Here is a 57,671-nt window from a genome sequence, read left to right as displayed (position 1 = left end):
TAAAGCCACATCGGGCATTACTATCATTTCAGGACAAGCAGCTTTAATGGCACGAATGGTATTTTGCATCAATCCGTTAGGATTCCAGGCTTCTTTTCCGGTATTGTCTTTTAAATTTTCGCTTACTTTAACGTAGATGTTTACCGCACGAATTCCGAGTTCAAATAATTCCTTAACTTCTTCAACGGTTAAATCTATCGAACGACGAAAGATTCCCGGCATTGATGGAATCTCAACTTTTACGTTTTCGCCTTCGGCAATAAACATTGGAAACATAAAATCCGATGGACTTAAACTGGTTTCACGCACTAAAGAACGAATGGATTCGTTGGTTCTTAATCTTCTACCTCTTTGTAATGGGAACATTTGATTTATGATTTTAGATTAGTGATTATTGATTTATGATCTAAAACGAATAATTGATGACAGAAAATCTGAAATCAAAAATCGTTAATCATCAATCTGCAATCCAATTTTTTGGATTCTCTAACACTTTTATTAACTTTTCTTCTTCGCTTCCTGCTTCCGGATGATGGTCATAAACCCACTGAACATGTGGTGGCAAAGACATCAAAATAGATTCAATTCGACCATTGGTTTTTAAACCAAATAAAGTGCCTTTGTCATGAACCAAATTGAATTCGACATAACGACCACGACGAATTTCCTGCCAGTTTTTTTGTTCAGGAGTATAAGGTAGTTCTTTTCTTTTTTCAACTATTGGAAGATAAGCCTGAATGAAACTATTACCGACTTCGGTAACAAAACTGTACCAATTTTCCATTGACATTTCAGGAGTTGCTTTGCAATAATCAAAGAATAATCCGCCTATTCCGCGGGCTTCATTGCGATGTGCATTCCAAAAATAGGCATCACATTGCTTTTTGTATTTTGGATAAAACTCCGGATTGTGTTTGTCGCAAGAATTTTTACAGGTTTGATGAAAATGAGTTGCATCTTCTTCAAACAAATAGTAAGGTGTTAAATCCTGTCCTCCGCCAAACCACTGCTGAATTACATTTCTATTATCATCATACATTTCAAAATAGCGCCAGTTGGCGTGAACGGTTGGTACCATTGGGCTTTTTGGATGAATGACTAAACTTAGTCCGCAGGCAAAAAAATCGGCTTCCCCTACATTGAATAATTTCTGCATTGAATCAGGCAATTTTCCGTGCACTGCAGAAATATTCACACCGCCTTTTTCAAAAATTTTTCCGTTTTCTATTACGCGTGTTCTTCCGCCGCCGCCTTCCGGGCGTTTCCAAATGTCTTCTTTAAATTTGGCCTGACTATCAATTGCTTCTAGTGCTGCTACGATTTGGTCCTGAAGTTTTTGTATGTAGGTGTAAAATTGTTCTTTCATTATAAATTGGCTTTTGCGGAAGCTATTTTATTAAAAATTCCAAACGAAAAAGTCTTGCTTTCTGATTGAATGTAATTGTAAACGGCAATGGCTTTTTCTCTAAAATCGAACGTATTTTGTTTCGAAAAAGCAACTAAAAAATCAGCAAATTGCTCTTTTTGATTCCAGTCCAGATGCAATCTTTCTAAAAGTACGATTAAGTCATTTGGTGCTATTGCATTCAAACTTTCTATATTCAGTCCGAAACCTTTTAAAGCTTCTTCAATTTGATGCGTATCAAATGCATTTTCAGGCACAAAAACCAAAGAATGCAACGTTTTTAGAACATTGTCTATTCGTATACTTTCTTCGTCTCTTAAGCCTTTATTTAGCATTTTTCAGTTTTTCTCAAATTAATTTCCGTACTCTTTCACTGCATCAATAAACGCTTTGGCGTGATCAACTGGAATGTTTGGTAAAATTCCGTGACCCAGGTTTACGATGTATTTGTCTTTTCCGAATTCGTCAATCATTTCGTGAACCATTTTTTTGATCGTTGGAATTGGCGAAAGCAAACGAGATGGGTCAAAATTACCTTGTAAAGTAACATTTCCACCTGATAAATATCTTGCATTTCTGGCAGAACAAGTCCAGTCTACTCCAAGTGCAGAAGCCTTACTTTTTCCCATATCGTTTAAAGCAAACCAACATCCTTTTCCAAAAACAATTACCGGAGTTACTTCAGCCAACGCTTCTACAATCTGGTTGATGTATTTCCATGAGAATTCCTGATAATCCACAGGAGAAAGCATTCCTCCCCAGGAATCAAATATTTGAACCGCATTTACTCCTGATTTCACTTTTTCTTTTAAGTATAAAATCGTTGTATCGGTGATTTTTTGCAATAAAGTATGAGCCGCTACCGGGTTAGAAAAACAAAATCCTTTAGCGGTATCAAAGCTTTTCGAACCTTTTCCTTCCACAGCATAGCAGAAAATTGTCCAAGGCGAACCTGCGAAACCAATCAAAGGAACTTCGTCATTCAGCATTTCTTTGGTCAATTTAATAGCATCAAAAACATAACCCAAAGTTTCATTTACATCCGGAACGTAAACCTGATTTACCTGTTCCATTGTACGAATAGGATTTGGAATAATCGGACCTAAATTGTCTTTTAATTCTACGTGAATTCCCATTGCACGAGGAACAACCAAAATATCTGAAAACAAAATAGCAGCATCGGGAGCAATTCTGCGAATAGGCTGAACGGTAATTTCGGCAGCTAATTCAGGAGTTTCACAACGAGTGAAAAAGTCGTATTTGTCGCGCAAAGCTCTAAATTCAGGTAAATATCTTCCTGCCTGACGCATCATCCAAACTGGTGGACGTTGTACTGTTTCTCCTTTTAGTGCTTTTAAAAATAGGTCGTTCTTTATCATTTTTTTGTGCTATAGGCTATTAGCTTCCAGCTAGTAGCATTTTTAATTATTTATATTCTTCTATTACTGCTTCAATCACATCTTCAATTGTAGGCTGATTGGCAATAATGATATTTCTGGTTTTATTTTCTAATGCTGATGCGGTGGTTTCGCCAATGCAAAAGCAAATTTCGTTTTTTAATTTATTGTCTTTCAAATAACTTTCTATTGCTGAAGGACTAAAAAACAACACAGCATCAACAGATTCTTTATTTTTATGAGGAGTTAATGTAGTTTCATAAACTTCAACTTCGTTAAAATTTACATCAGCGTCTTTTAAAGCCTCAGGCAAAGTATCTCTACGTTTACTTCCGCTAAAAAAAGTATAGCTTTCTGATTTATAAACCAAAGTGATAATTTCTGCCAAATCAGAAGCATAATCAGTATAAGCGATTACTTCAAATCCATTTTCTTCCAATAGATTTTTGGTTTTTATACCTACACAATATACTTTTTTCTGTTTTAATTTTGCTAATTCAGGATGTTGTAAAATACTTTCAACAGCATTTTGACTGGTGAAAATCAGGCTTTCGTTTAAATTTTTCAATTCGAAAGATTTGATTTTAGTGCTGATAAAATCATTTTCGATTACTTTAAAACCAACATCAATCAGCGGTTTTTTATGATATTCAGAAAGTATTTTGGTAGAAAGTATTTTCATGTTTTGGAATTGGAAACAGAATTATTTTTTCAAAGTTGCTTTAATATTCGCCATCAATTCAGCTCCGCCATTATCCAGAATTTCTTTAGCAGAATGAAATCCTAATTTTTTCCATTCTGAAATATCGACTACTTTGTTGATTTCGATTTTCTGTTTTCCGTCTAATGAAAATAAAACGCCATCAAAATGAATAGTGTCTTCATCTTCATTGTATTTTGCCAAAGCGCCAATAGGAGCGGTACAACCGCCTTCTAAAGTTCTTAAAAACTGGCGTTCAATGTAAGTACAAACTTCGGTTTCGATATCATTTAATTGCGAAACAGCGTCTAAAGTATATTCGTCATTTGCCATAGCAACTACTAACATAGCACCCTGAGCTGGTGCGGGAATCATCCAGTCTAAGTCAATATAATCAGATGGTTTTAAGTTGATTCTTTCCAGTCCTGCTGCGGCAAAAACAGCTCCGTTCCAGTCGCTTTCCTGCAATTTTTGCATTCTGGTATTTACGTTTCCGCGCAAATCGACTACATTATGATTTGGGTATTTGTTCAGCCATTGTGCCTGACGACGCAAACTTCCTGTAGCGATAGTTCCATTGGCTTCCAAAAAATCAAGATTGCCTTTATGAACTAAAATATCCAAGGTATTGGCTCTTTCTAAAACGGCCGCCTGAACAATCCCGATAGGCAGGGCAGTAGGCACATCTTTCATAGAATGTACAGCGATATCTACATCACCATTGATCATGGCGATATCTAATGTTTTAGTAAAGATTCCAGTGATTCCTAATTCGTAGAGGGGTTTGTCAAGAATGATGTCGCCTTGGGATTTTACGGCTACAATTTCGGTTTTATAACCTAAGTCGTTTAATTTTTTTTGAACAGTATGTGCCTGCCATAATGCGAGTTCGCTATCTCTTGTACCTATACGTATTGTTTTTTCTGCCATTTTTGTTTTTACAAACGGTCTTAACCATTTGATTTTTATGTTAAACCATTAAGAAATGAAGTTTCGTTAAGGTTTATTTACTTACCAATGCTTCAATTTTAAAGACTTTTTCAATCCATTCGATACTTTCATCTACCATGGTATTTTCATCTTTAAGATGATTGGCAAAATGAGTCGTAATTTTTTGAATGATTCTGTTACTGATTATTTCAGCTTGTTCTTCGTTAAAATTAGCTATTTTTTTACTTTGAAAATCCAATTCTGAATTTTTAATATCGTTTAGTTTGGCTTTCAAAGCATTAATTGTTGGAGCAAATTTTCGACCTTTTGTCCAAAGACTAAATTCTTCTTTGATTTCTTCAATAATGGCTTCGGCAGCAGGAATGTGTCTTTTTCTGTTTTCCAGAGTTTCATCTGTCATTTGCGATAGATGATCCATATGAATTAATGTAACGCCTTCTATTTCGGTTACGTTTTCATTCACATTTTTAGGGATTGATAAATCTAAAATCAACAATGGTTTTTTTAGATTCAAAATTGCCTTGTCAATCGTAGGGTTTTGAGCTCCTGTAGCCACTACAACTACATCGGCTTTTTGTAATTCTAATTGTAAATCAGCATAATCCTTAACAACCAAATTTAGTTTTTCGGCTAATTTCTCAGCCTTGTCTTTGGTTCTGTTGATTAAAGTGATTTGTTCGTGTTTAGTGTGTTTTACTAAATTTTCGCAAGTGTTTCTGCCAATTTTTCCTGTTCCAAAAAGCAGAATATTTTTATTGGCAATATCCTCTACGTTTTTAATAATATATTGAACCGATGCAAATGAAACTGAGGTTGCACCAGAGGAAATTTCAGTATCTGTTTTGATTTTTTTACTTGCCTGAATTACCGAGTTTACCAAACGCTCCATAAAAGTATTTACTAAACCATAGGATTTACTTTGGTTGAAAGCATTTTTTATCTGGCTAATGATTTCAAAATCACCTAAAATCTGGCTGTCTAATCCTGTTCCTACTCGAAACATGTGATTAACGGCTTCCTGATTTTTATAAATATAAGCTACTTCCTGAAATTCCTGAACAGAACCTTTACTGTTTTCACAAAGTAATTTGATTAATTCGTAAGGATGATTAGCAAAACCATAGATTTCAGTTCTATTACAGGTTGAAGTAACGATTAATGACTCGATTCCTTCAGCTTCAGCTTGTACTAATAAAATAGATTGTGCCTTTGCATCTAAGCTAAATTTACCTCTAATTGTTGCATCTGCTTTTTTGTAACTTAAACCTAAAGCGTAAAAAGTGGTGTTTCTGGACATATTAAAATTTTCCATATTATACTTTCCTTAAAAAGTTCAACAAAATTATTATTAACTATTTTATAAAAACAACGCTGTAAGTTCTTTTTGTATCGCTGCGGGATTATTTGATTCAAAAACTAATTACAAAACTGAATATATTTAAAAATAGAGCAAAATCAAGCGTTTTTTAATTGTTTATGTAGATTTATTCTAAATAACAATGTCGTTTGATTTGTTTTTTATGGACGAAAAAATATCGCTTAGAGTTCTGAAAATAATATATTAAAATGTTGCTATAGCATAATTTTGAATTAGTATAACACACATTTTAAAGTTTAGATAATCTGTTTATTTCAGTAAAAAGACGTTATGATTGTTGAAATAAAAACGCTATCAATTCCTTTAGATAGCGTTTTTATTTCATTGTTTAGAATTATTTCTGAACAATAGGAGTTCTTAATGATTCTAGTACAGCAACGATATCTGCGTATAATTCTGTATTTGCTTCAACTTTATTAGCAACTGCTGCAGCACCTACATAACCAACAAATTTTGTGTAATCAGCATTACTTGATTTTGTTCCCATACGAGGATTTTTTGCAGGATCATGAGCTGCTACCATATTAAGACCAGAATAGGTATTTACTGCATTAGTTCCTCCAGTGTTGAATGAAAAGAAGTCAGTTAAATTGTCTACTAATACTGCTAGTTTAGTGGTATTTCCAGCTCCAACTTCTGCTAAAACCGGCGCAAAATGTGCTCCAAGGTTTCCAGAAGCATTTGCTTTAACATCAGCAACAATAAGACCTACGGTAGAGTTTACTACTTTACGGAAAGATAGTCTTCCTGCTTCAATCATTTGTCCTGAATTATCTGGGTCAGCAACCATTTTTGTTCCACCTAAACGAACGTAGATAGATTCTTTTACTGGTTCTGGTTTTGGATCATCATCATCATTGCTGCAAGAAGTAAATGCGGCCGATGCCATTAACAATACACTCAGAGTGATTTTAGAATAATTTCTCATAATAATTGGATTTAAAGATTAATTAAAAAATTGATTTATTGTTTTTGATGCTTTGTACGCAAAACTGTTTTGATCCACCGGACAAACTTCTTTGTTGACCATATTAGCTGGTAGAATAAAACGTTCAGCTTCGTAAGGTCTTTTGCTCATTAATTCATTGTAAACTTTTTCAGAATTAGTGATTTTGTTATTGTGGAAATAAACAACTACGTTTCTTTTTATAATAATTGAATCAGAGGTCAAACCTTTGATGGATCTTAAATCGGCACAAATTTGTTTGGCTTGAGCAGAATCGATAGTCGATTTAAAATCAATTCGGCTTACTTGTAAATTCGGACTTTCATACACAGCTGGTTTGGCTGTAATAATGTGAAAAATCAAAATAGCAAAGAATAAAAAAGCAATTCCTGCTACTGCGATTAATACTTTTTTGATTGTTGTATTCATTTTCATATTTTTTTAGGTTCTGAAAATTATTTACGAACGTTTCTTTAGTACGGTTTTAGATTTTATGAGAAAAAGATTAATTTAGAATTAGTTTAAATATACTTAATAGCAAACAGTAGAGAAACAGGCTTATTCTTTAAAAAACTCGTAACAAATTAAATCCAAAAAACACATCGCCTTTTGTCCAGTCTCCTGTAGTTTGCCCTAAGTAACCCGCTTCGTGAATGCCTTGAGAGCTGGTAAAATGCATTTGGAAAACGTGACCGCCGGTATCTAAATCAAAACCTATAGAAAGTGGATTTTTATAAATAGAGTTAGAAGCTCTGTTTAAATGTGCAGCGTAATCTACATTAAGTGACCAGCGTTTTGACAATTTATAACGACCACCAATTCCGATGGCGTATTGGGTATTATCTTGTTGCACATTGTCAACAAAATTTTCGTGAAAAATGGTTGGTGCTAATTCCAGAGATAATTTTTCAGAATATTTTCTGGAAATTAATATTTGTTGCACATAAGTCAGTCGATTGTCAAAAGTCAATTTTGGGTAGAGACTTTCTTTTAGCGTATTATTTATGGCTAAACTGCTAAAACCAGCAATAGTTACTGGAAAACCATCAGTTGTTTGATTGAGCAAAGTATATTTTGTAGAAAAATCATAGGCCAATTCGCTTCTGGCACCACTAATGGTCAACCAATCGGTCAATCCGTAAACAAATTTAAGTTGGGTATTGGCATTATCCAATCCAAAGAAACCTTCAAAACCATCTTTTACAGCGCCAAACCGATGCGCAACAATAAAATACAAATCGCCTTTTGCGGCTAGTTTAGTCGATTCCAGATTGACAATTTTTAAGCCTTTAAATGCCGCAGATACTTTTTCTTTTCCAGAAATAGTATCGATTCCTTTTAATAAATCTTCTTGCGAAAATGAGATTATTGGAAATAATAATAAGAGTAGAATGAGCTTTTTCATAAAATATAATTTTGGGTTGTTAGTTAAATGGTTTTTTAGCGAATAATGGAACTTTGGTCTATTTTGAATTCTTCGAGTAATTCGTCATAGCCTAGAAATCGTCCTTTGATTGTTGCAGTTTTGCCTGAAATAATGCCTTTCGGTAAGCTGTCATTGAACGTAGCAAAGACTTTGTTTTCCAGAATAATGGCTTTGTTTTCGAAATCTACTGCAGTAATTTTTGCCGTTAGTTCAATGGTTTTATCCTGGTATTTGGCGAAAGCCATACTATCATTTGCCGCAAATTCTTTTTCTAGTTCGGGAATAGTAATTGTGTAGGAGACTTTTTCGCTGTTAATATTTCTATGCTCTTGATAAGTATAGCGATAGATGGCGAAAACAATTACTAATAAAATTAAAATGCTGTATCCTAGTTTTTTGTTCATGAGATTGGTTTTTAGAGATGTAATCTTATTTACGGTAAAAGCCAATAATTGGTTTTTGTTTTAAAAAAAAGGATATAATAAAACTAGAGTTTCAATTTCAACGTAAATGAATCATCAGAGAGATGTAATATTTTAACCTAAAAACCAATTGTTATGAAATCAAAAAACCTTTTGCCAATGCTAATTTTTGCTGGCTTTTTAATGTCTTGTTCTAATGATAATCCGGATACCCTGATGGAAGACATGCCGAATGAAAACGTGATAACATATCAGCAAAATGTGAAATCGATTATTGATAATAATTGTATTTCCTGTCATGCAGCAACCCCTAGAAATGGCGCTCCAATGCCGCTGGTCACTTATGATCAGGTAAAAAATGCCATTCAAAACCGTGGATTATTGAATCGAATTTCACTAAACAATGGTAATAGTTTGTTGATGCCGCAAGGTGGACCAAGATTACCTCAGGCCAGTATTGATATTGTGGCAAAATGGCAACAAGATGGATTGTTAGAAAAATAATTAAAGAATAGAAAAAATGAAAAAATGCATGGTAATAGCCATTTTATTGGTTTCAAGTTGGGCAATTGCTCAGGAAAAAAAGATAAGTAAATCGGCAGTGATTGTTTTTGAAGCTTCGGTACCTTCTTTTGAAGAGGTAAAGGCAACGAATAACAATGTAACACTGGTTTTGAATCCGGCAACAGGCGAAATAGCGAGTTTAGCTCTAATGAAAGGATTTCGGTTTAAAGTGGCGCTGATGGAAGAACATTTCAACGAAAATTATGTAGAAAGCGATAAATATCCGAAGGCTTTGTTTAAAGGGAAAATAGAAAATTTTGATACCAATAATTTAACTGCAACGCCAAAGGATTTTATTATTAATGGGAAACTAGAACTTCACGGAAAAACCGTTGTTGTTAAAGCTCCTGCCAAAATAAGTCAGACCAATTCAGGCATTCATTTACAGTCCAGTTTTTCAGTCAATGCAAGTGATTTTGATATTTCTATTCCAGCCGTGGTTAAAAATAAAGTGTCCAATAAGATTAACATTCAGCTCAATGGAGTCTTGAAATAGTTTTCTAAAACAATAAAGATTTTATAAAATTAGAAGGAAGTAACAATAAACCATCAAAAAAGATTTAATTTTGAAAGACCAAAGTTTCGTTTAATAACAAAAGAAACTATTAAGTTGAATAAAGTAAATCAAAAAAATGGAGGAAGAAATAAAAATTGACGATGATTTTATTTTAATTCGTTTTCAAAATAATACTGATGAGGTTTTGACTTTTCAGCGTCCTGTGCAGTTGGGTTTGATCCAATTTCATTTTGGTCTAAAAGGAAGTGCCAACTATATTTTTAATCAGGGAAATTACAGCTTAAAACTCAATGAAGAAAAGGCATTATTGTTTTACAATACCGAAAAAGAGTTGCCGCTGAATTTAGAAATTGCACCTAAAACCTGGTTGATTTCCATATTTGTTTCTATTAGAAAATTTCATGGATTGTTTACCAGCGATGCCGAGCATATTCCTTTTTTGAGCAAAGAAAATCAAGATAAAAAGTATTATAACGAAAGTGATATCAGTCCCTCGATGGCGATTGTTTTGAACCAGATGTTTCATTATAACCTGAATCCTTCGATAAAAAACCTGTATTACAAAGGAAAAGGATATGAATTGTTAAGTCTTTTTTTTAATCGAAATGAAGATCCAAATGCAGAGCAATGTCCGTTTCTTGTAGATGAAGAAAACGTATTGAAAATCAAGAAAGCTAAAGAAGTTATTATTGCTAATATGGCTGAACCACCAGGATTACAGGAATTAGCAGATCAGGTTGGTTTGAATTTGAAAAAATTGAAAATGGGTTTCAAACAAATTTATGGCGACACGGTTTATGGGTTCTTATTTGATTACAAAATGGATTATGCACGAAAATTACTCGACAGTGGATCTTATAATGTAAACGAAGTAGGATTGAAAATAGGTTATAGTACTGGAAGTCATTTTATTGCTGCTTTCAAGAAGAAATTTGGAACCACTCCAAAAAAATATTTAATGTCAATAAATACAAGTGCATAAAACAATATTGTTTTTATAGATTAAAATATAAGTAAAAAATAACATTTATCATATTTCTATAAAGTGACTTGTACTACTTTTGGCGAAAATTAAACACACACAACAAAAAGCTACAAATGAAAGGCGTATTATTAGTAAATTTAGGATCTCCAGACAGTCCAAATCCCAAAGACGTAAAACCGTATTTAGACGAATTTTTGATGGACAAATACGTTATCGATGTTCCATTTTTATTACGTGCATTATTAGTTCGCGGAATTATTTTAAGAAAACGTCCGGAAGAATCAGCTCATGCTTACGCAAAAATTTGGTGGGATGAAGGTTCGCCACTAATCGTTCTTTCTGAGAGAATGCATAAAAAAGTTGAAAAATTAGTAGATGTTCCGGTTGCATTAGCCATGCGTTATGGTTCAATGACTATCGAAAAAGGATTACAGGAATTGCACGACAAAGGCGTTACTGATGTATTACTTTTTCCGTTGTATCCGCAATATGCAATGGCTTCAACGTTGACAATTTTAGTAAAAGCAGAGGAAATTCGTAAAAAGAAATTCCCGAATATGAAGTTTACTGATGTTCCTGCGTTTTATAACAAACCTGATTATATTCAGAATTTAGCTGATTCGATGAAAAAACATTTGGAAGGTTTTGAATACGATCATTTGTTGTTTTCTTATCACGGAATTCCGGAGCGTCACATTCGTAAAACCGACGTGACTAAATCCCATTGTAAAATAGATGGTTCATGTTGTAATACACCTTCGCCAGCACACGATTTTTGCTACCGTCACCAATGTTATGAAACTACAAAATTAGTAATTGAAAAACTAGGCATTCCAAAAGATAAATACAGTTTGACTTTTCAATCAAGATTAGCTGGCGATAAATGGCTTGAACCGTATACTGATGTTGAAATTGACAATATGCCGGCAAAAGGTATCAAGAAGTTAGCAGTAGTAACACCGGCTTTCGTTTCTGACTGTTTAGAAACTCTGGAAGAAATTGCCATGCGTGCCAAAGAAGATTTTGAAGCTAACGGAGGCGAAGATTTCTTAGCTATTCCGTGTTTAAATGATGATGACGAATGGTGCGAAACAGTTGGAAATTGGATTAATGATTGGGCGAAATAATTAAGGATTTACATATGAGGAATATTTTTATATTGGTTTTGTTGATGATATGTAATTATGCCTTTTCTCAAAATCAATTTGTAGAAAAAATTAAATTGGAGTGCGAGAAAATGGCGGATGCTATGCTCCAAAAAAATTATTCGACAATTGTTGATTATACTTATCCAAAAATAGTAGAAATGGCAGGTGGAAAACCAGCTCTGTTAAAAGCAGTAAAATCATCATTTGAAAAAATGGATAAAAGTTTTTTTATAGATAAAATTACTTTTGGAAAACCTCAAAAAGTATATGTTGCTGGTAAAGAATTGCATTGTATTGTCCCAGAAACATTGACAATAAATACAAATAAAGGAAAAATGCAGGCAACATATTCGCTGTTAGCAATTAGTCAAGATAATGGGAGAAAATGGTATTTTCTAGAAACTCATAAATTTACTCCAGAAATGTTAAAAAAGATTTTTCCTAATTTTAATTATGATTTGCAAATTCCTAAAAATTCTAAACCAATTTTAATTGATTAAATAATTTATGGAATATTATAATTACTTAAAATCCTTACATCTTATCTTTGTAATCACCTGGTTTGCGGGCTTGTTTTATATTGTTCGTCTGTTTGTGTACCAAATTGAAGCTGCCGATAAACCTTCGCCAGAAAAAGAAATTTTGCAAAAACAATTCAAAATCATGAGTTACAGGTTGTGGTACATTATTACCTGGCCATCAGCAGTTTTAGCGAGTATTTTTGCTTTTTGGATGTTGTTTTTTACTCCTACAGGAAATGCCTGGCTGCAAATGTCGTGGATGCATGTAAAACTTGGCTTTGTTTTTGCGCTCTATTTGTATCATTTAAAATGCCATCAGATATTTAAACAATTGCAAAATGATGAGGTAAAATACACTACTAATTTCATGCGTTTGTGGAATGAAGGTGCAACAATTATACTTTTTGCTGTGGTTTTCTTAGTAATTTTGAAAAATGCCGTAAATTGGATTTACGGTGTAATCGGAATTATTTTATTTTCGGTTTTAATTATGCTGGGTTTTAAATTTTATAAACGAATAAGAGAGAGAAAATAGTTATGAGTTATGGGTTATGCGTTGTAAGTTTATGACACATAACACACAACTCATAACACACAACTTTAAAGAATGCTTAAAATCTTCAAATTATCGATGCTTTCATTGCGGGTTCGAATTTTTCTTTCGATGATCGTAGTGATTATTGTAGCTTCGATTTTGTTAGCTTCGATTTCGATTATTCAGTTTAAAAACGAGGCAATGGAATACCATAAAGAGCGTTTGGAACGCAAGGAAAATGCCGTTCGTGAACATATTAATTATGTGCTTTCTACAACAACTTATCCGCTTACTACCGAAAATTTAGAGTTAATTTTTAAGGATAAAATCCATGAAATTGCGCATATTCATAATAGTGAAATCAATATTTATAACCTTGAGGGGAAGTTGCTAAAATCGTCTAAAGAATCATTTTCGGTAGATAAGGTTTCGCCTCCAATTCCTAAATACATACTGAAACTGGTGCGCTCTTCAATTGAAAAGCGTTTTGTGGATATAAAAACTATAAACGGAATAAAAAACCGTTCTTCTTTTACCCAAATCAAAGACGATAAATTTAAGCCGCTAGGGGTTTTAAATTTGCCTTATCAAGAGGATGATGGTTTTTATCAAAAAGAATTAAATAGTTTCCTTATTCGATTAGGACAGGTATATTCTTTTATGTTGATTGTGGCTTTTGCTTTGGCTTACTTTCTTTCGGCTTATATTACCAAATCTTTAAAAACCATTTCAGATAAATTAAACGAGACGCGTCTGAATCAAAAAAACGAAAAAATCTTACTTACCGCCAGCAGTAAAGAAATTAATTTGCTGATTAATGGTTACAACCAAATGGTGGATGAACTCGAAAAAAGTGCTATTAAATTAGCCCAAAGCCAGAGGGAAGAAGCCTGGCGCGAAATGGCAAAACAGGTGGCACATGAGATTAAAAATCCGCTAACGCCAATGCGATTGACTGTACAGAGTTTTCAGCGAAGATTTAATCCTGAAGATGAAAATATCATGCAGAAGATGAGGGATTACTCAGAAACCCTGATTCAGCAAATTGATACGATGACGGCTGTGGCTTCGGCTTTTTCCAATTTTGCTTCGATGCCGGCACAGCAAAATGAAACGCTGAATGTGGTAGATGTAGTCGAATTAGCTTTGGATATTTTTAATGAAAATAATGTTGTTTTCGAAAGTGATGCTCCAGAGATAATTTCGATAATAGATCGTACCCAATTAATTAGAATTATTACTAACTTAGTTAAAAATGCCATTCAGTCGATTCCTGAAAACCAGGAAAATAAAAACATTTCAGTTTCGGTAAAAAGAGACGGAAATAATGTTTTAATTCTGGTCAAGGACAATGGAATAGGGATTAAAGCAGAAGATGTTAATCGAATATTCGAACCTAAATTTACTACTAAAAGCAGCGGAATGGGATTAGGATTAGGTATTATTAAAAATATTATCGAAAATTATAAAGGTACTATCAGTTTTGAAACCGAATACGGAAAGGGAACCTGTTTTACGGTTTCGCTTCCTATTATTAACTCTTAAATCAATACCATGAGCTACAAAAATATTTTGATTGCTAAAGAGGATGCTATTGCAACGATTACTATTAATCGTCCGGAAAAATTAAATGCTTTAAATAAAATTACTATTCAGGAATTGCATCATGCTTTTAAAGAATTAGAAACAGATAGCGATACACGTGTTATTATTGTAACCGGAAGTGGTCAAAAAGCATTTGTAGCGGGCGCTGATATTGCTGAATTTGCTAATTTTTCGGTAGAAGAGGGCATACAATTAGCAGCCAAAGGACAGGAAATCCTGTTCAATTTTGTCGAAAATTTAAGAATACCTGTCATAGCCGCTATTAACGGATTTGCACTTGGTGGCGGATTAGAACTGGCTATGGCTTGTCATATTCGTGTAGCATCAGATAATGCTAAAATGGGATTGCCTGAAGTTTCTTTGGGATTAATTCCCGGTTATGGAGGAACGCAGCGTTTACCACAATTAATAGGTAAAGGACGTGCTTTAGAAATGATTCTTTCTGCTGAAATGATTACAGCCGATGAAGCTTATCGAACAGGTTTAGTGAATCATGTTGTTCCAGCCGATGAGTTAGTATCTTTCAGTAATGCTTTAGCTCAAAAAATGATTAAAAATTCGCCATCGGCAATTGGTATGGCTATTAAATCAGTCAATGCTAATTTCAAAGAAGACGTAAATGGTTTTGAAACCGAAATAAAATCTTTTGGAAAATGTTTTGGAACAGATGATTTTAAAGAAGGAACTAAAGCCTTTTTAGAAAAAAGAAAAGCCGTTTTTACGGGAGAATAATTTCAGAAAGCAGTATTCAGAAGGTAGTTTTCAGTCTAATAATTAGAACGAGAAATAATTTATTAACAGAATTATATTTAAAAGGTTGTCAATTTGAAAATTGTAACATGGAATTGTAATGGTGCTTTAAGAAAAAAGTTTGAATATTTAAAAAGTTTAAATGCTGATATTTATATCATTCAAGAATGTGAAAATCCATTTGAATTAAAACATACTGAATATTTTAATTGGGCTAATAATCATTTATGGATTGGAGATAATAAAAATAAAGGAGTAGGTATTTTTGCAACTTCAAATATTGAATTACAAAAGTTAGATTGGTCAGATAATTTTCAAGATCATAAGGTAAAATACTTTTTACCTTGTTCTGTAAATAATGAATTTGAATTGTTAGCTGTTTGGGCTCATAGTAACAATTCACCGACATTCGGATATATTGGTCAATTTTGGAAGTACTTACAAGTAAATAAGAAGTATTTGGGTAAAAGTTTGATAGTTGGCGATTTAAACAGTAATAAAAGTTGGGATAAATGGGATAGGTGGTGGAATCATTCAGATGTTATTAAAGAATTGGATAATATTGGAATTGAAAGTTTTTATCATAAATTCTATAATGAAGAACAAGGAAAAGAAAGTTTGCCAACTTTTTTTCTCCATAGAAATTTAGAGAAACCTTATCATATTGATTATGTTTTTGGAAGTAAATGTTTCTCATCAAATTTGAAGAATGTAGAAATTGGAAATATTGAAAAATGGTTGGAAATAAGTGACCATTTACCTGTGATTTGCGAATTTTTAGAATAAATAGTTAAAATAATAAAATGTCATACGAGCCTATATTTGCCCTGTTTTGGGAAAGAGTGAAACAAAGTATCGAGGATAAAACTTTTGCCAAATTAACGCTGGCAAAAACAATTGGCGATACCGAAATAAAGAATATCTACGTTCGCCCTGTTTTAGATGAAAATAATGTGATAAAAATGTCTGTAATCGCAAGATATAAAACCGAAGAAGTAGAGAGTTTTCATAGTTTGGATGATACTTACCCAATTTTAGCCTCTTATATGAATAAACCGTTTTTAAGTGCGTTGTTGTTTACTACCGAAAACGATGTGGTTTTTAAACTCAACAAGAAAAGAGCGGGTAGTATTACCGAACAAGCGCCTACTTTCCTTAATGCTTCAGATGTGATTTTAGAGATGAAAGCCAGAGGGATGTAAAGAAAGCAATTAGTATTTTAGTTATTAGCAAGCTTTTAGTTAACAAAATATCACGTTAAGTAACACAGTACTAAATGAAAAATTTTACAGATTTTAAATTTTATAACGAATATCTTGGTTTAAACGAACCTTTGGACAATGACATTGACGTTGGTTTTTACGATCCGCCAAATATGTTGTCAAAATCTGAACCTATTTCGGTTGACTTTTACAGAATTTCTATCAAAATAAATCTTGTAAATAAAACAACACAAACAAGAAAACCAATTACTGCTATATTTTTCAATAGTCCGAATTTGGTTGTTCCTGCTGGTTGGGATGTAGAACCGACTTATAAAGGAATGTATCTGCAACTTTCAAAAAAATTCATTGAAGAAAACAGATATTTATTCAAAACTTATTTGGATTACGGACAACACGAAGCTTTGTATTTGACAGACGAAGAAGTTGAAGAAATTTCTGCGGTTTTTAAGTTGATGATGAAGTATTACGAAAGTGAAAAACGAAATTTCAACGTGTTGTTATCGTATGTAAACGTAGTGATTTCTTTGGTCGAAGCTTTTTATAAAAGACAGTTTTCTACCGATCCGAAACAATACAATCATATCGTTACAGATTTTCAACAAAGCTTGATTGACTATTATAATCAACCGGTTTCCCAACTTCCAAATGTTCAATATTTCGCAGATAAATTGGGCTTGACGGCAAATTATTTAGGCGACATTGTAAAACATTTTACCCAGAAATCAGCTTTGGAAAATATACATGATTATGTGATTAAAAGGGCGAAAGAATTGTTAGTTGAAAATCAAAAACTAAATACAACAGAAGTTGCTTACGAACTAGGATTTGAATATCCAAACTACTTTTCAAAGTTCTTTAAAAAGCAAGTAGGTTTAAGCCCGAAAGAATATCGACAACAATTTAATTAATGATATAGAACGCTTTTTCAAGGCGTTTTTTCGCAATCAGTAATTTGTTTCTTTTTTTGTAGTATTCTGTTTCCATTGATTGCACTTGAAGGTTTTAATTTTGTCTTATCATTTTAAAATAAAACAATGAAAGCAAAAATAACTTTTATAACTGTGCTAATATTACTGTCATTAGAAAGCAGTTTATTTGGACAAATTAAAAATTCTAAGCAAAAAACAGTTCTACTAATCAATACGCATTTAACCTATCCTGGTTGGTCAGAAGGAAAATTAAATGCTTCATTTTACAATGTGGCAAAGGAATTTTTCATCTCAAAACATTACAAAGTTTTAGAAACAAAAGTGGAAGACGGTTATAATGCTGATGAAGAAGTTGAAAAACATCTTCAGGTAGATATTGTCATTCTTCAAACACCAGTAAATTGGGAAAATGCACCTTGGATTTACAAAAAATATGTAGATGAAGTTTTTAACAGTGCATTGAAAAGCAACAAATTTCTTTCGGGTGATGGACGTTCGGAAGCGGAAGGCTCAAAACAATACGGAATGGGCGGAAAAATGCAAGGCAAAAAATTTATGATTTCTGCCACTTGGAACGCACCAAAAGAAAGCTTCAACAATCCTGAAAATCCACTTTGGAAAGGTAAGACCGCCGATGATGCTTTGTTTAATATAGCTGCAAACTATTTATTCACGGGCTTTGAAGTCGTTCCCGGACATTATTGTTACGATGTGTATCACAACAAACACATCAAAGAAGATTTAGAAAATTATCCTGCCTATTTGCAAAAAGTGTTTAACATTAAATAAAAATATTCAATAGCAATTACAATGAAATCAAATAAAAAGGTACTCTTAATCAATACCCATTTAAACTATCCAAATTGGTCTGAAGGTGTATTGAATGACGCTTTCCATCAAAAAGCAAAAGCATTTTTTATCGAAAAAGGTTTTGAGGTTTTAGAAACCAAAGTAGAAGACGGTTACAATGCAGACGAAGAAGTAGAAAAACATTTGGAAGCAGATTTTATCATTTTGCAAACACCCATTAATTGGTTTGGTGCACCGTGGATTTACAAAAAATATGTGGACGAAGTTTTCAACAGCGGACTTCATAGTGCCAAATTTCTTTCAGGCGATGGCAGAACTCGTGAAGATGCAACCCGACAATACGGAACTGGCGGGAAAATGCAGGGCAAAAAGTTTATGGTTTCTTCCACTTGGAACGCACCAAAAGAAAGTTTCGATGACCCCAATCAAATACTTTTTGAAGGTAAAAGTACGGCTGATGTGCTCATTCAAATTACCAGTAATTATCGTTTTTGCGGTGTAGAAATCGTGGCTGACTATAATTGCTTTGACATTTTCAAAGATGGCGATATTGTAGGGTGTTTGGAAAATTATCCGAAATATTTGGAGAAAGTATTGGACATTTAGACCTATCAAAAACAGTAGATAAAAGTTATAAGATACTAGGTTAGCGTTGAAATTCCTTTACAAAATAACAAAGCCACTCTAAAATGAGTGGCTTTGCATTTTTTAGGAACTGTTTTAAAGACTATGAAAACTTTAAAATGGCATTAATTCCATCCACCTCCTAAGGATTTATAGATATTAACTCTGGCGGTGAGTTGCTCTTTTTTAGTTTCTACTAATTGGATTTTAGATTCTAAAGCATCACGCTGCGTTAATAAAACTTCCATATAATCGACTCTTGCTGCGCTGAAAAGTTTATTGGTGATTTCGATAGAATTAGTCAAAGCAGCTACCTGTTGTTCTTTTTGAGCATAGCTTTTACTTAGGTTCTCAATTTTAGACAAACCATTTAAAACTTCGATGTGAGCACTTAAAACCGTTTTTTCGTAATCAAAAATAGCTTGCAGTTGTTTGTCGTTAGCATTATAATAAGCAGCTTTAATTGCGTTTCTGTTGATTAACGGAGCTACCATATCGCCGGCTAAACCGTACAACAAAGATTCTGGCATTGTAGTCAGATATTTTGTCTTGAAGGATTCTAATCCTACACCAGCTCTTAACGTAAACGACGGATAGAAATTAGCTTTAGCAACCTGTGTATCCAGTTTGGCTGCCTGCAATTCATATTCCGCCTGTCTAATATCAGGACGATTAGTTAAGAGCTGTGAAGGAATACCGGCATAAATAGTATCTATTTTTTGATCTATAAAATGTTCCGAATCACGAACTATTGGCTGTGGTGAACGACCAATTAGAAAGTTGAGCTTGTTTTGTGTTTCAACAATTTCCTGTTTTACTGAGTACAATTCGCCAGTGTTTTTATACACTTCGGCTTCTAATCTTTGTACTCCCAATGCTGTAGCTTTGGCTGCCTGCATCTGAAGTCGAATGGTTCTCAAACCGTTGTTTTGCAATTCTAAGTTTTGGGTAAGAATCTCCAATTTATTATCCAATGCCTGTAATTCGTAATAAGAATCGGCTATTTCGGCAATTAGATTCGTTGTCATAAAATTCTTTCCTTCAACCGAAGAAAGATATTCCATAACCGCCGCTTTTTTAGCATTACGAAGTTTTTTCCAAACGTCTAATTCCCAACTGGCAAAGGCACCTATTTTATAATTTTGAAGTGGTTCCGGGAATTCTTTACCAGGCTTAATTTCAGTATTAGCATCATTAGCTCCCTGGCTGGTATAACGTCCGACTTTTTCCACTTCGGCAGCAGCCTGAATACCTACAAACGGAAGGTATTCTCCTTTTCGTGCCTGAATTTCATTCTTAGCCATGTCTACCTGCTGTAATAGAATATTCAGCTCCTGATTGTTTATTAAAGCGGTGTCAATAAGCGCTGCTAAGTTAGCATCATCAAAAAAATCTTTCCACTTTATTTGAGCTGAATTTGTCGTGTCACGAGTAGCCACATTCTGGAAATTTTCCGGCAAATCCTTTTTTTCCTCACGAACTGTTTTTGTAGGCACACAGCTGTGAAAAACTAAGCTAGCTAAGGTCAGTGTTAATCCTGACCTTAGGTTTTTATATTTGAAAATTGCTTTATTCATTGTTGTCTCTGTTCATTAATTCTTTCAATTGTTTCTTCATTGCTTTGAGTTTCAGTTTCAGGCTGCTTTCTCCTTCACTGGCTCTCATGAATTCTTCTGAAGCCGGTTCGGTATGTTCGTCTTGAATCAAACTACGACCATCGCTCATTTTGGCAAAAGTGTAATACAATCCAGGAATGATGAAAACTCCGAATACTGTTCCGATAATCATTCCTCCCATAGCAGAACCTCCAATAGTGCGATTTCCAATGGCTCCGGCACCAGTTGCAATAACTAACGGAATCAATCCGGCGATAAAGGCAAATGAGGTCATCAGGATAGGTCTGAAACGCAGTTTAGCTCCTTCCATGGCGGCATCAACAATACTCATGCCTTGTGCCCGCTTCTGGACGGCGACTTCGACAATTAATACGGCATTTTTACCGAGTAATCCAATAAGCATGATTACTCCAATTTGGGCATAAACGTCATTCGATAATCCCATTAATTGTAATAATGCGAATGAACCAAAGAATCCAACAGGTAACGATAGCAGTACAGCCAATGGCATTACAAAGCTTTCATATTGTGCTGCCAAAACCAGATAAACGAATATCAATACGATACCAAATACATACAAAGCATCGTTTCCTCTGTTAGCCTCGTCATAAGACAATCCTTCCCAGGCAATATCATATCCTCTTGGAAGTTTGTATTGTGCTACTTCTTTAATCGCATTAATGGCATCGGCACTGGTATATCCTTTAGCTGGTAATCCACGAATAGAAGCTGAATTGTACAAGTTGTATCGTGTAATTTCATTAGGTCCTAATTGTTTTTCTACTTTCATAAAAGCAGAATACGGAACCATTTCGCCTGCTTCGTTTTTTACGAAAAGTTTCTCCAAATCAGAAGGGATTTTTCGGTATTCAGGAGCTGCCTGAGTATACACTTTAAAGAACTGACCGAACTTGATAAATCCTTGTTCGTAAGTACTTCCGATAAGGATATTCAAATTATCCATGGCTTTACCAATAGAAACTCCTTTTTGCATCGCTGCTTTGTTATCAATATTCAGTTTTAACTGCGGATAATTGGCAGAATAAAAGGTAAAGATTCCTGTTAGTTCTTTTCGTTTTTCTAATTCAGCCATGAAATCGTTGTTTACTCTTTGAAATTCCTGATAATCTGTTCCATTGGTTTTGTCTAATAAACGCAAAGAAAATCCTCCCGAAGAACCAAATCCAGGAACTGCTGGTGGTTCAAAATATTCGATAACAGCACCCAGATTTTTGGATTTACTTTCCAGTTCTTCCATGATTTCATGTACGGAATGGTTTCTTTCGTCCCAGGGTTTTAAGTTAATCAAACAAGTTCCTGCATTCGATCCACGACCTTCAGTCATGATTTCGTAACCCGCCAAAGAGGATACTGAAGAAACTCCGTCAATTTTTTCACAAATCTGTTGTAGTTTTTTAGCAACATCATTGGTACGTTCTAATGTCGTTCCCGGAGGCGTTTGAATAATAGCATAAATCATCCCCTGATCTTCACTTGGAATAAAACCAGCCGGAAGTGCCTGATTAGTAAAATAAGTGGCACAACAGAATCCAATTAATATCCCGAAAGTAATGACTCTTCGGTTCACAATGTGCTTTAAGATACCCACATAATGTCCGGTAAGTTTTTCAAATCCTTTGTTGAACCAATCGATAAATCGATCGATAGGTGATTTTTTCTTAGCATGACCGTGATTGTGTTTCAGTAACATAGCACAAAGTACCGGTGTCAATGTCAACGCAACAACTGCCGAGATGATAATAGATCCCGCCATTGTGATTGAGAATTGACGGTAGAAAACCCCAACTGGTCCTGTCATAAACGAAATAGGAATAAATACCGAAACCATTACCAATGTAATCGCGATAATTGCTCCCCCGATTTCGCCTAATACCGCTTTTGAAGCCTTAAATGGCGTGAGATGTTCTTCTTCCATTTTTACGTGGACGGCCTCGACGACTACAATGGCGTCATCGACCACAATACCAATGGCTAGTACCAATGCAAATAAGGTAATCAGGTTGATAGACAAACCAAACATTTGCATAACGAAGAATGCTCCAATCAAGGAAACAGGTACGGCAATAACCGGAATAAGTGTCGAACGCCAGTCGCCTAAGAATAAGAATACTACAACCGAAACCAGAACAAAAGCATCTCTAAGCGTATCGATTACCTGTTCGATTGAAGCATCTAAGAAACTTGATACGTCATAACTGATTTTGTAACCAACTCCCGGAGGTAGGTCTTTTTCCAGATCTTTTAATTTGGCTTTTACATCTCTGATTACATCACTACCATTAGTTCCTAAAGTTTGCTTTAAAACGATAGAAGCTGATGGTTTACCATCTAAATTGTCGTAGATATCATAGAATTCACTTCCTAATTCTACATTGGCAATATCGCCTAATTTTATTTCCTCACCATTAGCATTGGCACGGATAATGACATCTTTGTATTCCTGAGGTTCGCTAAAACGGTCTCTATAAGTCAATACATATTCGAGCGATTGTGACTTTATTCCCGAACTTTGCCCCAGACGTCCCGGTCTTGCCAGAATACTTTGTTCCTGCATGGCTTTCATTACTTCTTCTGCCGAAATATTATATGCACGCATTCTGTCTGGTTTTAACCAAATACGCATCGCATATTTACGACTACCCAGAATTTGAGCACTGGCAATTCCGTTGATACGCTGAATTTCGCGAAGCATATTCGTATAGGCATAATTGTAAAGGAATTTTTCATCTACATTATGGCCGTTTTTGCTGTACAAATCAACATACATCAACATACTTGGCTGAACAGGTGTAATGATAACCCCTTCACGTTGTACCAAATCAGGCAATAAAGGCATCACTTGATCCACTCTGGTCTTGACCCTGATTACGGCGACGTTGGGGTCGGTACCTGGTTCAAAAATAACACGAATGGTTCCTTCTCCTGCACTGGTGGCATCGGAAGCTATGTAACGCATTCCCGGTACTCCGTTAATAGCTGTTTCCAGCGGAATTAAAGTTGATTTTACCAATACATCTGAACTCGAACCCGGATAGGCGATAAAGATGTTTACTGTTGTTGGTGCAATTTCTGGGAATTGCGAAATGGGTAATTGTTTGATAGCAAGCAACCCCATAAATACAATGATGACCGAAATAACAATCGCTAAGACCGGTCTTTGAATGAATTTTTTAAACATTTTGTTGTGTTTTTAAGGGGTTTTTACTCGGCGTAAACATCAAGAGTTGATAATACCTTTTTAGGATTTTCAACATTAAACTTGATTTTCTCGTTGTTTTTAACCAATCGTAATCCGTCTAATAGAATGTGATCGTTTACGTCCAATCCTTTTTTCACAACAAAAAGATTTTCTAAAGTAGCTCCAATAGTAATTTCTCTTTGTCTCACCACGCCATTTTTGTCAATTACAAAAACATAGCGTTTGTCCAAAACTTCAAAAGTGGTTTTTTGCGGAATGATAAGTACGTTTTTCAACGGAACCGTCATCAGGATAGTTCCTGTTTCTCCATGTCTTAAAATGCCCTGTGGGTTAGGGAATGTGGCTCTAAAGGCAATATTACCTGTTTCGTTATTGAATTCTCCTTCAATGGTTTCTACAATACCAGATTGATTAAAAACCATATCATTAGCCATTTTTAGGTTTACCTTTTGTTTTTTGTTCTTATCCGGACTCATGATATAATTCAAATATTCGGCTTCAGGAACATTAAAATAAACCCACATTTTGCTATTATTAGACAGTGAGGTTAGCAATTCGCCCTCTTCGAGCATACTACCTTCTCTTGATACCAAATGATCGACAATACCGTCAAAAGAAGCTTTAATATTGGTAAAACCAAGATGCGTTGCTGCCAGATTTATTTCGGCATTGGCTTTGTCTAATTTGGCTTTCGAAAGAGCCAATTCGTTTGCAGAAACTACTTTGTTGTCCGCCAGAAGTTTAGTGTTTTTATATTCTATCGAAGCAGCATTTCCTTCTGCTTTTGCTCTTTGTAATTCCGCCTGATACACATTTGGCATAATGCCGAATAAGGCTTGTCCTTTTTTTACTTTTTGTCCTTCGTCAACATAAATTTTCTGAAGGTATCCTTTTTCCAAGGCTCTTACTTCAATGTGCTGAATAGAGTGAATTTGGCAAACATATTCTTTGGTAATAGAAGTGTCCATTGCCACAGGATTAGTAACATTAAATGTAGCTTCTTCTTTTTTTTCTTCTTTATGGGAGTTGCAGCCAATAGTGCATAATGCGGCCATAAGACCGATGAAAATTGCATTTTTTTTCATGATGATTCTTTAACTTTTTGAAACGATGGAATGTTTTAAGCTGAAGTAATAAAACAACAACTCATGCACCTTATTTGGCTAATCTTCATTGGGATTAAAAATAGGGTGTAAGCGTATAAACACATTCGTGTTTAAAAAGTTAGAATCAAATTCGGAATACCTCGAAAATAATATAAAGTGAATTACGTGAGGGTAGGTAGGAAAGCTCTTTGCAGAAAGCCTGAGTTTTCTTAGTATAAGCTATAAAAGCTGGTGTTGTAAGCTGTTGGAAAAAAGAAAGTTGGCAAGATTGTTTTTCTACAGCCTTTTTTGCGGTCGTAGTTTCTGAATCTTCTTCTTCACTGTCTGAGCTAAGAATTTCTTTCTTTTGATAAGTTTCGAACATCGCATCAGATATTGAGGACTGATTGTCAAAAAGATGTTCTAATTTAGTTTGATCTAGTTTTTCTGTAAAAAGTGTTCGTTTTAATGAATGAGCTACCAGAGAAGTTGTAGCTAATGTATGGGCATATAAAGAGCTGCTGCTTAGTAGCATTATTATACATAAAGGGATAATATGTTTTATTGCCTTTCTCATTAAAGCGACAAATGTATATTTACTAAACTATACTGGCAAGAAGTTCTCTATAAATATTTGTTAATTCAGGATAAATGACTAAAAAACAGGGTGAAATACTACTTTTTTTGAATAAAAAAAGGTGATTGTGTTAATTTACAATGTTTTTTAATAATGGATTCTGTCAACTGAATACTGTTAACTACTTAACACCTTCCCATTCAGCATAAAACTGAGACAGGAATTTTTCCATGAATTGATGTCTTTGTTGTGCTATTTTTTTTCCCGTTTCGGTATTCATTTTGTCTTTAAGCAGCAATAATTTTTCGTAGAAATGATTAATCGTTGGCGCCTGACTTTTTTTGTATTCGTCGATACTCATGTTAGTGTTTGGAGCTATTTCAGGGTCGTAAAGCGTTCTGTTTTTAAATCCGCCATAATTGAACGTTCGTGCAATTCCAATGGCTCCCAGGGCGTCTAAACGATCCGCATCCTGAACGATATCTAATTCTATCGAATTGAATTTCTTTTCGAAATTACCTCCTTTAAAAGAGATATTTTCGATAATATTAATCACATGGCTGATAATATCTTCGGCTACATTTTGAGATTCGAGAAATTCACGAGCTACTTTTGGTCCAACCGATTCATCGCCATCATGGAACTTACTATCAGCAATATCGTGAAGTAAAGCGCCAAGCTGTATTATTTGCATGTTACAAACTTCTTCTTTAGCAATCAATAAAGCATTTTTATACACTCTTTCAATATGAAACCAGTCGTGTCCGCCTTCGGCATTTTCTAATTTTTGTTTTACAAAAAGGATGGTGCTGTTTATTAAATCTGTGTTCATGTGTAGCGCTTGGAATAAAAAAAAGCTGATTTTTAAAGTCTAATACCTCAAAAATCAGCAATTCAATGTTTTAATTAATATCAATTACAATTTCAAAAATCAATTTCAATCTGCTTTCTTAAATCTACAATCTTGCAGGTTCAACCCATTTAAAAATATGAGATTCTTTAGGGATTACTAATCTTTCTGAAATTCTAGCCATTCTTGCAGGTAATTTCATCAGGTAATCACGGGCTTTTTCGGCTTCATCTGTTAAGCCTGAGATTTTATCAATTTCCCATTTGTTGATTAGCTTTTGCATAATCTCCACATAATCATTGGCAGTGTAAACTCCAATTCGTTGTGCTGAATCTGAGAATAATTCGAATGCAGAGCTGATTTTTTGTCCTGATTCTCTCAGGAAATGCGCTGGCATCACAATTTTTGCTTTCATCATATATTGAAAAGCAAGCATCATTTCGCTTGGATCTACTTTGAAAATTTCGCTAACAAAATGGCTGTAAGCATGGTGATGACGCATTTCGTCTCCGGCAATCATCTTACACATTTTAGACAATTTTTTATCGCCATAGCTTTTAGCTAATTGTGAAACTCTATTGTGCGAAACATAAGTTGCTAATTCCTGAAAACTAGTGTAAACAAAGTTTTTATACGGATCTCTTCCTGTTCCAATGTCGAATCCGTCATTGATAAGATGCTGGGTTGTCATTTCAATTTCGCGCATGTTTACACGACCTGATAAATACAGGTATTTGTTCAATAAATCTCCGTGACGGTTTTCTTCTCCTGTCCATTGACGAACCCAGGCCGACCAACCGTTTCTTTCTTCATTATCAACTCCTTCTACTTCCATTAACCAGTTTTCATAAGTTGGAAGCGCCTCTTCAGTAATCATATCACCCACCATGGCTACCCAAAAATCATAAGGTAAATCCTTTGAGATTTCGCGTAACTCTTTTATTTCTTCTAAGAAATTATCTCCTTCAGAGTTTGGTAAAAAATCAGATGGCTGCCATATTTGCTCTACCGGAATCAAATATTGATCCATATAGCCAGTCACGTTTTTTTCCAAAAACTGCATAACTTCTAATCGAATGTTTTTTATAGACATTTTATTTATATTAAAATTTTATTCCTTTTACTACTGCACTTTCTGTCTTCTCCATTAATTCAGGAAAATTATAGTCACTCACTTTTAAAGGCTTATGAACTACAAAGGTAAGATGATTTCCTAAACCTACAGGGAAAAATCCAAATTTTACCATTTTCCATGAATTGTTAATGCTTACTGGAACAACATAAGCTGAGGGTGCACTTTTACACAATATTTTTAATCCTGTTTGGGCAAATTCCTTTGGAACACCAGTCTTACTGCGGGTTCCTTCCGGGAAAATTACTGCCGAACGTTTGTTAGTTTCAATATATTCTGATAATTTTTTAAGCTCAGGAATGGCTTGTTTGGGATCTTTTCGATCAATTAAAGCACCACCTCCGTGTCTTAAATTATAAGAAACACTCGGAATTCCCTTACCTAATTCTTTCTTGCTCACAAATTTACAGTGATAGCGACGCAAATACCAAATCATAGCTACAATATCATACATGCTTTGATGATTAGCCACAAATATTAACGGAACACCTTCGGGGATGTTGTTCCGGTTTTCAAATTTATAAGTCGTACCTACTAAGTTAGTGCATCTTAATAAAAAAAAGTTCAAATAATCAACGCTTTTTTTATGTGCCTGATAACCAAAAACATTCAGGCAAATCCACTGAATAGGATGGAAAATCACTAACGTAAGTCCAAAACACAAATAATAAATTACGGATATAGGATACGAAATAAGTTTTTGCATTCTTAAAAAATTAGCTGCAAAAGTATGAAATAATTTTTTAGTGCTATTTAAATCCCAAATAATAATAGGTTTAGTGTTAAATTGTACCTTTGTATGCTAAAAAATATGTTTCCCCTGTAAAAATGAGCTTTAATTATCCGAAAAACGAAAAACTAAAAAGTAAAATCAGCATTGGGTTGTTGTTTTCTGAAGGCAAATCGGTTTCTAAATATCCGTTGCGATTGGTTTATCATTCGGGTTCTTTAAATGAAAACGAGAAGATTAAAATGGGCGTTTCTGTTTCTAAAAAAAATTTTAAAAAAGCTGTTGACAGAAATCGTTTCAAGCGTATTCTTCGTGAAACATACCGACTCAACAAACACATTCTTCTTGATAATTTGGATAAACCATATGCTTTTATGTTTTTTTACCAAACCAAAGAGCGTTTGACTTATGAAGAAATCAATACTAAAACCATTCAATTATTTGAAAAGTTTGTAGCTCAGAATGTGAAAAAAGAATCTTCTGAAAAAGAAGATGAATTGGGTAAATAATATAGAAAATTATGAATAATAAAAATGATATTAACTCAAAATTTCAATTTATGTCAGAAGTTATTTCAGCAGAATGTTTTCATAGTTTATTCAAAGAATTTATAGAAGAAGAATCATTAATTACAGAACAAAAGCAAATTGAATTATTAGATGTTCTGGGAGAAAAATTTGTAAAGTTTTATAATATACATGAACTAAAAGAAAACGAGCGAAAATTTATTTCTGACCGGTTAATAAAATTGACACATTTTTCTGATATAAATAGAATTTCTGAATTAATTGGCTTGATGTTCTCATTTGTAGATAAAACATATTATGAGTTTTTACTAAATAGTTTAGAAACTAAGCAGTTAAGCTATGAAGTACAAAAGGAAATAACAGAAAGTACTAAAGAATTTAAAAAAACATATTTTAATATTTTATAAGCCTATTTAAGACTCATATCTGCGCATTTGTAAATTCTGTAAAATATCTTTTGGTAAGTAAAAAGTCTTTCAGTACAATTATATTGCAAATGATTTATCAATTTTATTATTGATGATTTATTTTTACTTTAGTAGCCAACAATATACTCCACCATCATGATTCGCCTCTTAAAAAAAAGATACATAGTTCCGGTAGTTGCTTCTGCATTTTTATATGTTGGAGTTAGTTTTAAAGACAACTTTTTCGAAATTGCTAAGCAGCTGGAAATTTTCACAACGCTTTTTAAGGAATTGAATACAAATTATGTAGATGCTACAAATCCGGGCGAATTGATGGATAGTGCAATCAAAGGTATGCTGGCGAGTTTAGATCCGTACACGGTTTATTTCAACGAACAGGATGTTTTGAAATTTAAAATTAATAATACGGGTGAATACACTGGAATTGGTGCTTTGATTACGCAAAAACCAGGAAAGCTGATTATTAGAGAAATTTATAAAAATTTCCCAGCTGATAAAGCAGGATTCAAAGCCGGAGACGAAATTATTCAAATAGGCGATGTAGCACTTGCTGATTTTAAAGACGATGCTTCCCAATTGTTGAAAGGAGCTAAAAACACTAAAATTGATATAAAATACCAGCGTCAGGGAAAGGTGAATACTACTCAGATTTCTCTGGATGAGGTCGAAATAAAATCGGTTCCTTATTTTGCTAAAATTGATGATGAAACAGGTTATATTGTTCTAAGTCGTTTTAATAAAAAGGCTTCGAATGAAACCAAAGAAGCTTTATTGGAACTTAAAAAACAAGGTGCACAACGTATCGTATTGGACTTAAGAAACAATCCTGGTGGACTTTTAGGTGAAGCGGTTTCTATTTGCAATCTATTTGTTCCAAAAAATGAAGTAATTGTAACTACAAAATCTATTAATGAGAAGCATAATAATACCTATAAAACTCCTTTTGATCCGGTAGATTTAGAAATTCCGTTAGTTATTATCGTTAATGATAAAAGTGCTTCGGCATCCGAAATTGTTTCAGGTGCATTACAGGATTTAGATCGTGCGGTAATTATTGGAAGTAGAAGTTTTGGGAAAGGTTTGGTTCAAAAACCTGTTGATTTGACTTATAATACCCAATTAAAAGTTACTATTTCCAGATATTTTACACCTTCGGGCAGATGTATTCAGGCGCTTGATTATGCCCATAAAGAAAACGGAGTGGCAGTTAGAACTAAGGAAGCTAATTATAATTCGTTTAAAACCCGCAAAGGAAGAACCGTTTATGACGGAGGCGGAATTTTGCCCGATGTTGAAATTAAAGAAGCAAAAACGAGTGTTATTGCTAATGCTTTGCTTAAAAACGACGGGATTTTTAATTATGCAACATTGTATTATTACAAGAATCCAAATTTAGGTAACCAAATTCCAAATTTTACGAATGCTGATTTTCAGGATTTCAAACAGTATTTAAAAAATCAGAAACTATCTTTTGATACCGAAACCGAAGTGGCTTTGAAAAATACTTTGGCTATTGCCAAAAAAGAAGCTATTGACGGCGTAATTAGTAATGAATACAACCAATTACTGGCTGCAGTTCAAAAAAGTGAAGCGACTCAGTTAGATAATAATCAGGAAGAAATCAAGGATTTAATTCTGGAAGAACTCATAAAAAGATACCAGTATCAGGAAGGATTTTACGAATATTATATGAAATCTAATTCGGAGATTAAGAGAGCCGTTAGTATTTTGAATGATACAGCAGTGTATAAGAATATTTTAAAACTTTAATGATAAAATCGGCGTTAATAGTTTTTCTTTTTGTCTCTGGCGCATTGTTTGCTCAGGAGAAGAAAATTGGAACCGTTTATTTTGAGTTTAATAAATACAATATTGATGCTGCACAGGAACAACTTGTTCGGGATTTTGTTAAAGAAATTGATACCACACAACTGGAATCTATCCAAATCTATGGCTATTGTGACGATAGAGGTGATAATGATTACAATTTAAAATTATCAAAAAACAGAGTCAATACGGTAAAAAGTATTTTGATTGCCAATGGATTTGATAAGAATAAAATGGTCATTATTGAAGGTAAAGGACGTATTCTTATTGATGATTTTTCGGGAGAAACGCTGGCCGATATTCGTTCTAAAAACCGAAGAGTCGATTTATTGATTGTAAAGAAAAATAGTTTTGGTAAAGGAATTTATAATTCGCTTCAGGAACATCATGAAGTAGGCGATCGCATTTATCTTGAAAACATTTTTTTTGATTTAGGGAGTAGCAATCTTACACTTTCTTCTCAAAAAGAATTGAATAAAATTGCCGAAATACTTCAAAGAAACAAAGCAATAGAATTTGAAATTCGCGGACATGTTTGTTGTACGCCCGATGTTTATAAGGATGCCATTGACCGCGCCACTAAGGAAAGAAAACTCTCTATGAACCGGGCAAAAAGCGTTTTTAGGTATTTAATTTCTAAAAATGTAAACAGTTTACGAATGAGTTATAAAGGTTTAGGAAACCAATTTCCGCGGGGCAGAGGAGATGATTATGACCGAAGAGTAGAATTTTTAATCACTAAGAATTAATTTTTACTGTCAAACATTGCCATAATTTTTGATTTTTCCTTTACGGGCGGTTTTTTGTTGATTTTAACCGATTTTATAATTGCTTCCAGTTCCAACATCAAATCTCTCTTTTCTTTTGAAGGAGAGTAGCAAAAACCCTCTAAAACCAGTATGCGGTCATTCTCTTTGTCAACTATGGCATAATTGATAAATGGTCCCGACATGAAATCGTTTTTCAGTTCCCAGGTTCCTTTCGTTTCATAAGCTCTTTTATGGTCAAGAACAATATTGAAAAAATAAGGAGCATAAGCTTCTTCAGTAATCATATCGGTATTTAATTCTTTTCCGTGAATGTACAGTTTTCCAATAGAATCTCTCATTTTGATAATATTAGCAATCTTACTGTTTTTGTTTTCGATAGTACTAATAGGAACTTGGTATAGCAACAAACTTGTATTCCCACTGATAATTTCTTTTTTAAACCAGGCAAATCCTTCTTTTTGAAGCATCAATTGATAATTTGCCGGAACTTCAAGATTGATATTAAAGTTTTCTTTGAAAAATTTAGGACTCAAAAGTGACTTTCTGTTGATACGCTGGAATTCTTCAATTTCTGTCTGATGAATGGTTTTTACTATTTCTGCAGCGTTTTTTTGAATAAGACACAAGATATCATCGGCTACTTTTCCTGATATATGAAATACATTTTGGGGAGAAGCATATTGGTTTTTTACAATTTTAAAATTCTCTTTGGTATCTTTTTTTATAACGATAATATTTCGGCTATCAGTCATAAAGCCTTCCATTAATTTTACAGGATATTGATTAATGTTGAATAGCGGTTCTTCCTGAGGTAATCCAATTACGGGTGAAGCAAATTTATTTCGAATGCTATCGCCAATTTCGCCATTCCACAATAAATCATCAATAATTACAGAGACATTATTGATTTTTCCAGTAGTTTTTTTAGCATATTTATTTTCCTGTTTACAAGAGGAAATTAAAAAGATGGAAAAGAAAAGCAATATAAAATGGATCTTATTCATTTTGTATCGATTGTAGCTTTATTCAGTTTTTAGTAATTCTTTGTTTTAATAATAATTTACCTAGCTAATATCGTTCCAATTTTACAGATATTAGATAAAAATATGATATATATGCTTATTATATGCAAAAAGGGCTTTATTTGATAACCAAATAAAGCCCTCTTGTATGAATTTGCGATGAAAATTAACCGCCTATTTTTAATTTCATTCCGGGTTTGATTTCTTCGCTTCCTATATCATTCCATTTTTTGATATCTGAAACCGTAACTCCAGGGTATTTTTTTGCAATGCTAAACAATGAATCTCCTTTTTTTACAAAATAATCGTGTTGAGATGTTTTATTGTTTTTCTTGAAAGAAGCAACCGAAGCATTAGTAGTATTGATGGCAACTTCATTTTTAGCCACAATTAATGTTTTTCCTAATGCAATATTGTTGTCAGCAAGGTGATTCCATTCTTTTAAATCTGAAATAGGAGTTCCAAATTTCTTCGAAATGTTTCCTAAATTATCTCCTTTTTGAACTGTGTATTCAATGTTTTTAAGTTCAACCGGAGCAACAGCAACTGCCTCTTTAACTTCGATTTCTTTTTCAGCAATTTGCAGTGTAGTACCTACTTGGATTGTGTTTCCGGTAAGTTTGTTCCATTCTTTAATTTGAGCAACAGTTACGTCGTTTTCCTGAGCAATACTGTTTAAGTTATCGCCTTTTTGAACAATGTAATTGGAGTTTTTAGCAGCAATTAAACTATCTGCTTTAACTTCTTTTTTGATTTTATCGTTCTTGCTAACTGAAGCAATTGTATTGTTATTTTCAGGTGCAATTATGGTTAAGACTTTTCCATAAGCAATTGAATTATTGCTTAGCTTATTCCATTTTTTCAAATCGTTAATATCAACATTGTATTGATTCGCAATACTGCTTAAATTATCGCCTTGTTTTACTTTGTAATATTGCGTTACACTGCCAATAGGATACGATGTTGGTTTTTCAACCGCAGCAGCCACCGCAGTAGTTGTATTTTTAAACGGACTGGTGTTTTTTGCATCTAATTCATGCTGAATGTATGCATAGATTTTTTCTTCGTTAGAAACAAAAACGCCCATTTTGTCTTTTGGTAATCGTAAAAAATGACTTGTGTCTCTGTAATTAGGAATTACATTGAGCTTGTACGAAGGATTTAATAATTGTAATTGCGAAACAGGCATGTCTAATAAATCAGCGATTTGCTTGAACGACATCTGTTTTTTTATCATTACCGTATCAGTAGCAAAATGCTGAACGATAGCTTTGTTTGGTTTAATTCCGTGCTCATTATGGTATTCGTACAAATACATAGTCGCTAAGAAAGCTGGAACATAACCTTGAGTTTCTTTTGGAAGATGCGGTTTAATGCTCCAAAAATTTTGTTGTCCGCCTGAACGACGAATTGCTTTTGAAACATTTCCAGGACCTGAATTATAAGAGGCTAAAACCAGTTCCCAATCGCCAAAAATGGCAAACATATTTGACATATATTGCGCAGCTGCAGCTGTAGCTTTCAACGGATCACTACGTTCGTCAATATAAGAATCAATCTTTAAATTGTATTGTTTTCCAGTGTGATACATGAATTGCCAAAGTCCAGTAGCGCCCATTCTTGAAACTGCTTTTGGGTTCAATGCCGATTCGACAATGGCTAAGTATTTTATTTCTAAAGGAACATTTTGTCTGGCAAAGGTTTCTTCAAACATTGGAAAATAATATTCTGAAATTGCCATTAAGCGTTCAAAAGATTTTTTTCTGTTTTTTAAGAAAGATTTGATAATGTTTTCTAATCCCTGATTATACTGAATGTTAAAAGGAGATTTAGCATTCATGGCTTCCAGACGGGATTTTAATAACTCAGTAGGTAATTCATAATCTACTTTTTCATCCGTATTGATGTTTTCAATATCCTTAGTGATGTCGTTGTATAAATCCAGATTAGTTAATTCTTTGGTCCACAAACTGTCGACACAGCTGGCCATATCATCGTGCACAAAGCTTTGTTTAATAGAATCTAAGTAAGAAAGCTTGGTTTCTAAAACAGCAATTCCCTTGTTTTCGGCAATTTCTTGCGAAAACAGGGGAACTGTTAGTAGTAGAAAAAATGATACTGTTATTTTTTTTATACTCATATTTTTATTGTTAACGCGCTTAATTTTAAACAATTACAAAAATAGTAATGCAAACTTAACAGGTTAAAACTAAAAAATTCAATAAATATTGTTAAAATTGTGATATTTAATTCAAAATAGCAGCAATTCCAGGTAAAGTTCTACCTTCAAGCATCTCTAACATGGCACCTCCACCTGTAGAAACGTAACTCATTTTGTCTTCAAAACCAAATTGTTTTACTGCTGCAACTGAATCTCCACCACCTACAAGTGAGAAAGTTCCGTTAGCAGTAGCTTCTGAAATATAGTTACCTAAAGCAATAGTTCCTTTAGCAAATGTTTCCATTTCGAAAACTCCTAATGGACCATTCCAAAGAATTGTTTTAGAATCTAAAATTACTTTTTTGAAGTTAGCTAATGATTTTGGACCCGCATCCATTCCTTCCCAACCGTCAGGAATATTAGTTACATCAACGACTTGTATGTTAGCGTTATTAGAGAAGTCATCTCCAGCCACAACATCAACCGGAATGTGAATTTGAACTCCTTTTTCTTTAGCTAATCTTAAAATTTCAAGAGCTAATTCTTGTTTGTCATCTTCGCATATAGAGTTTCCAATTTTTCCTCCTTGTGCTTTAATGAAAGTAAAAGTCATTCCTCCACCAATGATCATGTGATCTACTTTGTCAAGAATGTTTTCGATAACTGTAATTTTTGAAGATACTTTAGAACCTCCAAGTATAGCAGTAACCGGTTTTTCGCTGTCTTTTAATACTTTGTTGATGCTTTCAATTTCTTTAGCTAATAAAGCACCAAAACATTTCGCTTCCGGGAAAAACTGTGCAATAATTGTAGTAGAAGCGTGAGCTCTGTGAGCAGTTCCAAAAGCGTCATTTACATAAATATCTCCTAATGAAGCTAATTCTTTTGCAAAAGCAACATCTCCGGCTTCTTCTTCAGCATGAAAACGTAAATTTTCTAATAATAAAACTTCACCAGCTTTTAAATCATTCGAAGCTTGTTGTGCTACTTCGCCCACACAGTTTGAAGCAAATTTTACAGGAACTCCAAGGATATCACTAGCTGTTTTTAAGATATGTTTTAATGAATATTTTTCTTCAACTCCTTTTGGTCGACCTAAATGTGACATTAAAATTACACTTCCACCATCGGCAAGAATTTTGTCAATAGTTGGTTTTGCAGCATCAATACGGGTAGTATCGGTAACATTAAAATTTTCGTCTAGTGGCACGTTGAAATCAACACGTATTATTGCTTTTTTATTTGCAAAATTAAAATCGTTTAAAGTCTTCATTAGTATAATTTTAGTTTATTTATTTTTTTGAAAGTGAAACAAATATAGAACTTTTCTAGTAGTAATAAATTTGAAAATTCCAAAAAAATTAATTTTTAGCAACGAAAACGATGTAAACTCACAAATAATTTTATTTATGTCCTCTAATTTAAAAAAATGCCTGCAAAAGTTAAATTTTGTTGTTCTAAAAGGGTAATAGTGAGTTCTAATTATTGAGGTAGAAATCATTTTTATTGCGGTATTCACCTGGAGTCAGACTCACTATTTGTTTGAAAATTTTAGAAAAGTGCGGCAAATTAGAAAAACCCGTATCTAAGGCAATTTCCAGAAAACTCTTATTTGTAGTTGCAATAAGGTATTGCGCCCTTTCAATCTTTTTTTCGTGAATATAATTTAGAGGTCGTTGTCCGGTATGAATTAGAAATTGTTTCGAAAAATAATCCTGATTTTGATTGACTCTTTCGGCTAATTCTGCCACAGTGAGATTTTCACCTAAATGTAGCTGTACATAACTCATAGTATCTAAAATTTTTGAAGGTGTACCTTGAGTTGTGGTTTGTTTGAAATTTTTAGTATTCAAAAATCCGGAAATTAACAGCAGCAATGTTCCTTGGTTTTCAAACTTTAGATGCGGTTTGAGTTCGTTATTAAGGGATTGGTATTCCTTATAATACGCTTCTTTTTCATAGACTTTAGGATTATTCGATCGGTTAATTCCTCTTCCCGGATTGTTCTGAAGCATTTGTTTGATAAGAATAATGTCGGTTTCAGTGGCGGGTAATTTCATCACATTCCTATTCTGGTTAAATAGCGAAATCCCATCAGGAGATTCCTCAAAAAACTGGATGAAATATTGACTCAAATATTCCTCACAATTCAAATTGCAAATGGTAAAACTAGGTATAAGATATAAATAACCAGGTTCTAAAATTAATTTATCGGAATTGTTTGAAATAGATCCCATTCCTTCATCAATGTAATACAGTCGATAATAAGGACTAATTACATTGTTAAAATTCCAGTTGTTGTTAAGTTTCACATAATCAATGTGTAACAGTGAAAACGAATATTTGAAAGTACTTTTTGACATAATAATAGTAAAAGGATGAAAAAAATCGTTTTTGAGTAATAAAAAATCGTTTTTGAATAATTAATTCTACATGTGTCTATTCTACATTTGTTTCGTTGAATTAATACAAATTAAAGTAATAAAATGTTAATAATAAAATTTTACCCTTAAATAGTTATGTAATACTTATTTTATTTCATATTAATAAATATTTATAATTAAATGTCAGCTTGTTTTTTTAGCTGAAATCGCTGTTGTATAAATACAATAAAACGGAAATATATAATACCCTCTTTAATATAAAGTATATTCCTAACTATTTTTCATACATTTTTTTAACCTTCAAAAACCAAACTAATTATGACCAGAAAATTTTTAAAAAAGACAATATTTTATATGATATTGTTTATTGGGCTTCTTGCCAATGCTCAGGATGTTCCTGTAAGAGGAAAAGTTACTTCAGCTGTTGATGGACAAACAATTCCGGGAGTAAATATTGCTGTTGATGGTACCAATAAATCGACTACAACAGATTTAGACGGTAATTTTACAATCAATGCGTCAAAAAATGATATATTAACTTTTACGTTTTTGGGATATATCACTCAAAAAGTAAATGTTGCGAATAAAACAGTTTTAACTATTTTTTTAAAAGAAGAGTTGAGCCAGCTAGAAGAAGTGGTTGTTGTGGGTTATGGTACTCAAAAGAAAGTAAATTTAACAGGATCTGTAAGTTCGATTTCAACAAAAGAAATAGAAAATCGTCCTATTACTCAGGCATCACAAGCCTTATCAGGTTTAGCAAGTGGTGTAACAGTACAACAAGGTTCAGGACGTCCTGGAAATGATGGTGCCTCGATTCGTTTGAGAGGAATAGGTACTTTTTCCGGAGCAGGAAATGATCCTTTAGTTTTAATTGACGGACTTGCGAGTTCATTGAATGATGTTGATCCAAACAACATTAAAAGTATTTCGATACTAAAAGATGCAGCATCGGCTTCTATTTATGGAACTCGTGCCGCTAATGGAGTAATCCTTATTGAAACAAAAAGAGGAAGAAAAGGCGAATTGACAGTAGGTTATAATGGTTATGTTGGATTTCAAAAAGTAACTGCATTACCAGATTTTGTTGATTCTGCGACCTATGCAACTTTACGTAATGAAGCAAATGCAAATGTGAATAACGGCGGTCCTTCTTACACTCATGCTGAAATAGAAAAATTTAGAAATCAATCCGATCCGGATAATTATCCAAATGTTCCCCATTTGAAAAATCTTTTGAAATCAGGTTCAGGATTGCAAATGAGTCATAATTTTAGTTTTACTGGAGGAGATGAAAAAAATGCTTTTCTTTTGTCTTTAGGATATCTTGATCAGGACGGAATAGTAGCTGAAAATAGTTATAAAAGATACAATTTTCAGTTGAATTTTGACAGCCAAATAAAAAGCAATTTAAAGCTTAAAACGAATTTAAGTGGGTATGCTGCAAATACAGATGAGCCTCGTCATATTGGTGGCGATATGACAAACATGATTAATTTTGCAGTGAGACAAGGCCCTGTTTTCGCTGGAAAAAAATCAGATGGAACTTATGGTTATCAGGATAATTATAGTCCTCAAGCCTGGTTAGATAGTGAATCTTTTACTAATAGAAAGAATAAATTATTTTTAGGAGGAACAGAGCTGGCCTGGGATTTCATGAAAAACTTTACATTGAGTGGTAAAGTAGGTTACCGTTATACCAATTATCGTGATAAAGAATTTCTTTCTGATTTAAGATTTGATGCTAATAAGTATGTTGGGCCAAATAGTCTAAGAGTAAATTCTGGTTTTGATCATACTATTACATTACAATCTCTTTTAAAATATGCTGTAGATATTAATAAGCACAGTATAGCTGCTCTAGCTGGATATTCTCAGGAAGAATTCCATTCTGAATCTGTTTCTGCTTTTAGAGATAATTTCCCTAACAATTTGTTGTATGAAATTAACGCAGGTTCTTCAAGTAATATGCAAAATTCTGGTTCAGCTGGAGAATGGGGATTAAGATCTTATTTCGGTAGAATTAATTATTCGTTTAACGATCGTTATTTGTTTGAAGTAAATGGTCGATATGATGGAACATCTAGATTTATTGCTGATGGAAGATGGGGATTTTTCCCTTCAGTATCAGCAGGATGGAAAATTTCGGAAGAGAATTTCCTGAAAGATGTGCAATGGATAGACAATTTGAAATTTAGAGCGTCATGGGGGCAACTTGGAAACCAAAATATAGGGAATTATCCATATCAAAATGTTATTGATTTAGGTGATAATTATACTTTTGGAGGAACCCTTGTTTCCGGAGCTCGATTAAGAAGGTTGTCTAACTCAAATATTAGCTGGGAAACTACTACGGTTACTGATTTAGGATTAGATGTTAATTTATTTGATGGGAAATTCAGTATGGTTTTTGATTATTTTGACAAAACTACTTCTGATATTCTGGATGTAATAAGTGTTTCGGGTGTATTAGGTCTTGATCCGCCTACAGTAAATGCAGGAGAAGTGAAAAACTCTGGCTTTGAAGTTTTACTCAATTATCAGGATAAAATTGGAGGTGTTAATTTCAGTATATCGCCTAATTTTTCTTATACTAATAATAGAGTTACTAAATTATCTACTGGTTTAGATAGAGATATAAACAGAGGCTTATTTGTGGGTCATTCTGTAAATTCAACTTACGGTTATGTAGCTGATGGCTTATTTGTGGATCAAAATGATGTAGCTAGTTATCCTACTCAGCCTTATGCAGCAGAACCAGGATTTGTAAGATATAAAGACATTAGTGGTCCTAATGGTGTACCAGATGGAAAAGTAGATGCTACTTATGATCGAAAAGTGATCGGTAGTTTTTTTCCAAAATATTCTTTCGGAGCTAATTTACAAGCTGACTATAAAGGTTTTGACGTATCCGTTCTTCTACAAGGTTTAGCTGGTTTTAACAGACAAATAGGTGCTTATCAGGCATATGCATTTTATAATGGTGGACAAGTACAGAAATGGCAGGAAGAGAACAGGTGGACTCAAGAAAATCCTGATCCTAATGCTAAATACATCAAACTAACGAGTCTTAATCAAGGAAGTGGTACCATTGCCCCATCAACATTTTGGGATAGAAATGCCAGTTTTTTAAGAATTAAGAATGTACAAATAGGATACAATTTCCCAAAAGCTTTATTAGACGCATTAAAAATTCAAAAACTAAGAATTTATGTAACAGGTCAAAACCTACATACATTTAATAGTTTTTACAAAGGATGGGATCCTGAAATGAGCCAATCAACTGGAGATAATAGTCCGTTTTACCCTATTACAAGTGTATATACTTTAGGACTAAACTTAAACTTTTAGAGATACTAATTCGTTAAAAAATATAAAATTATGATTACTAATATTAAACAATATAGAAACATTAGAAGCCTGGCTCTAAAGTTCTGCCTATTTGTATTTGTTTTATCAAATAGTGCCTGTTCGGATGATTTCTTCGATAAAAATCCGCTTGATGCAGTTTCCGATGCTACTTTTTGGAAATCAGAATCCGATGCAAACCTAGCCTTAGCTGGTTGTTATAATAATGGAGGTGCATGGAATGGAGAAGATTTTTGGACTGCCAGAGGGATCATTTATCTTGATTTTATGGCAGGTTTTGGATCTGAAAAAGAATTAATTCCAGATCGTTTTACAGATGGAACATTAGACCCAACCAATGGGACTGTTAGAGCATATTGGAATAACTCTTATAGAAAAATTACAGCTTGTAATAACTTCCTGTCCCATATTGACGGTATTGTAATGGATGAAAATACAAAGGCAATAATGAAAAGTGAGATTAGAGCAATAAGAGCCTATCAATATTTTAATTTAGCTTTTTTCTTTTCAGATGTACCATTTACTACAAAGGTTTTAACTATTGAGGAAGCCAACAGTATTCCCCGTACTCCTAAAACAGAGATTATGGATTTCGTAGAGAAAGAATTAGAGGAAAGTGCTGTGATTTTACCAAAAACGAGACCCACTACTGAAGATGGGCGTATTACTTCGGGAGCTGCTCTGGCAATTTTAGGGCGTGTTCAAATGGCTAATAAAAAATGGGGACCAGCAGCTATTACTTATAAAAAAATTATAGATAGTCAGGCTTATGCTTTAAATGCCAGTTTTAAAACGATGTTTAATGCTAATAATGAGATAAATAAGGAATTCATTCTTACAACTCAATATCAGGAAGATGTTTATGGACATGTTCTTCCTCAGTATCTTTATCCAGAGGCTTATGGCGGTTGGCACCAATTTTCTCCTTATAACGAATTAGTAAAGCAATATCAATGTAAAGATGGTTTAAGTATTGATCAATCTCCTTTATTTGACCCAGCAAACCCTTATAATAATAGAGATCCAAGGTTAGATTATACTATTATGATTTCGGATAGAACGGTATTTCAAGGCAAAACTTTTGTAAGCAGACCTGGTTCTGGTTCGCCTGATGCATTTACCAGATACAACTGGAGTGGCTATTGTATTAATAAATTCATGGATCCGTCATTTGATGGAAATTTGATGAACTATGGAGGAAACTGGAGTATTATTCGTTATGCAGAAGTATTATTGAGTTATTTAGAGTCTAAATTAGAAGCCGGCGAAGCTATAAATCAAGCATTATTAGATGAAACAATTAATAAAGTGAGGTCAAGAGCAGATGTGAATATGCCAGCAATAACAACAACTAATACAACTGAATTAAGAAATAAAATAAGAGTGGAGCGTGAAGTAGAGTTTGCATTTGAAGGACTTCATTATTATGACATCTTGCGATGGGGTGTTGCTGCTGAAAAATTAAATCGTCAGTTTACAGGTATGAAATTAACAAATGATCCTGCTAATTATACTGCCTTTAAAGTTGATCAGGATGGTTATTTGATTTATCAAAAAAGAAATTTTGTTAAAGGAACAAATGAACTCTGGCCTATTCCTCAGGCAGAAAGAAATGTTAATACTAAATTGACTCAAAATACCGGATATCCTAATTAATTATTTTTCATTTCCTGTTTTTTCAAACAGGAAATGAAATTTTTTATGACTATTAAGTTTAAAAATAAATTCAAAAACACATGCAAAGAAGAAGTGCTTTAAAACTAGGTGTCTCAGCGTTAGCGGGACTTTATTTATCTCCTTTATTGGGTTATTCTAAAATTCTTGATACACCAGTTTTTAAGGGAACTTTTGAGCCTACATGGGATTCATTGGAGAAATACCAGGTTCCAGATTGGTTCCGTGATGCTAAATTTGGAATGTGGGCACACTGGGGACCGCAGTGCGAACCCGAAGCAGGCGATTGGTATGCTCGTGGAATGTATCAGGAAGATTCCTGGCAATATAAATACCATGTGGAAAAGTACGGGCATCCATCAAAATTTGGATTTAAAGATGTAATCAATATTTGGAAGGCCGATAATTGGAATCCTGAAGAATTAGTCAATTTATATAAAGATACTGGAGCCAAATATTTTATGGCAATGGCAAACCATCATGATAATTTGGATTTGTATGATAGTAAATATCAACCGAATTGGAATTCGACAAAAATGGGGCCTAAAAAAGATATTATTGCCGGATGGGAAAAAGCAGCGCGAAAAGCTGGTCTTCCTTTTGCGGTAAGTGTTCACGCAGCGCATGCCTGGAGTTGGTTTGAAACGTCACAACGTTCAGACAAAAAGGGTGCTCTAGCGGGAGTTCCTTACGATGGAAAATTAACTAAGGCTGATGGAAAAGGAACTTGGTGGGAAGGTTTAGATCCTCAGGAATTGTATGCGCAAAATCACCCTTTGAGTGAAAATAGTCTAAATGATGGAACCATTCATAGTCAATGGAACTGGGGAAATGGAGTAGCAAAACCGTCAGAAGCCTATATAGAAAATTTTCATGACCGAACGATTGATTTAATTGACAAATACAATCCGGATTTGGTTTATTTTGATGATACGGCATTACCGTTGTGGCCCATTAGTGATGCTGGTTTGCGTATAGCAGCACATTTATACAATAAAAGTCTCCAAAAAAACAAAACCGTTCAGACAGTAGTCACTGGAAAAATTCTGGATGAGCAACAGCGTAAAGCCATGGTTTGGGATATTGAAAAAGGACAAAGTAACAGCATAGAACCATTGCCTTGGCAGACCGATACTTGTATTGGGAACTGGCATTATGATCGTGGAGTTTATAAAGACAAACGCTATAAATCAGCTAAGACTGTTATTCATACTTTGATAGATGTGGTGAGTAAAAATGGGAATTTAATGTTGAATATTCCAGTGCGAGGAGACGGGAGTATCGATGAATTAGAACGCGAAATTGTGAAAGAGATTGGAGTTTGGATGAAACTAAACAGTAAAAGTATTTATGGAACCCGTCCCTGGAAAATATTTGGTGAAGGCCCACAACAGGCAAGTGCCGGAGCTTTAACCGCTCAAGGGTTTAACGAAGGAAAAGGAAAACCGTATACTTCAGAAGATATTCGTTTTGCACAAAAAGACAAAATACTGTATGCAACAGTAATGGCTTGGCCTGAAAACGGTATTGCAGTTATTAAAAGTTTAGGAAAATCGAATCCACATCATACTGAAAAAATAAAACAAATTCGATTAGTGAGTACAGGTGAAAAATTAAAGTTCAAACAAAATTCAGATGCTCTGGAAGTGTATTTTCCAAATCAAAAACCAGAAGCTTTTTATGCTAATGCTTTGGAGATTTTATCATAGTGTAAGTTGATTTGTTTTAGAATTCTAGATAAAGATTAAATGAAAAAAATGAAGCAAGTAACAATTCTATTTGTCTTACTTATTCCAACGTTTTGTATTGGACAAGTGGTTAAGGGCTATAAAAAACAGAACGATAAAGTAGTTATAACTCTTGAAAAAGGAGAGCTACATTTGAGTCCTCTAGCTGAAAATACCGTAAGGGTTCAATATGCTTTGGAAATGAAAAGTCAAATTCCTGAATTAGTTTTTACTTCAAAAGTTAACCTGCCTGACTTTAAAGTTTCTGAATCCAATTCAGGAATTGAAATTGCTATGTCAAAAATGACTGTGTTAGTAGATAAAAAAAGTGGCGCATTGTCTTATCGCAATCATGAAGGAAAGGTGTTTTTAAGCGAAAAACCAGAAGGTCGTATTTTTAAACCAAGTTCAGTACAAGGAGAGCCTTGCCATATTGTAGAACAAGGTTTTAATACTTTGCCAGATGAATATCTTTATGGTACAGGTCAGTTTCAGGACGGACATTTAAATATTAAAGGATTGCCTAGAAGATTAACTCAGGTAAATACACAAATTGCTATTCCGTTTATTATGTCAAGCAAAGGCTATGGTTTGTTATGGCACAATTATGGGCTTACTGATTTTAATCCTGCTGATAATGTGGTGAATTTAAACCCAGCAGGTATAAGTGGAGAATCTATAACTGTTGCTGTTACCACTACTAATGGAACTCAAAAAGAAACGCGCCAAGATGGTGTCTTTACTGGAAAATTTGCAGTTAAAGAGAATGGGGAATATGCTATTCTACTGGATGTTGGTCAAAAAATGGCGAGAAAATGGCAACTTACAATTGACGGTAAAGAGGTTATTAATTTTAAAAATCATTGGCTTCCGCCTACAACGAGCACATTAGCTAAACTAACGGCAGGTAAACACGACATTGTAGTTACAGCAGAAAAAAATGATCTTCCTGTGGTGTATTATCGTAAAGTTACGAATGAAACGGTCTTTAGATCTCCTGTTGCTAATAAGCTGGATTATGTAGTTTTTGCCGGAAACTCAGACGAGGTTATTTCAAGTTATCGCAATCTCACAGGAAAGGCTCCATTGATGCCTATATGGGCATTAGGATATATTCATTGTCGTGAGCGTTTTACCACTCAAGATGATTTGCTTGAAAATGCCAAAGCATTCAGAGATAAAAAATTGCCAATGGATTTAATTGTTCAGGATTGGCAATATTGGGGAAAATACGGTTGGAATTCGATGAAATTCGATGAAGATTTGTTTCCAGATCCCGCTGCAATGGTAAAAGAATTACATCAAATGAATATGAGACTGATGCTTTCTGTTTGGTCTAAAATTGATAAAGAAAGTGTGCTTGGTAAAGAATTTAACAATAAAAAATACTATATCCCAAATACCGAATGGGTTGATTTTTTTAATCCTGATGCAGCAAATTATTATTGGAAGAGTTTTAGTGAAAAGCTTTTAAAACCATATGAAATTGATGCCTGGTGGCAGGATGCTACCGAACCGGAAAATGATGATTTAGTTGGTAGAAAAATTAATAACGGAACAACTCCCGGAGAGCAAATGCGAAATGTGTATCCAATGTATGTAACAAAAACCGTATATGAAGGTTTACGAAAAGATGCTCCAGACAAAAGAGTTTTTATTCTTACCCGAAGCGGATTTTCAGGACAACAGCGTTATGCATCAGCTGTTTGGACTGGAGATGTAGGTAACGATTGGGAAACCCTACGCCGACAACTAACCGCTGGATTAAACTATTCCATAACAGGATTGCCATGGTGGACTTTTGATGCAGGAGGTTTTTTCCGTCCTGGTAAAAGTCAATACACCGATGCTAAATTTCACGAACGTTTTTTAAGGTGGTTTCAGTTGGCTACATTCTCTCCATTACAAAGAGTACATGGATATGAAACCAATACAGAATTTTGGAGATACGGTGAAAAAGTGGAAGCCGAATCTTTAAAATACTTAAACTTTCGTTATCGTTTATTGCCTTATATTTATTCGCAGGCAGCTGATATAACGTTTAAAAACGGTACCTTGATGCGTCCGCTGATTATGGATTTTGCCAATGATATAAAGGCATTGGAACAAAAATATGAATATATGTTTGGGTCAGCATTTCTAGTTGCTCCTGTTGTTTCTGAAGGGGTAGAGAATTGGAAGGTTTACTTGCCGGAAAATCAATCCGGATGGTTTAACTTTTGGACCGGAAAACAGTATAAAGGCGGACAAACAGTTCAAACAGCTGCATCTCTTTCAACCATTCCGCTGTATGTAAAATCGGGATCCATCATTCCAATGGGCGAAAAAATGCAATACACCAATGAAAAACCTGCTGAGAATCTCGAAATTAGAGTTTACACAGGAGCTAATGGCAAGTTTGAACTTTATGAAGATGAAGGAACAAATTACAACTATGAGAAAGGCGCTTTTTCGATAATACCTTTTGAATGGAATGAAGAAAAACAGACGTTGACAATTGGAAAACGAAAAGGCAAAGGTTTTAATGGATTAATTAAAAACCGTTTGTTTAATATCGTTTGGGTTAACGAGTCAAACGGTTTTGGTATAGAAAACGCAAAAACTAATGTTTCAGTAAAATACAATGGAAATAATATTGTTGTTCAAAAAAATAAAAACGAATAGAATAAGTAAAACAATTAGGAATTTCAAATTCCGGAATTAAATACTATTTCTTTGTAAATGAGAATAAAATTTATGGTTTCAAAAAAAATATGTTACGCCTGCGATTTAGTTGATAATCCAGAATTAATAGAACTATATAAACGCTATCATTCAAAGGATAGTGCTTGGCCAGAAATCACTAAAAGTATCAAAGATTCGGGTGTAATAGATATGGAAATTTATCTTTTTTCCAATAGACTGTTTATGATTATGGAAGTGGACGAAAGTTATACTCCAGAACGCAAACAAATGATGGATGCTGCCAATCCAAAAGTTCAGGAATGGGAAGAGTTGATGTGGAAATTTCAACAGGCACCTCCAGGAGCCAAAGATGGCGAAAAATGGTTGCAGATGGAACAAATATATAAATTGGAATAATTAATTTAATAATTCAGGTTGTCAGTTTGGAACGTTCAGTTACAAAATGATTCAAATAATAAATAAAATAAAAAAAATGAGAACGAAAATTTTATTCACGCTATTATCTCTACTTCAGTTTAGTGTTTATGCACAAGAAAAGAATCCTATGCCCGCCATACCAGCTCCATTAGCTTTGAATAGCGTGCCAATGGGAGATTTAGAAACATTTCCTGAGGTAAAGTTAGAAATACCTATTACAAAAGGACCTTTTGAACCTAGTTGGGAATCGATAGAAAAAAATTACCCTGGCGAACCAGCCTGGCTTCGTGATGCAAAGTTTGGAATATGGGTTCATTTTGGACCGCAAGCTGCCGGAGAAAGTGGGGATTGGTACGCACGTAATCTTTATAAAACAGATAAAGTTGCCTATAAAAATCATATTAAAAAATATGGACATCCTTCTGAATCAGGATACAAAGAAGTTTTGCGTGATTGGAACCCAACAAAGTTAGATCCAGAGAAACTCACAAAAATTTATCAGGATGCAGGTGCTCGTTTTTTAATGATTCAAGGAGTACACCATGATAATTATGATATGTGGAATTCTAAATATCAGCCTTGGAATTCAGTAAACATTGGACCAAAGAGAGATTTGATTGGTGAATGGGCAAAAGCCTGTAAAGCAATCGGAATGCGATATGGAGTCACTTTTCATCACGAGTATACATGGTGGTGGTGGCAAACAGCATTTGGAAGTGATAAAGATGGAGCCAAAAAAGGAATACCTTATGATGGTCATCTTACGCTTGCTGATGGTAAAGGAAAATGGTGGGAAGGATACGATCCAAAAATGCTTTATGGTATTGATTTAAGAGAATACAAAGGGGTTGAAAAAAATGCCCATACTGATTGGACACCACCACCAGCAGGAATATTTAGTAATCATTTAGGATATGCTAAATGGTATGCTACAAATTGGGCTTTAAGAATGATGGATGTTGTGCAACATTACGATCCTGATTTTATTTATACTGATGGTACGGTTCAGGGACCATTTACAGGAGATGGAACCGGAGCAGGTTTAAAAGCAAATGCAATGCAAACCGTTATGGCTGATTTTTACAATACTAGTTTACAGCGTCGCGGTGAGGTAAATACTTTTAGCATTGTTAAATTTAGAAATAATACTAATGGAACAGTAAATACCGAGGAGTTTGGTATTCCTTCAGAGATTAAAAAAGACCAGCCCTGGATTGCCGAAGCTCCAGTAGGAGATTGGTTTTATGCTCCGGATTTTACCTATGATTCTGGTATGATGATTCGCTATATAATTGAAGCTATTGCACGTGATGGAAATGCGGCAATATGTATTTCTTTATTGCCTGACGGTTCAATTAATGAAGAGAGTCAAAAGATGTTGAAAGAAGTAGGAAACTGGATGCGCCTGAATGGAGAAGGAGTATATGGAAGTCATGCCTGGGTAATTCCTGCAGAAGGAGAAATGATTAATGGAAAGTTAAAAATGCTTCCTGGAGGAAAATTGGGTAGTAGGCAAGCTGAATTTAAGTTTAACGCTCAGGATATCCGATTTACAGTTGGAAAAAACAATAAGTTATATGCTTTTTGTATGAACGTACCAGCTCCGAATACTCAAATAAAAATTAAGTCTCTAGCTACAGATGCAAAGCATTATGGTAAGAAAGTTAAAACCGTTAAGTTGTTAGGTTACAAAGGAAAGTTAAAATGGAAAGAAACAGCTGATGGTTTACAAATAACTTGCCCTAAGGATATGTCATTTGCTACAGCTGTAACTTTTGAAATTGAGTAAAAAAATAGCTCTAATATTGAAAAAGGTAACTGTAAGTAATTATAGTTGCCTTTTTTAGTATATGAGAAGACATAAATTGAGTATTCACCTAATTTTAGCTCCGAAACTTTATAATCTAAAATTTTAGACTTATCCATTTTCTGCTATCTTTGCTTTATGCAATTTTCTGAAATTTTAGGGCAGGAACACATTAAAAACCATCTTAGCAGAAGCGCTGATTTAGGTAGAATTCCGCATGCACAATTATTTGTTGGTCCCGAAGGAAGCGGAACTTTAGCCATGGCAATTGCTTATGCACAATATATTTTGTGTGGCAATCAAAACGGAGAGAATAATGGTGAAAATCATGCCTGTAATATAAAATTTCAAAAGCTCTCGCATCCCGATTTGCATTTTGCTTATCCAACCGTAACCACCGATGAGGTAAAGAAAAATCCAAAAAGTATTGATTTTATTGCTGATTGGAGAGAATTTGTACTCGAAAATCCTTATGGTGGTTTGTTTGACTGGTATGCTGTTTTAGGCGTTCAGAATAAGCAGGGCGAAATCAGGGTCGATGATGCTCAGGAAATCCTAAAATCACTTTCGTTAAAAGCTTACGAAGGCGGTTATAAAATTATGATTGTCTGGATGGCTGATAAAATGAATATCGCTGCTTCCAATAAATTATTGAAACTACTCGAAGAACCGCCAGAGAAAACCATATTTATTCTGATTTCGGAAAATGAAGAAGATATTTTGCAAACCATTCGTTCGCGTTGCCAAGTGTTACATTTCAATGGTTTGAGCGAAGCCGTTATTGCTGAAGCTTTGGTTTCCCGTGAAGAAATCGACTCAAAATTGGCTGCAAAATTAGCCCATCAGGCGCAGGGAAATTACAATGCGGCTTTGCATTTATTGCATGATAAAGACGAAGAGCATCCATTTGAACAATGGTTTGTAACCTGGGTTCGGGCAGCTTTTAAAGCTAAGAAAGATGCCGCTGCCATTCAGGATTTAATTCTTTGGAGCGAAAAAATTGCTGCTTTAGGGCGTGAGGCTCAAAAGAAATTCCTGCAGTTTTGCATGGAAATGTTCCGTCAGGCATTGATGATTAATTACGAAACGCCAAGCTTAGTTTATTTCGAACCAAAAGTCGATAAATTTAAATTAGAAAATTTTGCGCCATTTGTAAATGGTAATAATATTCAGGATATCTTTAAAGAACTTTCGGATGCGATGTATCACATAGAGCGTAACGGAAATGCTAAAATAATTTTAACCGATTTATCCATCAAATTAACTCGTCTTATCCATAAAAAATAATACCTATGAACAATGTTGCTTCAATTTTAATTTTAGTTTTTTTTGGGATTACTTTTTTGCAATCCAGTTATGAAAAACTTTTTTATTGGGAAGATAATGTCAATTGGTTAAAAGAACATTTTGCCAAGACTAAATTAAAAAATCATGTAAAATTGGCCTTAATTAATCTGGTTATCATGGAATTAATTTCGACAATTTTATGTTTTGTAGGTTGTATCGAATTAATGGTTAGTAACGGAAGAGTTTTTGGATTTTACGGAGCTGTTTTTTCGGCAATTACTTTGTTAATGATGCTTTTTGGGCAACGATTAGCCAGAGATTATGATGGCGCCAGAACAATTGTTATTTATTTTATTCCTGCAGTTATTGCGGTATATTGGTTAACTTAAAAATCAATTTCAATAACAATGAAAATTTCAATGTCAAAATAAACAATTCTAATTAAATCTGAATTCAAAAATCGTTAATCTTCAATCAAAAATCAGATGACACCAAAACATCCATCAGAATCCTTAACGATATTAACCGATATGGTTTTGCCAAGTGAAACAAATGCTTTGCATAATCTTTTTGGAGGCGAATTATTAGCCCGAATGGATCGTGCGGCAAGTATTTCTGCAGGAAGACATTCGCGACAGGTTTCGGTAACGGCATCTGTAAATCATGTTGCTTTTAATAAAGCTATAGCATTAGGAAGCGTTGTTATTATTGAAGCAAAAGTGTCCCGCGCTTTCAAAACTTCAATGGAAATATATCTTGATGTTTGGGTTGAAGATAGAGAATCTGGAGAAAGAACTAAAGCTAATGAAGCCATTTATACTTTTGTAGCAGTAGATTCAAAAGGAAAACCAGTTGAAGTTCCTCCGATAATTCCTGAAACGAAACTAGAAATCCATCGTTATGACGCCGCTTTAAGACGCAAACAACTGAGTTTATTATTGGCTGGAAAAATAAAACCCGAAGAAGCAACCGAGTTGAGGGCGTTGTTTGAGTAAGTTTTCTTTTTGATGATAAAATCTTTTTAAACGAAAAATTTGCATCAAAAAAAGAAGTATTTTTACAAACACAAAAAAAGTGAGAATAAAAATTTAGAAGCTATTTTTTTAGTTTCTGTAGGTATAAGAACAAATTAATTTAAGAAATAAAAGCTAAAAAGAGAAGATGAGTACAGAGAAAGAAGCCAAATTAAAAGCCTTACAGCTTACCCTTGATAAACTGGATAAAACTTACGGAAAAGGGACTGTTATGAAGATGGGCGATAAGGCCATTGAAGAAGTTGAGGTAATTTCTTCAGGATCTTTAGGAGTAGATTTAGCATTAGGAGTAAACGGATATCCAAAAGGTAGAATTATCGAAATTTATGGACCGGAATCTTCGGGTAAAACTACTTTAACGCTACACGCTATTGCCGAAGCGCAAAAAGCGGGTGGAATTGCTGCTTTTATTGATGCTGAACATGCATTTGACAGAAATTATGCTGAAAAATTAGGTGTAGATATCGAGAACTTAATTATTTCGCAACCAGATAACGGAGAACAAGCTTTAGAAATTGCTGAAAACCTGATTCGTTCAGGAGCAATTGATATTGTTGTAATTGACTCGGTTGCGGCTTTAACGCCAAAAAGTGAGATTGAAGGTGAAATGGGAGATTCTAAAATGGGACTTCACGCGCGTTTAATGTCTCAGGCTTTGAGAAAATTAACAGCAACTATCAGTAAGACTAATTGTACTGTTTTCTTCATTAACCAGTTGAGAGAGAAAATTGGAGTAATGTTTGGAAATCCTGAAACTACAACGGGAGGAAATGCTTTGAAATTTTATGCTTCGGTACGTTTAGATATTCGTCGTTCTACTCAAATTAAGGACGGAGAGAATGTTATTGGTAACAGAACTAAGGTGAAAATTGTTAAAAATAAAGTAGCTCCACCATTTAAAGTAGCTGAATTTGATATTATGTATGGCGAAGGAGTTTCTAAAACTGGAGAAATTCTGGATTTAGCAGTAGAATTCGAAATTGTCAAAAAATCAGGTTCATGGTTTAGTTATGGTGAAACTAAATTAGGGCAAGGTCGTGATGCAGTAAAATCATTGATTAAAGACAACCCGGAATTAGCCGAAGAATTAGAAGAAAAAATTAAAGCTAAGATTAAAGAATTAGCTGAAAATTAAAATTCTGATTAAATTATAAATTAAAATGCTCGTCAAATAGGACGGGCATTTTTTTTGCTTAAATAGCATTTTAACTTCACTTTTTTAAAATATTCGTTTTTTAAAGCAACCTTTTTGAACTATTACTGTCTTTATAAAAAGAACCAGCAATATATTGTTAATTTATAAATTCAGAAAAATGAAAAAAATAGCCTTATTTTTAGTCTTGATGACCACCTTGTTAAGCTGTAGTGTAGATGAACCGGATAGATACACAAATTATGTTTTGCCAATTGAAAGTTACACTCTTCCGGAAACTTTTAAAGTAAATACAACTCATGAAGTGAAGTTGAAATATCAAAAACCTACTGCTTGTTATAATTACAACGGAATTTATTATTATTCAGAGAATAGTACCAGAACGATTGCTATTTATGCTAATGTAAAAGAAGGTGATGTTTGTTCGGATGTATTGCCGCCATTATCTGAAGTTTCTTTTAATTTTGCTCCTACAACGAAAGGAACTTATACATTTAAATTTTATAAAGGACCTGATGCAGAAGGTAAAGATACATTTGAAGAAGTAGAAATTGAAGTAACTGAATAAACTTTGTTAAGTTTTGAAATATAAAAAAAATCACCAGCTTGTGCGAGGTGATTTTTTTGTTTTAAGCGGTCTTTATCTTTTTTTCAGATTCAAATTCTACTAATTGATTGTAAATTGTAGCTCTTACACTTTCACGAATTTCTTTTCTGTCTGACTCTGTTTTGCCTAAGGTTTCTACTTGTTTATGAATTTTTACACGCATAATTCCCGGACTTCCTGCAAAAAAAGTATAAGGCAGTCGTTCTTTATTGTCACCAAAACTAATAGGTAAAATAGGAATTTGGTGCTGAATAGCGAGTTTAAAAGCACCTTCTTTAAAATGATCTAATACTACCGATTCATCGTCGGGAACGCCGCCTTCGGGAAAAATACATACGCTAAGACCACGTTGAATTCTTTTTTGTGCTTTGGTAAAAACAGCCATTCGGCTTTGGGAATTTTTTCTATCGACCAGAATACAGGTTCTTTTGTAGAAAAAACCAAAAAGCGGAATTTTAGCCAATTCCTGTTTTCCAACAAAAACAAAAGGATTTTTAACGACAGCTAGCATCAGCATAATATCAGTCATCGAAGTGTGATTGGCAACAATCATATAGCTTTTGTGTTCATCAATCGTTTGTTCGCTATCTACTTTATAATAAAATCCCATTCCGAAGAGGATGAATTTTGCCCAAATGCGTGCAATTCTAAAAAAATACGGATAACCTTTTTCAGAAAGGATAGTAAGGATTAAGATAGGAAAGAATACTAAAATAGGTACGGCTATCAGGATATAAAACCAAATGCGCCAAAGGATCCAGAAAATTATTTTTATGCCTTTCATGTGGTCAAAAATAAGGAATAGTAAATGATTTTTATCAAAAACAATTAAATTTGGTAGGAATTAACCGCAAAGGGCGTTAAGATTTTTCGCAAAGTAAAAAAGTAACGATGACAGAAAAATGATATTTCGAAAATTGTAATAGGTTTAGCGATTGAAGTTCATAAAGCGCTCGGTCCGGGATTGTTGGAGAGTACTTATAAAGAATGTTTGTTTTACAAGATAAATAAGTCCGGACTTTTTGTCGAAAAAGAGAAGTCTATGCCGGTAATTTTTGAAGAAGTACAATTAGATTGTAGATTGTGGTTATCGGGTTGATTTGTTAGTAGAAATAAAATTAATAATAGAACTTAAAAGTGTAGAATCTTTGAGCGTAATTCATCTTGCTCAAACTTTGACTTATTTAAAGTTAGGAAATTATAAACTCGGATTATTGATAAACTTTAATGAAGTTCTGTTGAAAAATGGAATTAGAAGAGTGGTAAATAATTTATAAAAAGAGTTAATACTGCGAACTTTGCAAAAAAACTTTGCTTTCTTTGCGATAGAAAATAAAACAAACTTTGTGAACTTCGCGAAAACTTTGTAACCTTTGCGGTAAAACAAAAGTACAGCGATAGCAATAAAATATAATGGCAAAAATACTTACTGGAGTTCAAAGTACAGGAACTCCGCATTTAGGAAACTTATTGGGAGCAATTATTCCAGCAATACAATTATCTAATAATTCTGAAAACGAATCTTTTCTTTTTATTGCCGATTTGCATTCGGTGACTCAAATAAAAAACGGTGAAACCTTAAGAAATAATACATATAGTGTTGCGGCAGCCTGGCTTGCTTTTGGATTAGATGTAAACAAAGTAGTTTTCTATCGTCAATCAGATGTACCACAAACGGCTGAATTGTCTTGGTATTTAAGCTGTTTTTTCCCGTTCCAAAGATTGACTCTGGCGCATTCTTTCAAAGACAAAGCAGACAGATTGGAAGATGTAAATGCAGGGTTGTTTTCGTATCCAATGCTTATGGCTGCTGATATTTTATTGTACGATGCCGAATTTGTTCCTGTTGGTAAAGATCAATTACAGCATTTGGAGATTACGCGTGATGTGGCTTCACGTTTCAATCATCAATTGGGAGAGACTTTTGTGCTTCCGGAAGCTAAAATTCAGGATGATAGTATGCTGATTCCGGGAACCAATGGAGGAAAAATGAGTAAATCGGCTAATAATATTATTAATATTTTCTTAGAAGATAAAGCCTTACGCAAACAAGTAATGAGTATTGAAACGGATAGTACACCGCTTGAAGCTCCTAAAAATCCAGATACTTGTAACGCTTTTGCTATTTATTCTTTGTTAGCCAATGAAGAGCAAATTGCAACGATGAGAGCCAATTATTTAGGCGGAAATTATGGTTATGGTCACGCCAAACAAGCTTTGTTCGAATTAATTTGTGAAACTTTCAAAACTGAAAGAGAGAAATACCACTATTACATCAACAATTTAGAAGAAGTTGATGCTTTATTGAAAATAGGAGCTGAGAAAGCTTCGGCTGTAGCCAATGGTGTTTTAGCTAGAGTGAGAGAGAAATTAGGTTTCGGAGTAAAATAAGATTCTGTTTTAATCCTGCAAGGTTTTTTAAAACCTTGTAGGTGTTGATTTTTTATGTTTTATACCTACAAGGTCAAGAAAAGACCTTGCATGATAATTTGCGGTTTTCTTTTAAATCGCCTCAAACAATTTTCCCGGTAATGGTCTGATTACGCCTTTGAGTTCCATGTTTAATAAAATGCTGGAAACTCTGTAGATTGGAAATTCGCATTCCAGTGCAATGATGTCCATTAATTCTTTGCCAGTTTTTAAAAGGTAATCGTATATTTTTTGTTCGTCGTTGTCGAGTGAAACAAATAGTTGTTTTTGTACCGTTTTAGGTTCTTCTTTAATATCCCAATTAAGCATATAAATCAAATCGGCGGCACAGGTGAGTACATTTGCTTTTTGGGTTTTGATAAGATTGTTGCAGCCAGCACTGTATTTGTCGGTAGTACGGCCGGGAACGGCAAAAACATCGCGGTTGTAATCATTGGCAATATTAGCGGTAATTAATGATCCGCCTCTTTCTGCCGATTCGATAACAATTGTAGCTTCGGCAATGCCAGCCACAATGCGGTTCCGCTTGACAAAATTTTCTTTGTCAGGATTGCTGGAACTCCAAAACTCGGTCATAAAACCGCCGTTTTGTTCCATCTTAGCCATGTATTTCTTGTGATTTTTAGGGTAAATTTGGTTTAAACCATGAGCCAAAACGCCTATGGTTTGCAAATTATTTTCCATAGCCAGTTGATGTGCAACGATATCAACACCATAAGCAAAACCACTCACGATTACCGGATTGAGCGGAATTAAATCTTCAATAAGTTTTTTGCAAAATTCAGTTCCGTAAGAAGTGATTTGGCGTGTACCTACAATGCTGATGATTTTTCGGTTTTTTAAATCGATATTTCCTGCTGTAAATAATAATACGGGTGCATCAAAGCAATGTTTGAGCTTTTCCGGGTAATTTTCGTCCTGAAAATAAGAAACGTTTATATTGTTGTTTTGGATAAATTCCAATTCTTTATTGGCTTTGTCAAATACGCTTTGGTCTTTTAGGTTTTTTAGCAATATAGAGCCAACACCATCAATTGCGGCGAGTTGGTTGCTTTTTGTCTTAAAAACAGCTTCGGCCGAGCCACAATGACTGATTAATTTCTTTGCCATAATATCGCCAATGCCTTCAATTCGCTGTAAAGCTAATATATAAAATAAATCGGATGTTGTCATGCTAAATATTTGAGACTGAAATGTATAAATTTTCGGTCAGATTGTTAATAAAAATTGTGAATAAAATTTTGATAACTATTTTCGTTGTATAACTTTGTATGTATGAATATAGAACACTACATAGGCCAACTTTTATATCGTTATCAATGTGTTACCATTCCTGGTTTTGGTGCTTTTTTGACCGAAATCCAATCGGCACAATGGGTTGAGAGCGCTAATTCTTTTTTTCCACCTAAAAAAATGATTTCTTTTAATTCCAACATTAAAAATAATGATGGTTTATTAGCAAATCATATTGCCAGAACAGAAAAAACATCTTATGAATACGCTATTAGTGCGATTCAATATGAGGTTTTGAACTGGAAAAAAGCTTTGGAACAAAACAGAACGTTGACTGTTAAAAATGTGGGTAGTTTTGTGTTGAGTAGTACTGATCACTTGATTTTTACACCAGCAGATCAAAAGAATTATTTAACGAGTTCTTTTGGTTTAACTTCTTTTATTTCTCCGGTTGTAAAAAGAGATACTATAGAAACTGCTGAAGAAGTTATCGAAGAAAGAGAAGTGATTTCATTGGTTAACGAAGAAAAAAATAGCCGTTCTTACATAAAATACGCTGCGGTTTTTGTTCTAGGTTTGGGATTATTAGGAAGTGTTGGTTATTCGGTTTTTCAAAACCAAATTGCTACTGAACGAATATTAGTTGAAAAAGCAGTTCAAAAACAAGTAGAAACTAAAATTCAGGAAGCTACTTTTTTTATCAAGACACCAATGGCTCCTGTAATGCTTTCGGTAAAAGCTGCTAAGGAAGAAAAAGAAGTAAAAATGCCGTATCACGTTGTAGCTGGTGCTTTTAGAGATGAGAATAATGCCGAACAGGTTTTGCAACGATTAACTAAAATGGGTTACAAAGCCAGAAGATTAGAAGTTAATAAACACGGTCTTTATCCGGTACTTTATGGAAGTTTTTCGAATTATGCCGAAGCTTATAAAGTTAAAAACGAAGTTCAAAAATCAGATAATCCAGAAGCCTGGTTACTTGTAGAATCATTATAATATCAAAAGCCTATTCATAACTGAATAGGTTTTTTGTTTTTACAGAACAAAGGATAATTAGGTAGTCATCCTATGTTTGCACAA

At 34.0% G+C, this 57,671-nt stretch carries 56 protein-coding genes (1 of these 56 running past the window's edge); 32 read left to right on the top strand and 24 right to left on the bottom strand.

The features are described from left to right. The 11 genes from hemB to FEM21_RS13700 form a co-directional block, all read right to left on the bottom strand. A protein-coding gene (gene hemB / locus FEM21_RS13750; RefSeq protein ID WP_035661452.1) for a porphobilinogen synthase crosses the window boundary here: on the bottom strand, nt 1–366 show its start. The gene continues 633 nt to the left of window position 1, outside the view; only the first 366 of its 999 coding nucleotides appear in the window; it begins with the start codon at nt 364–366; its stop codon lies off the left edge, out of view. A 91-nt stretch (nt 367–457) separates the two neighbouring features. After that, nucleotides 458–1,366 (bottom strand): oxygen-dependent coproporphyrinogen oxidase, encoded by a 909-nt coding sequence (hemF, locus tag FEM21_RS13745; protein ID WP_035661450.1) that lies wholly within the window; start codon nt 1,364–1,366, stop codon nt 458–460. After that, nucleotides 1,366–1,740, bottom strand: a complete 375-nt coding sequence (locus FEM21_RS13740) for a hypothetical protein (protein WP_035661448.1) — start codon at nt 1,738–1,740, stop codon at nt 1,366–1,368. Before FEM21_RS13740 ends, hemF begins: the two co-directional genes overlap by 1 nt. Nucleotides 1,741–1,758: 18 nt before the next feature. Next, nucleotides 1,759–2,784: a uroporphyrinogen decarboxylase gene (hemE, locus tag FEM21_RS13735; RefSeq protein ID WP_035661445.1), complete on the bottom strand. Its 1,026-nt coding sequence runs from the start codon at nt 2,782–2,784 to the stop codon at nt 1,759–1,761. Between the two features lie 46 nt (nt 2,785–2,830). Next, nucleotides 2,831–3,484: a uroporphyrinogen-III synthase gene (locus FEM21_RS13730; RefSeq protein ID WP_035661442.1), complete on the bottom strand. Its 654-nt coding sequence runs from the start codon at nt 3,482–3,484 to the stop codon at nt 2,831–2,833. Between the two features lie 21 nt (nt 3,485–3,505). Continuing rightward, nucleotides 3,506–4,432 carry a hydroxymethylbilane synthase gene (gene hemC / locus FEM21_RS13725; protein WP_035661439.1) on the bottom strand — a complete coding sequence of 309 codons (927 nt, stop codon included), beginning with the start codon at nt 4,430–4,432 and terminating at the stop codon, nt 3,506–3,508. A gap of 73 nt (nt 4,433–4,505) precedes the next feature. After that, nucleotides 4,506–5,765 (bottom strand): glutamyl-tRNA reductase, encoded by a 1,260-nt coding sequence (hemA, locus tag FEM21_RS13720; protein WP_035661436.1) that lies wholly within the window; start codon nt 5,763–5,765, stop codon nt 4,506–4,508. 400 nt (nt 5,766–6,165) lie between these two features. Beyond that, on the bottom strand, nt 6,166–6,759 hold the full coding sequence (locus FEM21_RS13715; protein WP_051627610.1) for a hypothetical protein: 594 nt from the start codon (nt 6,757–6,759) through the stop codon (nt 6,166–6,168). An 18-nt stretch (nt 6,760–6,777) separates the two neighbouring features. Next, the gene (locus FEM21_RS13710) at nt 6,778–7,206 is read right to left on the bottom strand and encodes a hypothetical protein (protein WP_236353657.1); all 429 of its coding nucleotides are present in this window, start codon (nt 7,204–7,206) and stop codon (nt 6,778–6,780) included. 136 nt (nt 7,207–7,342) lie between these two features. After that, nucleotides 7,343–8,182 (bottom strand): DUF5777 family beta-barrel protein, encoded by an 840-nt coding sequence (locus tag FEM21_RS13705; protein WP_035661430.1) that lies wholly within the window; start codon nt 8,180–8,182, stop codon nt 7,343–7,345. Nucleotides 8,183–8,217: 35 nt separating this feature from the next. After that, on the bottom strand, nt 8,218–8,607 hold the full coding sequence (locus FEM21_RS13700) for a hypothetical protein (RefSeq protein WP_035661427.1): 390 nt from the start codon (nt 8,605–8,607) through the stop codon (nt 8,218–8,220). Nucleotides 8,608–8,760: 153 nt separating this feature from the next. Here FEM21_RS13700 and FEM21_RS13695 point away from each other — a divergent pair, with 153 nt between their 5' ends. From FEM21_RS13695 to FEM21_RS13635, 13 genes are all read left to right on the top strand, one after another. Then, the gene (locus tag FEM21_RS13695; RefSeq protein ID WP_035661424.1) at nt 8,761–9,129 is read left to right on the top strand and encodes a hypothetical protein; all 369 of its coding nucleotides are present in this window, start codon (nt 8,761–8,763) and stop codon (nt 9,127–9,129) included. A gap of 28 nt (nt 9,130–9,157) precedes the next feature. Continuing rightward, a complete protein-coding gene (locus FEM21_RS13690; RefSeq protein ID WP_236353655.1) occupies nt 9,158–9,685 on the top strand; it encodes a YceI family protein in 528 nt (175 codons plus the stop codon). A 136-nt stretch (nt 9,686–9,821) separates the two neighbouring features. Continuing rightward, nucleotides 9,822–10,688, top strand: a complete 867-nt coding sequence (locus FEM21_RS13685; RefSeq protein WP_035661419.1) for an AraC family transcriptional regulator — start codon at nt 9,822–9,824, stop codon at nt 10,686–10,688. A 116-nt stretch (nt 10,689–10,804) separates the two neighbouring features. Beyond that, nucleotides 10,805–11,818, top strand: coding sequence for a ferrochelatase (gene hemH / locus FEM21_RS13680; protein ID WP_035661416.1), 1,014 nt, complete (start codon nt 10,805–10,807; stop codon nt 11,816–11,818). Nucleotides 11,819–11,913: 95 nt separating this feature from the next. Next, nucleotides 11,914–12,339 carry a hypothetical protein gene (locus tag FEM21_RS13675; protein WP_236353652.1) on the top strand — a complete coding sequence of 142 codons (426 nt, stop codon included), beginning with the start codon at nt 11,914–11,916 and terminating at the stop codon, nt 12,337–12,339. Between the two features lie 7 nt (nt 12,340–12,346). Further along, nucleotides 12,347–12,895 carry a CopD family protein gene (locus FEM21_RS13670; RefSeq protein ID WP_035661411.1) on the top strand — a complete coding sequence of 183 codons (549 nt, stop codon included), beginning with the start codon at nt 12,347–12,349 and terminating at the stop codon, nt 12,893–12,895. Between the two features lie 129 nt (nt 12,896–13,024). Beyond that, nucleotides 13,025–14,440: a sensor histidine kinase gene (locus FEM21_RS13665; RefSeq protein ID WP_081824708.1), complete on the top strand. Its 1,416-nt coding sequence runs from the start codon at nt 13,025–13,027 to the stop codon at nt 14,438–14,440. Nucleotides 14,441–14,449: 9 nt separating this feature from the next. Further along, nucleotides 14,450–15,232 (top strand): enoyl-CoA hydratase/isomerase family protein, encoded by a 783-nt coding sequence (locus tag FEM21_RS13660; protein WP_035661407.1) that lies wholly within the window; start codon nt 14,450–14,452, stop codon nt 15,230–15,232. 93 nt (nt 15,233–15,325) lie between these two features. After that, nucleotides 15,326–16,036, top strand: coding sequence for an exonuclease/endonuclease/phosphatase family protein (locus FEM21_RS13655; RefSeq protein ID WP_035661405.1), 711 nt, complete (start codon nt 15,326–15,328; stop codon nt 16,034–16,036). A 17-nt stretch (nt 16,037–16,053) separates the two neighbouring features. After that, nucleotides 16,054–16,452, top strand: coding sequence for a hypothetical protein (locus FEM21_RS13650; RefSeq protein ID WP_035661402.1), 399 nt, complete (start codon nt 16,054–16,056; stop codon nt 16,450–16,452). Nucleotides 16,453–16,526: 74 nt separating this feature from the next. Beyond that, a complete protein-coding gene (locus FEM21_RS13645) occupies nt 16,527–17,384 on the top strand; it encodes a helix-turn-helix domain-containing protein (RefSeq protein WP_051627609.1) in 858 nt (285 codons plus the stop codon). A 126-nt stretch (nt 17,385–17,510) separates the two neighbouring features. Continuing rightward, nucleotides 17,511–18,194, top strand: a complete 684-nt coding sequence (locus FEM21_RS13640; protein WP_081824707.1) for an NAD(P)H-dependent oxidoreductase — start codon at nt 17,511–17,513, stop codon at nt 18,192–18,194. Nucleotides 18,195–18,215: 21 nt separating this feature from the next. Continuing rightward, entirely contained in the window at nt 18,216–18,821 is a 606-nt protein-coding gene (locus FEM21_RS13635) for an NAD(P)H-dependent oxidoreductase (protein WP_035661400.1), read from the top strand. Between the two features lie 143 nt (nt 18,822–18,964). Here the strand turns inward: FEM21_RS13635 and FEM21_RS13630 are convergent, their stop codons facing one another. From FEM21_RS13630 to FEM21_RS13600, 7 genes are all read right to left on the bottom strand, one after another. Further along, nucleotides 18,965–20,416, bottom strand: coding sequence for a TolC family protein (locus FEM21_RS13630; protein WP_035661397.1), 1,452 nt, complete (start codon nt 20,414–20,416; stop codon nt 18,965–18,967). Beyond that, a complete protein-coding gene (locus FEM21_RS13625) occupies nt 20,409–23,654 on the bottom strand; it encodes an efflux RND transporter permease subunit (RefSeq protein WP_035661395.1) in 3,246 nt (1,081 codons plus the stop codon). Before FEM21_RS13625 ends, FEM21_RS13630 begins: the two co-directional genes overlap by 8 nt. A gap of 23 nt (nt 23,655–23,677) precedes the next feature. Beyond that, complete coding sequence (locus FEM21_RS13620; protein ID WP_035661393.1) at nt 23,678–24,760, bottom strand: efflux RND transporter periplasmic adaptor subunit; 1,083 nt, start codon at nt 24,758–24,760, stop codon at nt 23,678–23,680. Between the two features lie 145 nt (nt 24,761–24,905). Next, nucleotides 24,906–25,295, bottom strand: a complete 390-nt coding sequence (locus FEM21_RS13615; RefSeq protein WP_152547415.1) for a hypothetical protein — start codon at nt 25,293–25,295, stop codon at nt 24,906–24,908. 223 nt (nt 25,296–25,518) lie between these two features. Continuing rightward, nucleotides 25,519–26,169, bottom strand: coding sequence for an HD domain-containing protein (locus tag FEM21_RS13610; protein ID WP_035661388.1), 651 nt, complete (start codon nt 26,167–26,169; stop codon nt 25,519–25,521). Nucleotides 26,170–26,293: 124 nt separating this feature from the next. Further along, nucleotides 26,294–27,280 (bottom strand): acyl-ACP desaturase, encoded by a 987-nt coding sequence (locus tag FEM21_RS13605; RefSeq protein ID WP_035661385.1) that lies wholly within the window; start codon nt 27,278–27,280, stop codon nt 26,294–26,296. Between the two features lie 10 nt (nt 27,281–27,290). Then, the gene (locus FEM21_RS13600; protein WP_035661382.1) at nt 27,291–28,025 is read right to left on the bottom strand and encodes a lysophospholipid acyltransferase family protein; all 735 of its coding nucleotides are present in this window, start codon (nt 28,023–28,025) and stop codon (nt 27,291–27,293) included. A gap of 122 nt (nt 28,026–28,147) precedes the next feature. Between FEM21_RS13600 and rnpA the strand changes: the two genes are divergently transcribed. The 4 genes from rnpA to FEM21_RS13580 all read left to right on the top strand — a co-directional run bounded on the left by rnpA (nt 28,148) and on the right by FEM21_RS13580 (nt 31,580). After that, a complete protein-coding gene (gene rnpA / locus FEM21_RS13595) occupies nt 28,148–28,558 on the top strand; it encodes a ribonuclease P protein component (protein ID WP_035661379.1) in 411 nt (136 codons plus the stop codon). A gap of 50 nt (nt 28,559–28,608) precedes the next feature. Next, nucleotides 28,609–28,983 (top strand): hypothetical protein, encoded by a 375-nt coding sequence (locus FEM21_RS13590; RefSeq protein ID WP_152547414.1) that lies wholly within the window; start codon nt 28,609–28,611, stop codon nt 28,981–28,983. Between the two features lie 156 nt (nt 28,984–29,139). After that, nucleotides 29,140–30,774: a S41 family peptidase gene (locus tag FEM21_RS13585; RefSeq protein ID WP_035661372.1), complete on the top strand. Its 1,635-nt coding sequence runs from the start codon at nt 29,140–29,142 to the stop codon at nt 30,772–30,774. Next, a complete protein-coding gene (locus tag FEM21_RS13580; protein ID WP_035661369.1) occupies nt 30,774–31,580 on the top strand; it encodes an OmpA family protein in 807 nt (268 codons plus the stop codon). Before FEM21_RS13585 ends, FEM21_RS13580 begins: the two co-directional genes overlap by 1 nt. Here FEM21_RS13580 and FEM21_RS13575 read toward each other — a convergent pair. The 4 genes from FEM21_RS13575 to FEM21_RS13560 all read right to left on the bottom strand — a co-directional run bounded on the left by FEM21_RS13575 (nt 31,577) and on the right by FEM21_RS13560 (nt 37,147). Then, the gene (locus tag FEM21_RS13575) at nt 31,577–32,605 is read right to left on the bottom strand and encodes a DUF4837 family protein (RefSeq protein WP_051627608.1); all 1,029 of its coding nucleotides are present in this window, start codon (nt 32,603–32,605) and stop codon (nt 31,577–31,579) included. The two genes, FEM21_RS13580 and FEM21_RS13575, sit on opposite strands and share 4 nt — an antisense overlap. 184 nt (nt 32,606–32,789) lie before the next feature. After that, nucleotides 32,790–34,763: a LysM peptidoglycan-binding domain-containing protein gene (locus FEM21_RS13570; protein WP_035661365.1), complete on the bottom strand. Its 1,974-nt coding sequence runs from the start codon at nt 34,761–34,763 to the stop codon at nt 32,790–32,792. A 106-nt stretch (nt 34,764–34,869) separates the two neighbouring features. After that, a complete protein-coding gene (locus tag FEM21_RS13565; RefSeq protein ID WP_035661362.1) occupies nt 34,870–36,057 on the bottom strand; it encodes a phosphoglycerate kinase in 1,188 nt (395 codons plus the stop codon). Between the two features lie 205 nt (nt 36,058–36,262). Further along, complete coding sequence (locus FEM21_RS13560) at nt 36,263–37,147, bottom strand: helix-turn-helix domain-containing protein (RefSeq protein ID WP_035661358.1); 885 nt, start codon at nt 37,145–37,147, stop codon at nt 36,263–36,265. Nucleotides 37,148–37,522: 375 nt separating this feature from the next. On the opposite strand from FEM21_RS13560, the gene FEM21_RS13555 reads away from it, so the two are divergent. The 11 genes from FEM21_RS13555 (at nt 37,523) to FEM21_RS13505 (ending at nt 52,889) form a co-directional block, all read left to right on the top strand. Further along, nucleotides 37,523–40,519 carry a SusC/RagA family TonB-linked outer membrane protein gene (locus FEM21_RS13555; protein ID WP_236353649.1) on the top strand — a complete coding sequence of 999 codons (2,997 nt, stop codon included), beginning with the start codon at nt 37,523–37,525 and terminating at the stop codon, nt 40,517–40,519. A gap of 30 nt (nt 40,520–40,549) precedes the next feature. Next, entirely contained in the window at nt 40,550–42,193 is a 1,644-nt protein-coding gene (locus tag FEM21_RS13550) for a RagB/SusD family nutrient uptake outer membrane protein (protein WP_051627607.1), read from the top strand. 80 nt (nt 42,194–42,273) lie between these two features. Next, nucleotides 42,274–43,920 (top strand): alpha-L-fucosidase, encoded by a 1,647-nt coding sequence (locus FEM21_RS13545; protein WP_035661353.1) that lies wholly within the window; start codon nt 42,274–42,276, stop codon nt 43,918–43,920. A gap of 48 nt (nt 43,921–43,968) precedes the next feature. After that, entirely contained in the window at nt 43,969–46,602 is a 2,634-nt protein-coding gene (locus FEM21_RS13540; protein WP_152547413.1) for a glycoside hydrolase family 31 protein, read from the top strand. A 57-nt stretch (nt 46,603–46,659) separates the two neighbouring features. After that, nucleotides 46,660–47,019, top strand: a complete 360-nt coding sequence (locus tag FEM21_RS13535; RefSeq protein ID WP_316930345.1) for an L-rhamnose mutarotase — start codon at nt 46,660–46,662, stop codon at nt 47,017–47,019. A gap of 76 nt (nt 47,020–47,095) precedes the next feature. Next, on the top strand, nt 47,096–48,829 hold the full coding sequence (locus tag FEM21_RS13530) for an alpha-L-fucosidase (RefSeq protein ID WP_035661530.1): 1,734 nt from the start codon (nt 47,096–47,098) through the stop codon (nt 48,827–48,829). Nucleotides 48,830–48,985: 156 nt separating this feature from the next. After that, on the top strand, nt 48,986–50,134 hold the full coding sequence (locus tag FEM21_RS13525; RefSeq protein WP_035661347.1) for a DNA polymerase III subunit: 1,149 nt from the start codon (nt 48,986–48,988) through the stop codon (nt 50,132–50,134). 5 nt (nt 50,135–50,139) lie between these two features. Continuing rightward, on the top strand, nt 50,140–50,523 hold the full coding sequence (locus tag FEM21_RS13520) for a hypothetical protein (protein WP_035661344.1): 384 nt from the start codon (nt 50,140–50,142) through the stop codon (nt 50,521–50,523). A 96-nt stretch (nt 50,524–50,619) separates the two neighbouring features. Further along, nucleotides 50,620–51,129 (top strand): acyl-CoA thioesterase, encoded by a 510-nt coding sequence (locus tag FEM21_RS13515; RefSeq protein ID WP_035661341.1) that lies wholly within the window; start codon nt 50,620–50,622, stop codon nt 51,127–51,129. A 166-nt stretch (nt 51,130–51,295) separates the two neighbouring features. Next, nucleotides 51,296–52,303, top strand: a complete 1,008-nt coding sequence (recA, locus tag FEM21_RS13510) for a recombinase RecA (RefSeq protein WP_035661338.1) — start codon at nt 51,296–51,298, stop codon at nt 52,301–52,303. 178 nt (nt 52,304–52,481) lie between these two features. After that, nucleotides 52,482–52,889, top strand: coding sequence for a hypothetical protein (locus FEM21_RS13505; protein WP_035661335.1), 408 nt, complete (start codon nt 52,482–52,484; stop codon nt 52,887–52,889). Between the two features lie 61 nt (nt 52,890–52,950). Here the strand turns inward: FEM21_RS13505 and FEM21_RS13500 are convergent, their stop codons facing one another. Then, on the bottom strand, nt 52,951–53,712 hold the full coding sequence (locus FEM21_RS13500) for a lysophospholipid acyltransferase family protein (protein WP_035661332.1): 762 nt from the start codon (nt 53,710–53,712) through the stop codon (nt 52,951–52,953). Between the two features lie 123 nt (nt 53,713–53,835). Between FEM21_RS13500 and FEM21_RS16785 the strand changes: the two genes are divergently transcribed. The 3 genes from FEM21_RS16785 (at nt 53,836) to trpS (ending at nt 55,319) form a co-directional block, all read left to right on the top strand. Further along, a complete protein-coding gene (locus FEM21_RS16785; protein WP_316930346.1) occupies nt 53,836–54,027 on the top strand; it encodes a GxxExxY protein in 192 nt (63 codons plus the stop codon). A gap of 1 nt (nt 54,028) precedes the next feature. Then, nucleotides 54,029–54,205, top strand: coding sequence for a GxxExxY protein (locus FEM21_RS16780; RefSeq protein WP_316930344.1), 177 nt, complete (start codon nt 54,029–54,031; stop codon nt 54,203–54,205). A 136-nt stretch (nt 54,206–54,341) separates the two neighbouring features. Then, the gene (gene trpS / locus FEM21_RS13495) at nt 54,342–55,319 is read left to right on the top strand and encodes a tryptophan--tRNA ligase (RefSeq protein WP_035661330.1); all 978 of its coding nucleotides are present in this window, start codon (nt 54,342–54,344) and stop codon (nt 55,317–55,319) included. A gap of 111 nt (nt 55,320–55,430) precedes the next feature. On the opposite strand, the gene dprA is transcribed toward trpS, so the two are convergent. Then, nucleotides 55,431–56,531: a DNA-processing protein DprA gene (gene dprA / locus FEM21_RS13490; RefSeq protein ID WP_035661327.1), complete on the bottom strand. Its 1,101-nt coding sequence runs from the start codon at nt 56,529–56,531 to the stop codon at nt 55,431–55,433. Between the two features lie 102 nt (nt 56,532–56,633). Here dprA and FEM21_RS13485 point away from each other — a divergent pair, with 102 nt between their 5' ends. Next, nucleotides 56,634–57,587: an HU domain-containing protein gene (locus FEM21_RS13485; RefSeq protein WP_035661323.1), complete on the top strand. Its 954-nt coding sequence runs from the start codon at nt 56,634–56,636 to the stop codon at nt 57,585–57,587. The last annotated feature ends 84 nt before the right edge of the window (nt 57,588–57,671 follow it).

Origin of the sequence: Flavobacterium seoulense, from assembly GCF_000695795.1 — a bacterium.
GTDB lineage: Bacteria > Bacteroidota > Bacteroidia > Flavobacteriales > Flavobacteriaceae > Flavobacterium > Flavobacterium seoulense.
This window is presented reverse-complemented; position numbering and strand designations above follow the sequence as displayed.

What these genes read in the sequence shown, in the direction of transcription:
- hemH (WP_035661416.1), top strand. Translation starts at nt 10,805, where the DNA reads ATGAAAGGCGTATTATTAGTAAATTTAGGATCTCCAGACAGTCCAAAT.
- hemA (WP_035661436.1), bottom strand. Translation starts at nt 5,765, where the DNA reads ATGGAAAATTTTAATATGTCCAGAAACACCACTTTTTACGCTTTAGGT.
- FEM21_RS13690 (WP_236353655.1), top strand. Translation starts at nt 9,158, where the DNA reads ATGGTAATAGCCATTTTATTGGTTTCAAGTTGGGCAATTGCTCAGGAA.
- FEM21_RS13500 (WP_035661332.1), bottom strand. Translation starts at nt 53,712, where the DNA reads ATGAAAGGCATAAAAATAATTTTCTGGATCCTTTGGCGCATTTGGTTT.
- recA (WP_035661338.1), top strand. Translation starts at nt 51,296, where the DNA reads ATGAGTACAGAGAAAGAAGCCAAATTAAAAGCCTTACAGCTTACCCTT.
- FEM21_RS13700 (WP_035661427.1), bottom strand. Translation starts at nt 8,607, where the DNA reads ATGAACAAAAAACTAGGATACAGCATTTTAATTTTATTAGTAATTGTT.
- FEM21_RS13635 (WP_035661400.1), top strand. Translation starts at nt 18,216, where the DNA reads ATGAAATCAAATAAAAAGGTACTCTTAATCAATACCCATTTAAACTAT.
- FEM21_RS13580 (WP_035661369.1), top strand. Translation starts at nt 30,774, where the DNA reads ATGATAAAATCGGCGTTAATAGTTTTTCTTTTTGTCTCTGGCGCATTG.
- FEM21_RS13540 (WP_152547413.1), top strand. Translation starts at nt 43,969, where the DNA reads ATGAAGCAAGTAACAATTCTATTTGTCTTACTTATTCCAACGTTTTGT.
- FEM21_RS13600 (WP_035661382.1), bottom strand. Translation starts at nt 28,025, where the DNA reads ATGCAAAAACTTATTTCGTATCCTATATCCGTAATTTATTATTTGTGT.
- FEM21_RS13740 (WP_035661448.1), bottom strand. Translation starts at nt 1,740, where the DNA reads ATGCTAAATAAAGGCTTAAGAGACGAAGAAAGTATACGAATAGACAAT.
- FEM21_RS13505 (WP_035661335.1), top strand. Translation starts at nt 52,482, where the DNA reads ATGAAAAAAATAGCCTTATTTTTAGTCTTGATGACCACCTTGTTAAGC.
- FEM21_RS13610 (WP_035661388.1), bottom strand. Translation starts at nt 26,169, where the DNA reads ATGAACACAGATTTAATAAACAGCACCATCCTTTTTGTAAAACAAAAA.
- FEM21_RS13625 (WP_035661395.1), bottom strand. Translation starts at nt 23,654, where the DNA reads ATGTTTAAAAAATTCATTCAAAGACCGGTCTTAGCGATTGTTATTTCG.
- trpS (WP_035661330.1), top strand. Translation starts at nt 54,342, where the DNA reads ATGGCAAAAATACTTACTGGAGTTCAAAGTACAGGAACTCCGCATTTA.
- dprA (WP_035661327.1), bottom strand. Translation starts at nt 56,531, where the DNA reads ATGACAACATCCGATTTATTTTATATATTAGCTTTACAGCGAATTGAA.
- FEM21_RS13515 (WP_035661341.1), top strand. Translation starts at nt 50,620, where the DNA reads ATGACACCAAAACATCCATCAGAATCCTTAACGATATTAACCGATATG.
- FEM21_RS13485 (WP_035661323.1), top strand. Translation starts at nt 56,634, where the DNA reads ATGAATATAGAACACTACATAGGCCAACTTTTATATCGTTATCAATGT.
- hemE (WP_035661445.1), bottom strand. Translation starts at nt 2,784, where the DNA reads ATGATAAAGAACGACCTATTTTTAAAAGCACTAAAAGGAGAAACAGTA.
- FEM21_RS13530 (WP_035661530.1), top strand. Translation starts at nt 47,096, where the DNA reads ATGAGAACGAAAATTTTATTCACGCTATTATCTCTACTTCAGTTTAGT.
- FEM21_RS13695 (WP_035661424.1), top strand. Translation starts at nt 8,761, where the DNA reads ATGAAATCAAAAAACCTTTTGCCAATGCTAATTTTTGCTGGCTTTTTA.
- FEM21_RS13705 (WP_035661430.1), bottom strand. Translation starts at nt 8,182, where the DNA reads ATGAAAAAGCTCATTCTACTCTTATTATTATTTCCAATAATCTCATTT.
- FEM21_RS13670 (WP_035661411.1), top strand. Translation starts at nt 12,347, where the DNA reads ATGGAATATTATAATTACTTAAAATCCTTACATCTTATCTTTGTAATC.
- FEM21_RS13545 (WP_035661353.1), top strand. Translation starts at nt 42,274, where the DNA reads ATGCAAAGAAGAAGTGCTTTAAAACTAGGTGTCTCAGCGTTAGCGGGA.
- FEM21_RS13555 (WP_236353649.1), top strand. Translation starts at nt 37,523, where the DNA reads ATGATATTGTTTATTGGGCTTCTTGCCAATGCTCAGGATGTTCCTGTA.
- FEM21_RS13715 (WP_051627610.1), bottom strand. Translation starts at nt 6,759, where the DNA reads ATGAGAAATTATTCTAAAATCACTCTGAGTGTATTGTTAATGGCATCG.
- FEM21_RS13665 (WP_081824708.1), top strand. Translation starts at nt 13,025, where the DNA reads ATGATCGTAGTGATTATTGTAGCTTCGATTTTGTTAGCTTCGATTTCG.
- FEM21_RS13520 (WP_035661344.1), top strand. Translation starts at nt 50,140, where the DNA reads ATGAACAATGTTGCTTCAATTTTAATTTTAGTTTTTTTTGGGATTACT.
- FEM21_RS13730 (WP_035661442.1), bottom strand. Translation starts at nt 3,484, where the DNA reads ATGAAAATACTTTCTACCAAAATACTTTCTGAATATCATAAAAAACCG.
- FEM21_RS13565 (WP_035661362.1), bottom strand. Translation starts at nt 36,057, where the DNA reads ATGAAGACTTTAAACGATTTTAATTTTGCAAATAAAAAAGCAATAATA.
- FEM21_RS13620 (WP_035661393.1), bottom strand. Translation starts at nt 24,760, where the DNA reads ATGAAAAAAAATGCAATTTTCATCGGTCTTATGGCCGCATTATGCACT.
- FEM21_RS13710 (WP_236353657.1), bottom strand. Translation starts at nt 7,206, where the DNA reads ATGAATACAACAATCAAAAAAGTATTAATCGCAGTAGCAGGAATTGCT.
- FEM21_RS13560 (WP_035661358.1), bottom strand. Translation starts at nt 37,147, where the DNA reads ATGTCAAAAAGTACTTTCAAATATTCGTTTTCACTGTTACACATTGAT.
- FEM21_RS13660 (WP_035661407.1), top strand. Translation starts at nt 14,450, where the DNA reads ATGAGCTACAAAAATATTTTGATTGCTAAAGAGGATGCTATTGCAACG.
- FEM21_RS13550 (WP_051627607.1), top strand. Translation starts at nt 40,550, where the DNA reads ATGATTACTAATATTAAACAATATAGAAACATTAGAAGCCTGGCTCTA.
- hemC (WP_035661439.1), bottom strand. Translation starts at nt 4,432, where the DNA reads ATGGCAGAAAAAACAATACGTATAGGTACAAGAGATAGCGAACTCGCA.
- FEM21_RS13535 (WP_316930345.1), top strand. Translation starts at nt 46,660, where the DNA reads ATGAGAATAAAATTTATGGTTTCAAAAAAAATATGTTACGCCTGCGAT.
- FEM21_RS13630 (WP_035661397.1), bottom strand. Translation starts at nt 20,416, where the DNA reads ATGAATAAAGCAATTTTCAAATATAAAAACCTAAGGTCAGGATTAACA.
- FEM21_RS13570 (WP_035661365.1), bottom strand. Translation starts at nt 34,763, where the DNA reads ATGAGTATAAAAAAAATAACAGTATCATTTTTTCTACTACTAACAGTT.
- FEM21_RS13615 (WP_152547415.1), bottom strand. Translation starts at nt 25,295, where the DNA reads ATGCTACTAAGCAGCAGCTCTTTATATGCCCATACATTAGCTACAACT.
- FEM21_RS13575 (WP_051627608.1), bottom strand. Translation starts at nt 32,605, where the DNA reads ATGAATAAGATCCATTTTATATTGCTTTTCTTTTCCATCTTTTTAATT.
- hemF (WP_035661450.1), bottom strand. Translation starts at nt 1,366, where the DNA reads ATGAAAGAACAATTTTACACCTACATACAAAAACTTCAGGACCAAATC.
- rnpA (WP_035661379.1), top strand. Translation starts at nt 28,148, where the DNA reads ATGAGCTTTAATTATCCGAAAAACGAAAAACTAAAAAGTAAAATCAGC.
- FEM21_RS13645 (WP_051627609.1), top strand. Translation starts at nt 16,527, where the DNA reads ATGAAAAATTTTACAGATTTTAAATTTTATAACGAATATCTTGGTTTA.
- FEM21_RS13640 (WP_081824707.1), top strand. Translation starts at nt 17,511, where the DNA reads ATGAAAGCAAAAATAACTTTTATAACTGTGCTAATATTACTGTCATTA.
- FEM21_RS13605 (WP_035661385.1), bottom strand. Translation starts at nt 27,280, where the DNA reads ATGTCTATAAAAAACATTCGATTAGAAGTTATGCAGTTTTTGGAAAAA.
- FEM21_RS13585 (WP_035661372.1), top strand. Translation starts at nt 29,140, where the DNA reads ATGATTCGCCTCTTAAAAAAAAGATACATAGTTCCGGTAGTTGCTTCT.
- FEM21_RS13650 (WP_035661402.1), top strand. Translation starts at nt 16,054, where the DNA reads ATGTCATACGAGCCTATATTTGCCCTGTTTTGGGAAAGAGTGAAACAA.
- FEM21_RS13525 (WP_035661347.1), top strand. Translation starts at nt 48,986, where the DNA reads ATGCAATTTTCTGAAATTTTAGGGCAGGAACACATTAAAAACCATCTT.
- FEM21_RS13685 (WP_035661419.1), top strand. Translation starts at nt 9,822, where the DNA reads ATGGAGGAAGAAATAAAAATTGACGATGATTTTATTTTAATTCGTTTT.
- FEM21_RS13590 (WP_152547414.1), top strand. Translation starts at nt 28,609, where the DNA reads ATGTCAGAAGTTATTTCAGCAGAATGTTTTCATAGTTTATTCAAAGAA.